The organism is Micromonospora sp. CMU55-4 (assembly GCF_011602315.1).
Classification (GTDB): domain Bacteria; phylum Actinomycetota; class Actinomycetes; order Mycobacteriales; family Micromonosporaceae; genus Micromonospora; species Micromonospora chalcea.
The window spans coordinates 1-56,756 of record NZ_JAAOLH010000009.1 but is presented as its reverse complement, the minus strand read 5'-3'; the positions used below and the strand labels follow the sequence as shown (position 1 = coordinate 56,756).

At 72.7% G+C, this 56,756-nt stretch carries 55 protein-coding genes (1 of these 55 running past the window's edge); 36 read left to right on the top strand and 19 right to left on the bottom strand.

Annotation, left to right across the window (positions count from 1 at the left end; all coding sequences use genetic code 11):
- The 11 genes from sufB to HA073_RS17210 form a co-directional block, all read left to right on the top strand.
- On the top strand, positions 1-208 hold the end of the coding sequence (gene sufB, locus HA073_RS17260) for a Fe-S cluster assembly protein SufB (RefSeq protein ID WP_013287447.1). The gene continues 1,223 nt to the left of window position 1, outside the view; only the last 208 of its 1,431 coding nucleotides appear in the window; its start codon lies beyond the left edge, outside the window; it ends in the stop codon at positions 206-208.
- Positions 209-264: 56 nt separating this feature from the next.
- Entirely contained in the window at positions 265-1,407 is a 1,143-nt protein-coding gene (gene sufD, locus HA073_RS17255) for a Fe-S cluster assembly protein SufD (protein WP_069089093.1), read from the top strand.
- Positions 1,407-1,751 carry a non-heme iron oxygenase ferredoxin subunit gene (locus HA073_RS17250; RefSeq protein WP_064445305.1) on the top strand — a complete coding sequence of 115 codons (345 nt, stop codon included), beginning with the start codon at positions 1,407-1,409 and terminating at the stop codon, positions 1,749-1,751. Before sufD ends, HA073_RS17250 begins: the two co-directional genes overlap by 1 nt.
- On the top strand, positions 1,751-2,524 hold the full coding sequence (gene sufC, locus HA073_RS17245; protein WP_064445306.1) for a Fe-S cluster assembly ATPase SufC: 774 nt from the start codon (positions 1,751-1,753) through the stop codon (positions 2,522-2,524). Before HA073_RS17250 ends, sufC begins: the two co-directional genes overlap by 1 nt.
- A 6-nt stretch (positions 2,525-2,530) precedes the next feature.
- A complete protein-coding gene (locus HA073_RS17240; protein WP_064445307.1) occupies positions 2,531-3,835 on the top strand; it encodes a cysteine desulfurase in 1,305 nt (434 codons plus the stop codon).
- Complete coding sequence (gene sufU, locus HA073_RS17235; protein ID WP_064445308.1) at positions 3,835-4,308, top strand: Fe-S cluster assembly sulfur transfer protein SufU; 474 nt, start codon at positions 3,835-3,837, stop codon at positions 4,306-4,308. Before HA073_RS17240 ends, sufU begins: the two co-directional genes overlap by 1 nt.
- Before the next feature lie 11 nt (positions 4,309-4,319).
- On the top strand, positions 4,320-4,742 hold the full coding sequence (locus HA073_RS17230) for a metal-sulfur cluster assembly factor (protein WP_064446423.1): 423 nt from the start codon (positions 4,320-4,322) through the stop codon (positions 4,740-4,742).
- Positions 4,743-5,172: 430 nt separating this feature from the next.
- Entirely contained in the window at positions 5,173-5,853 is a 681-nt protein-coding gene (locus tag HA073_RS17225; protein WP_166456857.1) for a LysE family transporter, read from the top strand.
- Between the two features lie 216 nt (positions 5,854-6,069).
- Positions 6,070-9,762 (top strand): M12 family metallo-peptidase, encoded by a 3,693-nt coding sequence (locus HA073_RS17220; protein ID WP_240925819.1) that lies wholly within the window; start codon positions 6,070-6,072, stop codon positions 9,760-9,762.
- Between the two features lie 85 nt (positions 9,763-9,847).
- Positions 9,848-10,486 (top strand): acVLRF1 family peptidyl-tRNA hydrolase, encoded by a 639-nt coding sequence (locus HA073_RS17215; protein WP_166456856.1) that lies wholly within the window; start codon positions 9,848-9,850, stop codon positions 10,484-10,486.
- A gap of 165 nt (positions 10,487-10,651) precedes the next feature.
- On the top strand, positions 10,652-11,863 hold the full coding sequence (locus HA073_RS17210) for a hypothetical protein (RefSeq protein ID WP_064445311.1): 1,212 nt from the start codon (positions 10,652-10,654) through the stop codon (positions 11,861-11,863).
- Positions 11,864-11,932: 69 nt separating this feature from the next.
- Here HA073_RS17210 and HA073_RS17205 read toward each other — a convergent pair whose 3' ends face one another.
- The gene (locus HA073_RS17205) at positions 11,933-12,847 is read right to left on the bottom strand and encodes a neutral zinc metallopeptidase (RefSeq protein ID WP_064446425.1); all 915 of its coding nucleotides are present in this window, start codon (positions 12,845-12,847) and stop codon (positions 11,933-11,935) included.
- Positions 12,848-13,094: 247 nt separating this feature from the next.
- Between HA073_RS17205 and HA073_RS17200 the strand changes: the two genes are divergently transcribed.
- Complete coding sequence (locus tag HA073_RS17200) at positions 13,095-14,702, top strand: ABC-F family ATP-binding cassette domain-containing protein (RefSeq protein ID WP_043329650.1); 1,608 nt, start codon at positions 13,095-13,097, stop codon at positions 14,700-14,702.
- Positions 14,703-14,748: 46 nt separating this feature from the next.
- Here HA073_RS17200 and HA073_RS17195 read toward each other — a convergent pair whose 3' ends face one another.
- On the bottom strand, positions 14,749-15,351 hold the full coding sequence (locus HA073_RS17195) for a cadmium resistance transporter (protein WP_309228037.1): 603 nt from the start codon (positions 15,349-15,351) through the stop codon (positions 14,749-14,751).
- Between the two features lie 301 nt (positions 15,352-15,652).
- Here HA073_RS17195 and HA073_RS17190 point away from each other — a divergent pair, with 301 nt between their 5' ends.
- The 3 genes from HA073_RS17190 to HA073_RS17180 all read left to right on the top strand — a co-directional run bounded on the left by HA073_RS17190 (position 15,653) and on the right by HA073_RS17180 (position 18,812).
- Complete coding sequence (locus HA073_RS17190) at positions 15,653-15,880, top strand: helix-turn-helix domain-containing protein (RefSeq protein ID WP_007072022.1); 228 nt, start codon at positions 15,653-15,655, stop codon at positions 15,878-15,880.
- Between the two features lie 46 nt (positions 15,881-15,926).
- A complete protein-coding gene (locus tag HA073_RS17185) occupies positions 15,927-16,694 on the top strand; it encodes an enoyl-CoA hydratase/isomerase family protein (protein WP_166456854.1) in 768 nt (255 codons plus the stop codon).
- Between the two features lie 135 nt (positions 16,695-16,829).
- The gene (locus HA073_RS17180) at positions 16,830-18,812 is read left to right on the top strand and encodes an ABC transporter ATP-binding protein (protein ID WP_064445314.1); all 1,983 of its coding nucleotides are present in this window, start codon (positions 16,830-16,832) and stop codon (positions 18,810-18,812) included.
- Positions 18,813-18,938: 126 nt separating this feature from the next.
- On the opposite strand, the gene mug is transcribed toward HA073_RS17180, so the two are convergent.
- The 6 genes from mug to HA073_RS17150 all read right to left on the bottom strand — a co-directional run bounded on the left by mug (position 18,939) and on the right by HA073_RS17150 (position 23,232).
- On the bottom strand, positions 18,939-19,559 hold the full coding sequence (gene mug, locus HA073_RS17175) for a G/U mismatch-specific DNA glycosylase (RefSeq protein ID WP_064445315.1): 621 nt from the start codon (positions 19,557-19,559) through the stop codon (positions 18,939-18,941).
- A 43-nt stretch (positions 19,560-19,602) separates the two neighbouring features.
- On the bottom strand, positions 19,603-20,364 hold the full coding sequence (locus HA073_RS17170; protein WP_043329653.1) for an SDR family oxidoreductase: 762 nt from the start codon (positions 20,362-20,364) through the stop codon (positions 19,603-19,605).
- 32 nt (positions 20,365-20,396) lie between these two features.
- Positions 20,397-20,843: a hypothetical protein gene (locus HA073_RS17165; RefSeq protein WP_166456853.1), complete on the bottom strand. Its 447-nt coding sequence runs from the start codon at positions 20,841-20,843 to the stop codon at positions 20,397-20,399.
- Positions 20,840-21,658, bottom strand: coding sequence for a DUF692 domain-containing protein (locus HA073_RS17160; protein ID WP_166456852.1), 819 nt, complete (start codon positions 21,656-21,658; stop codon positions 20,840-20,842). Before HA073_RS17160 ends, HA073_RS17165 begins: the two co-directional genes overlap by 4 nt.
- Positions 21,655-22,557 carry a TIGR04222 domain-containing membrane protein gene (locus HA073_RS17155; RefSeq protein ID WP_043329655.1) on the bottom strand — a complete coding sequence of 301 codons (903 nt, stop codon included), beginning with the start codon at positions 22,555-22,557 and terminating at the stop codon, positions 21,655-21,657. The genes HA073_RS17160 and HA073_RS17155 overlap by 4 nt, the downstream gene beginning before the upstream one ends.
- 102 nt (positions 22,558-22,659) lie before the next feature.
- Positions 22,660-23,232: a TetR/AcrR family transcriptional regulator gene (locus HA073_RS17150; protein ID WP_030503274.1), complete on the bottom strand. Its 573-nt coding sequence runs from the start codon at positions 23,230-23,232 to the stop codon at positions 22,660-22,662.
- 104 nt (positions 23,233-23,336) lie between these two features.
- On the opposite strand from HA073_RS17150, the gene HA073_RS17145 reads away from it, so the two are divergent.
- The 3 genes from HA073_RS17145 (at position 23,337) to HA073_RS17135 (ending at position 26,007) form a co-directional block, all read left to right on the top strand.
- A complete protein-coding gene (locus tag HA073_RS17145; RefSeq protein ID WP_166456851.1) occupies positions 23,337-24,182 on the top strand; it encodes a carbon-nitrogen hydrolase family protein in 846 nt (281 codons plus the stop codon).
- Positions 24,183-24,238: 56 nt separating this feature from the next.
- On the top strand, positions 24,239-24,883 hold the full coding sequence (locus HA073_RS17140) for an HAD family hydrolase (protein ID WP_030503276.1): 645 nt from the start codon (positions 24,239-24,241) through the stop codon (positions 24,881-24,883).
- Positions 24,884-25,080: 197 nt separating this feature from the next.
- Positions 25,081-26,007 (top strand): serine protein kinase RIO, encoded by a 927-nt coding sequence (locus HA073_RS17135; RefSeq protein WP_064445320.1) that lies wholly within the window; start codon positions 25,081-25,083, stop codon positions 26,005-26,007.
- 51 nt (positions 26,008-26,058) lie between these two features.
- Here the strand turns inward: HA073_RS17135 and HA073_RS17130 are convergent, their stop codons facing one another.
- Positions 26,059-26,307, bottom strand: a complete 249-nt coding sequence (locus tag HA073_RS17130; RefSeq protein ID WP_030503278.1) for a DUF2630 family protein — start codon at positions 26,305-26,307, stop codon at positions 26,059-26,061.
- A gap of 311 nt (positions 26,308-26,618) precedes the next feature.
- On the opposite strand from HA073_RS17130, the gene HA073_RS17125 reads away from it, so the two are divergent.
- The 8 genes from HA073_RS17125 to HA073_RS17090 all read left to right on the top strand — a co-directional run bounded on the left by HA073_RS17125 (position 26,619) and on the right by HA073_RS17090 (position 34,893).
- On the top strand, positions 26,619-27,956 hold the full coding sequence (locus HA073_RS17125; protein WP_176722849.1) for a cytochrome P450: 1,338 nt from the start codon (positions 26,619-26,621) through the stop codon (positions 27,954-27,956).
- A complete protein-coding gene (locus HA073_RS17120; RefSeq protein ID WP_166456850.1) occupies positions 27,953-28,828 on the top strand; it encodes a terpene synthase family protein in 876 nt (291 codons plus the stop codon). Before HA073_RS17125 ends, HA073_RS17120 begins: the two co-directional genes overlap by 4 nt.
- Positions 28,825-30,372, top strand: a complete 1,548-nt coding sequence (locus HA073_RS17115) for a prenyltransferase/squalene oxidase repeat-containing protein (protein ID WP_113972472.1) — start codon at positions 28,825-28,827, stop codon at positions 30,370-30,372. The genes HA073_RS17120 and HA073_RS17115 overlap by 4 nt, the downstream gene beginning before the upstream one ends.
- Before the next feature lie 80 nt (positions 30,373-30,452).
- A complete protein-coding gene (locus HA073_RS17110) occupies positions 30,453-32,933 on the top strand; it encodes a nitrate- and nitrite sensing domain-containing protein (RefSeq protein WP_140946482.1) in 2,481 nt (826 codons plus the stop codon).
- A gap of 65 nt (positions 32,934-32,998) precedes the next feature.
- A complete protein-coding gene (locus HA073_RS17105) occupies positions 32,999-33,424 on the top strand; it encodes a roadblock/LC7 domain-containing protein (protein ID WP_030503283.1) in 426 nt (141 codons plus the stop codon).
- Positions 33,421-33,810, top strand: coding sequence for a DUF742 domain-containing protein (locus HA073_RS17100; protein WP_030503284.1), 390 nt, complete (start codon positions 33,421-33,423; stop codon positions 33,808-33,810). Before HA073_RS17105 ends, HA073_RS17100 begins: the two co-directional genes overlap by 4 nt.
- Positions 33,791-34,399: an ATP/GTP-binding protein gene (locus HA073_RS17095; protein ID WP_043329666.1), complete on the top strand. Its 609-nt coding sequence runs from the start codon at positions 33,791-33,793 to the stop codon at positions 34,397-34,399. Before HA073_RS17100 ends, HA073_RS17095 begins: the two co-directional genes overlap by 20 nt.
- A gap of 11 nt (positions 34,400-34,410) precedes the next feature.
- Positions 34,411-34,893: a GNAT family N-acetyltransferase gene (locus tag HA073_RS17090; RefSeq protein WP_166456849.1), complete on the top strand. Its 483-nt coding sequence runs from the start codon at positions 34,411-34,413 to the stop codon at positions 34,891-34,893.
- Positions 34,894-34,902: 9 nt separating this feature from the next.
- On the opposite strand, the gene HA073_RS17085 is transcribed toward HA073_RS17090, so the two are convergent.
- Complete coding sequence (locus HA073_RS17085; RefSeq protein WP_043329670.1) at positions 34,903-35,751, bottom strand: LysR family transcriptional regulator; 849 nt, start codon at positions 35,749-35,751, stop codon at positions 34,903-34,905.
- A 95-nt stretch (positions 35,752-35,846) separates the two neighbouring features.
- On the opposite strand from HA073_RS17085, the gene HA073_RS17080 reads away from it, so the two are divergent.
- Positions 35,847-36,578 (top strand): SDR family oxidoreductase, encoded by a 732-nt coding sequence (locus HA073_RS17080; protein ID WP_166456848.1) that lies wholly within the window; start codon positions 35,847-35,849, stop codon positions 36,576-36,578.
- 147 nt (positions 36,579-36,725) lie between these two features.
- Here the strand turns inward: HA073_RS17080 and HA073_RS17075 are convergent, their stop codons facing one another.
- Positions 36,726-37,502, bottom strand: a complete 777-nt coding sequence (locus HA073_RS17075; RefSeq protein ID WP_166456847.1) for a hypothetical protein — start codon at positions 37,500-37,502, stop codon at positions 36,726-36,728.
- Positions 37,503-37,581: 79 nt separating this feature from the next.
- Positions 37,582-38,052, bottom strand: coding sequence for a YfbM family protein (locus HA073_RS17070; protein ID WP_205797677.1), 471 nt, complete (start codon positions 38,050-38,052; stop codon positions 37,582-37,584).
- Between the two features lie 84 nt (positions 38,053-38,136).
- Here HA073_RS17070 and HA073_RS17065 point away from each other — a divergent pair, with 84 nt between their 5' ends.
- Positions 38,137-38,541 carry an SRPBCC family protein gene (locus tag HA073_RS17065; protein ID WP_043329676.1) on the top strand — a complete coding sequence of 135 codons (405 nt, stop codon included), beginning with the start codon at positions 38,137-38,139 and terminating at the stop codon, positions 38,539-38,541.
- Between the two features lie 56 nt (positions 38,542-38,597).
- Positions 38,598-38,828, top strand: coding sequence for a hypothetical protein (locus HA073_RS17060; protein ID WP_043329678.1), 231 nt, complete (start codon positions 38,598-38,600; stop codon positions 38,826-38,828).
- A gap of 157 nt (positions 38,829-38,985) precedes the next feature.
- Here HA073_RS17060 and HA073_RS17055 read toward each other — a convergent pair whose 3' ends face one another.
- From HA073_RS17055 to HA073_RS17045, 3 genes are all read right to left on the bottom strand, one after another.
- Entirely contained in the window at positions 38,986-39,192 is a 207-nt protein-coding gene (locus tag HA073_RS17055) for a hypothetical protein (protein WP_043329680.1), read from the bottom strand.
- A 73-nt stretch (positions 39,193-39,265) separates the two neighbouring features.
- Positions 39,266-40,222 (bottom strand): trypsin-like serine protease, encoded by a 957-nt coding sequence (locus HA073_RS17050; RefSeq protein ID WP_233607910.1) that lies wholly within the window; start codon positions 40,220-40,222, stop codon positions 39,266-39,268.
- Between the two features lie 264 nt (positions 40,223-40,486).
- A complete protein-coding gene (locus HA073_RS17045) occupies positions 40,487-43,342 on the bottom strand; it encodes an aconitate hydratase (protein WP_043329693.1) in 2,856 nt (951 codons plus the stop codon).
- A 156-nt stretch (positions 43,343-43,498) separates the two neighbouring features.
- Here HA073_RS17045 and HA073_RS17040 point away from each other — a divergent pair, with 156 nt between their 5' ends.
- Positions 43,499-43,855 carry a glyoxalase gene (locus HA073_RS17040; protein ID WP_166456846.1) on the top strand — a complete coding sequence of 119 codons (357 nt, stop codon included), beginning with the start codon at positions 43,499-43,501 and terminating at the stop codon, positions 43,853-43,855.
- A 24-nt stretch (positions 43,856-43,879) separates the two neighbouring features.
- A complete protein-coding gene (locus tag HA073_RS17035; RefSeq protein WP_043329697.1) occupies positions 43,880-44,533 on the top strand; it encodes a DedA family protein in 654 nt (217 codons plus the stop codon).
- 392 nt (positions 44,534-44,925) lie between these two features.
- On the opposite strand, the gene HA073_RS17030 is transcribed toward HA073_RS17035, so the two are convergent.
- On the bottom strand, positions 44,926-45,762 hold the full coding sequence (locus tag HA073_RS17030) for a hypothetical protein (RefSeq protein ID WP_205797675.1): 837 nt from the start codon (positions 45,760-45,762) through the stop codon (positions 44,926-44,928).
- A gap of 52 nt (positions 45,763-45,814) precedes the next feature.
- On the bottom strand, positions 45,815-46,003 hold the full coding sequence (locus tag HA073_RS17025; RefSeq protein WP_166456844.1) for a hypothetical protein: 189 nt from the start codon (positions 46,001-46,003) through the stop codon (positions 45,815-45,817).
- On the opposite strand from HA073_RS17025, the gene HA073_RS17020 reads away from it, so the two are divergent.
- Both HA073_RS17020 and HA073_RS17015 read left to right on the top strand, forming a co-directional pair.
- Positions 46,002-46,709, top strand: coding sequence for a hypothetical protein (locus HA073_RS17020; protein ID WP_064445335.1), 708 nt, complete (start codon positions 46,002-46,004; stop codon positions 46,707-46,709). The two genes, HA073_RS17025 and HA073_RS17020, sit on opposite strands and share 2 nt — an antisense overlap.
- 41 nt (positions 46,710-46,750) lie before the next feature.
- Complete coding sequence (locus HA073_RS17015; protein WP_064445336.1) at positions 46,751-47,140, top strand: hypothetical protein; 390 nt, start codon at positions 46,751-46,753, stop codon at positions 47,138-47,140.
- Between the two features lie 52 nt (positions 47,141-47,192).
- Here HA073_RS17015 and HA073_RS17010 read toward each other — a convergent pair whose 3' ends face one another.
- Positions 47,193-48,704: an APC family permease gene (locus HA073_RS17010; protein WP_043329703.1), complete on the bottom strand. Its 1,512-nt coding sequence runs from the start codon at positions 48,702-48,704 to the stop codon at positions 47,193-47,195.
- A 200-nt stretch (positions 48,705-48,904) separates the two neighbouring features.
- On the opposite strand from HA073_RS17010, the gene HA073_RS17005 reads away from it, so the two are divergent.
- The gene (locus HA073_RS17005; RefSeq protein ID WP_030503305.1) at positions 48,905-49,558 is read left to right on the top strand and encodes a GPP34 family phosphoprotein; all 654 of its coding nucleotides are present in this window, start codon (positions 48,905-48,907) and stop codon (positions 49,556-49,558) included.
- Positions 49,559-49,597: 39 nt separating this feature from the next.
- Here the strand turns inward: HA073_RS17005 and HA073_RS31155 are convergent, their stop codons facing one another.
- Positions 49,598-50,197: a GNAT family N-acetyltransferase gene (locus HA073_RS31155; RefSeq protein WP_043329705.1), complete on the bottom strand. Its 600-nt coding sequence runs from the start codon at positions 50,195-50,197 to the stop codon at positions 49,598-49,600.
- 153 nt (positions 50,198-50,350) lie between these two features.
- Here HA073_RS31155 and HA073_RS16995 point away from each other — a divergent pair, with 153 nt between their 5' ends.
- Together HA073_RS16995 and pulA are read left to right on the top strand one after the other, a co-directional pair.
- On the top strand, positions 50,351-51,043 hold the full coding sequence (locus HA073_RS16995) for a cellulose binding domain-containing protein (protein ID WP_064445338.1): 693 nt from the start codon (positions 50,351-50,353) through the stop codon (positions 51,041-51,043).
- 143 nt (positions 51,044-51,186) lie between these two features.
- Positions 51,187-56,685: a pullulanase-type alpha-1,6-glucosidase gene (pulA, locus tag HA073_RS16990; protein WP_166456843.1), complete on the top strand. Its 5,499-nt coding sequence runs from the start codon at positions 51,187-51,189 to the stop codon at positions 56,683-56,685.
- Positions 56,686-56,756: the final 71 nt, after the last annotated feature.

The window sequence follows — 56,756 nt, the reverse complement described above, 5'->3', positions numbered from 1 at the left end:
CGACGTGTCGATGGGGCACGAGGCGACCGTCTCCAAGGTCAGCGAGGACCAGCTCTTCTACCTGATGAGCCGGGGCCTGAGCGAGGACGAGGCGATGGCGATGATCGTGCGCGGCTTCATCGAGCCGATCGCCAAGGAGCTTCCGATGGAGTACGCGCTGGAGCTCAACCGCCTGATCGAGCTGCAGATGGAGGGCGCGGTCGGCTGACGCCGGCCCCCGTCCTCCGCCTCACCTGACACCTCGTCGCAGAACACAAGGAAGAGATGACTACCCAGGCTTCCGCGCCGCCCACGACCAAGTCGCAGGCGCTCCGCTCGTACGACGTCGCCGACTTCCCGGCCCTGACCGGCCTGGAGGAGGAGTGGCGCTTCACCCCGCTCAAGCGCCTGCGCGGCCTGACCGGGTCGGCGCAGGGCGCGACCGGCGCGGTCCGGCACGAGTACGGTGACCTGCCCGAGGGCGTCACCGTCGACCGGATCGGCCGGGACGACCCCCGGGTGGGCAGCGTGCTCACCCCGTTCGACCGGGTCAGCGCGCTCGCGTACGGCGGGGCCGACCGCGCGCTGCTGGTGCGGGTCGCCCGCGACGCGGTGGTGGAGGCGCCGGTGCGCCTGCGGGTGGTCGGCGAGAACGCCGAGGCGCTCGCCTTCGGCCACACGTTCGTCGAGGTGGACCGGTTCGCCGAGGCCACCGTGGTGATCGAGCACGTCGGCTCGGCCACGCTGGCCGACAACGTCGAGGTGTCGGTGGGCGACGGGGCGAAGCTGACCCTGGTCACCGTCGCCGACTGGGCCGACGACGCGGTGCAGGCGCAGCATCTGAAGGTGCGGCTGGGCCGCGACGCCCGGATCCTGCACGTGCAGGTCAGCCTCGGCGGCGACCTGGTCCGGCAGTACACGTCGGTGGAGTACACCCAGCGCGGCGGCGAGGCCGAGCTGTACGGCGTCTACTTCGCCGACTCCGGCCAGCACCTGGAGCACCGGCAGCTGGTCGACCACACCGTGCCGGACTGCCGCAGCAACGTCGGCTACCGGGGCGCGCTGCAGGGCGACGACGCGCACACGGTCTGGGTCGGCGACGTGCTGATCCGCGCCGAGGCCACCGGCACCGACACGTACGAGATCAACCGGAACCTGCTGCTCACCGACGGCGCGCGGGCCGACTCCGTACCCAACCTGGAGATCGAGACCGGCGAGATCGCCGGCGCCGGGCACGCCAGCGCGACCGGCCGGTTCGACGACGAGCAGCTGTTCTACCTGATGGCCCGGGGCATCCCGGAGGCCGAGGCGCGGCGCCTGGTGGTGCGCGGCTTCTTCGCCGAGCTGATCAACAAGATCCCGGTCGAGGACCTGCGCGAGCGCCTCGGTGACGCCATCGAGGCCCGGCTGGCGAAGGCCGGCGCCTGATGCTCAAGATCTGCTCCACCGAGGACGTGCCGAAGGGCACCGCGATCAGCGCCGACGTGGACGGCGTGCAGGTCGCGATCGTGCACGGCGAGGACGACGTGTTCTACGCGGTGCACGACGAGTGCTCGCACGCCGCCGTGGCGCTGTCCGAGGGCGAGGTCGAGGGCTGCACGCTGGAATGCTGGCTGCACGGATCCCGTTTCGACCTGCGTACCGGTGAGCCCACCGGGCTGCCCGCGACCGAACCCGTACCCGTCTATTCCGTCGAAGTCCGCGACGGCGACATCTACCTTTCCGTGGACGGCGACGGCCGTCCGCTGCCGAGCAATGGAGTGACCCGCTGATGAGCACCCTGGAGATCCGCGACCTGAAGGTGTCGGTCAAGCTGCCCGAGGGTGAGCTCAAGCCGATCCTGCACGGGGTCGACCTGACCGTGCGCTCCGGCGAGACGCACGCCATCATGGGCCCGAACGGCTCCGGCAAGTCGACGCTGGCGTACTCGATCGCCGGTCACCCGAAGTACGAGATCACCGGCGGCGAGGTGACCCTCGACGGCGAGGACGTGCTGTCCATGTCCGTCGACGAGCGGGCCCGCGCCGGTCTCTTCCTGGCCATGCAGTACCCGGTCGAGGTCCCCGGCGTGTCGGTGGCCAACTTCCTGCGTACCGCCAAGACCGCCATCGACGGTGAGGCGCCGAAGCTGCGCACCTGGGGCGGCGAGCTGCGCGGTGCCATGGAGCGCCTCCAGATGGACCCGGCGTTCGCCCAGCGCAACGTCAACGAGGGCTTCTCCGGCGGCGAGAAGAAGCGGCACGAGATCGTGCAGCTGGAGCTGCTCAAGCCGAAGATGGCGATCCTCGACGAGACCGACTCCGGCCTGGACGTGGACGCGCTGCGCGTGGTCAGCGAGGGCGTGAACCGGGTACGCGACACCGGTGACACCGGCCTGCTGCTGATCACCCACTACACGCGCATCCTGCGTTACATCAAGCCCGACTTCGTGCACGTCTTCGTGGCCGGCCGGATCGTCGAGCAGGGCGGCCGGGAGCTGGCCGACAAGCTCGAGGAAGAGGGCTACGAGCGCTACGTCGCCGGAGCCGGCGCGGCACGGGCCTGACCTGCCATGACCTCGATGGCCATCCCGGCGGGCATGCCGCAGTACGACGACGTGCCGCGCTTCGACGTGGCGAAGGTGCGGGCCGACTTCCCGATCCTCGACCGGGAGGTCAACGGCCACCCGCTGGTCTACCTGGACAGCGCCAACACCTCGCACAAGCCGCGGCAGGTGCTCGACGTGCTCGCCGAGCACTACGCGCTGCACAACGCCAACGTGTCGCGCTCGGTGCACACGCTGGGCACCGAGGCCACCGAGGCGTACGAGGGCGCGCGGGCGAAGATCGCCGCGTTCATCAACGCGCCGAGCGTGGACGAGGTGGTGTTCACCAAGAACTCCACCGAGGCGATCAACATCGTGGCGTACGCCTTCTCCAACGCCTCGCTGCGCGCGGACGGCGACCCCCGGTTCCGGCTGGGCCCCGGCGACGAGATCGTGATCTCCGAGATGGAGCACCACTCGAACATCGTCCCGTGGCAGCTGCTGGCGGAGCGCACCGGCGCGACGCTGCGCTGGTTCCCGGTCACCGACCAGGGCCGGCTCGACGAGTCCGGCCTGGACGACCTGGTCACCGAGCGGACGAAGATCGTCTCGCTGGTGCACATGTCGAACATCCTCGGCACCGTCAACGCCACCTCGCGGATCACCGCGCGGGTCCGCGAGGTCGGCGCGCTGCTGCTGCTCGACTGCTCGCAGTCGGTGCCGCACCTGCCGATGGACGTGGTCGACCACGACGCCGACTTCATCGTCTTCACCGGGCACAAGATGTGCGGCCCGACCGGCATCGGCGTGCTCTGGGGCCGGGGCGAGCTGCTCGCCGCGATGCCCCCGGTGATGGGCGGCGGCTCGATGATCGAGACGGTGACCATGGGCGGCTCGACGTTCGCCGCGCCGCCGGCCCGGTTCGAGGCGGGCACCCCGCCGATCGCCGAGGCGGTCGCGCTCGGCGCTGCGGTGGACTACCTCACCGCGATCGGCATGCCGGCCATCCAGTGGCACGAGAAGGAGCTGACGGCGTACGCGCTGGACGCCCTCGCCACCGTGCCCGGCCTGCGGATTTTCGGCCCGACCGTGCCGGTGGGCCGGGGCGGGACGATCTCGTTCGCGCTCGGTGACGTGCACCCGCACGACGTCGGGCAGGTGCTCGACTCGCTCGGCGTGCAGGTGCGGGTGGGCCACCACTGCGCCCGGCCGGTGTGCACCCGGTTCGGGGTGCCGGCCACGACGCGGGCGTCGTTCTACCTCTACACCACCACCGCGGAGATCGACGCCCTGGTGGCGGGTCTGGAGCGGGTGCGGAAGGTGTTCCAGTGATGCAGCTCGAATCCCTCTACCAGGAGATCATCCTGGACCACTACAAGCACCCGCACGGCCGCGGCCTGCGGGACGCGGCGGACCCGGCCGCCCGGGTCGGCGAGGCGCACCACGTCAACCCGACCTGCGGCGACGAGATCACCGTACGGGTGGCGACCGACGGCACGGTGTTCACCGACATCTCGTACGACGGGATGGGCTGCTCGATCAGCCAGGCGTCGGCGAGCATCCTGCACGAGCTGCTGCGCGGCAGGGCCGCGAGCGACGCCGCGGTGGTGCACGAGGCGTTCGTGCAGTTGATGTCCGGGCGGGGCCAGGTCACGCCGGACGAGGACGTGCTCGGAGACGGGGTGGCGTTCGCGGGTGTCGCGCGCTACCCGGCCCGGGTGAAGTGCGCGCTGTTGTCGTGGATGGCGTTCAAGGACGCCGCGGCACGCGCCGGGGTGGGCGTGAGCCCGGAGGTGAAGGCATGAGCGACGAGAACATGACCCCCGAGGCTGGCGCGGTGGCGACGGACGGCGCGGCCGTCAACGGTGCTGTTGCCGGCGGCGCGGCCGCGGGCGCGGCGGCGCCGGCCGGCGGCAAGGCCGCTATCGGCGACATCGAAGAGGCGATGAAGGACGTCGTCGACCCCGAGCTGGGCATCAACGTGGTCGACCTGGGCCTGGTGTACGGCGTCCACGTCGACGACGACAACGTGGCCACCCTGGACATGACGCTGACCTCGGCGGCCTGCCCGCTGACCGACGTGATCGAGGACCAGGCCCGGCAGGCGCTGACCACCGGTCCCGGTGGCGGCCTGGTGAACGACATCCGGATCAACTGGGTCTGGCTGCCGCCGTGGGGCCCCGACAAGATCACCGACGAGGGGCGCGACCAGCTCCGCTCGCTCGGCTTCAACGTCTGACAGTTCTCCCGGTCACCGCCACGGGCGCGGCACCCTTGAGGGGTGCCGCGCCCGCGGTGTTCTCTCGGCATGATCGACACCGTTACGCCGATGTGGTGTGGTCGGAGTGGCTTTGATGCCGCCACATTGGCGAAGTGGTGTCGATCAAGGTGACGTGGCGGCACTGCCACCGGCGTTGGTGCCCCGAACAGCGAGATCTTGGTACGAGATCGCCCCTGCGGGGGCAGATTCGTACCAAGATCTTCAGCCCAACCCAGCCCAGCCCAGCTCGAACCCGGGGCGCGGGAAAACCGGTTTCGGGGTGGGGGAGTGGGGCGCAGGATGAGCGGGTGATCGAGGCGTACCCGAAGCAGACTCCTGTCCGTGCGGCCACCGCCGCGCGTCGACAGCGCATCCTGCCGCCGGCCGCCTCGGCCCACCACCCCTCGTCGTGACCGGGGCGTTCCTGGCCGGCCTGGTCGCCGGCTACGGCGTCGCCATCCCGGTCGGCGCGATCGCGATCCTCATCCTCGGGCTCAGCGCGCGTACCTCGTTCCGGGTCGGTTCGGCGGCGGCGCTCGGCGTGGCCACCGCCGACGGGCTGTACGCGGCCGTGGCGGCGCTGGGCGGGGCAGCGGTGGCGAGTGGCCTCGCGCCGTTCGCGGGTCCGCTGCGGCTGATCGCCGCGGGGGTGCTGCTGGCCCTCGCCTGCCTCACCGCCTGGCGCGCGATGCGCCCACCCGCCCCGGCGCAGGAGCCGAACTCACCCGCCCCGGCGCAGGAGCCGAACTCACCCGCCCCGGCGCAGGAGCCGAGTCCGCGGGGTGGCCTGGACACGCCGGTGCGGGCGTTCGCCGCGGTCCTCGCGCTGACCCTGCTCAACCCGGCCACAGTGGTCTACTTCGTGGCGCTCGTCCTCGGCCGGGGCGACGTGCTCGGCTCCGGCGGGGCAGGTGCGATCGCCTTCACGGCCGGGGTGTTCCTCGCCTCGGCCAGCTGGCAGCTGCTGATCGCCGGCGGCGGCTCGCTGATCGGCCGGGCCCTCACCGGTCCCCGTGGGCGGCGGGTCACCGCGCTGCTGTCCAGTGTCATCATCGCCGCCCTCGCGGTCGCCACAGTGCTCGGCGTCTGACCGAAGGGGACGGCCGCGGCCCGACGGCATCGATCGGATTCCGGGAGCCGGGACGACCTGGAGCATCGTCCGGACGCAACCGCATCATCTTCGCGGCTGATGTTCGGAGTCGCGAGTGGTCCTAGGGTCACGGAACAATCCGTGGACCGTTCACGTACATCCGGTCATCCCCACCGGTCGTGCGTCGATCCACACCAGACCCAGCAGGGAGAAGACTTGAGGATCACCCTGTGGCGTCCGCCGCGCGACCGGCAACCCGCCCGGCGCGGACGGACCGCTGCCCTCCTCGTCGCCGCGCTGGCCGCGGCGACGCTTCCCGTTCTCGCGGCGCCCGCGCCCGCCTCTGCCGCACCCGGCGTCCACGGGCCGTGGCAGAAGGTGGACGGCAAGCCGGCGGCCACCAAGGCGGGCCGCCAGGCCGCGATCAAGGCCAAGCGGCTGACCGCGTACAAGCTGGACCGCGGCACCATGAAGGGCCTGCTGGACAAGGCGCCGGCCGAGAAGCGCGTCGCGGTGGCCCGGGTGGCGAAGCAGGTGGTGTCGCTGCCCGCTCCGGACGGCACGTTCCAGCGCTTCGAGCTGGTCGACTCGCCGGTCATGGAGGCCGGCCTGGCCGCGAGGCACCCGGAGATCACCACGTACGCCGGCAAGGGCCTGGACGACCCGGCCGCGACCATCCGCGCGGACCTCACCCCGCTCGGGTTCCACGCCTCGGTCCGGTCGGCCAAGGGCAACTGGTACATCGACCCGTACTACCAGCGTGACCAGAGCCTGTACGCGAGCTACTTCGCCCGCGACCTGGAGCACCCGGAGGGCGAGTTCGTCGAGCGTGCGGACGTCACGCAGGAGGCGCACGCCCTGGCCGAGGAGATCGCCGAGGCGGAGGTCCCGGCCGGGCCGCTGGTGAAGCTGCGCACCTACCGGGTGGCGCTGGTGACCGACCCGTCGTACGCCACCTACTTCGGCGCGGAGAACGTCACCGCCGCGAAGGTGACGCTGATGAACCGGGTCACCCAGATCTACGAGGACGAGACGGCGATCCGGCTCGTGCTGATCAACGACACCGACAAGACCAACCTGAACACGCCGGCCCTGGCCACCGAGCCGAACGGCCCGTGCGGCGCGGCGGCCTGCTTCACACCGGCGCAGCTCACCTCCTGCGGCAGTGGCACGCTCAGCCGTAACCGGATCGTGCTCGGCCAGCTGGTCGGCGCGAGCAACTACGACGTGGGCCACGTCGGCCTGGGCGTCAACGGCGGCGGCGTGGCCAGCCTCGGCGTGATCGGCGGCAACGGCAAGGCGCAGGGCTGCACCGGCCTGCCGACACCGGTCGGCGACTTCTACGCGGTCGACTACGTCTCGCACGAGATGGGTCACCAGTTCGCCGGCAACCACACCTTCAACGGCACCCAGTACAACTGCTCGGGCGGCAACCGCAGCGCGGCCAACTCGTACGAGCCGGGCAGCGGTTCGTCGATCATGGCGTACGCGGGCATCTGCCAGCAGGACAACCTCCAGCCGCACAGCGACCCGTACTGGTCGCACCGCAGCTACACCGAGATCACCAACTACGTCACGTCGAACCGCCCGGCCATCAACGAGGTGCAGAACGTCTCGCTGTACGGGTTCGACGCCGACGGTGACTCGTTCACCATCAGCTACGCGGGCAGCGACTCGGCGCCGATCACGCGGGGCTTCAACTACACCACCGCGGGCATCAAGGCGGCCATCGAGGGCATCGCCGGCTGGCCGGCCGGCGCGACTGTCACCGTGGCCGCGTTCGGTGGCAGCGGCACGCTCAACGACAACGGCTTCCAGGTGACGTTCGGCGGCACGCTGGCGACCACCAACGTGGCGTCGCTGGAGCTGACGAACGCCTCCGGCGCCTCCGGTTTCGTCGGTGAGACGGCCAAGGGCGGCGCCATCGACAACGGCGGCTGGCTGGTCGAGGAGACCACCAACCACGCCCCGGTGGTCACCGTCCCGGAGACCGTCACCATCCCGGTGCGTACGCCGTTCGCGCTGACCGGCAGCGCCACCGACGCCGACGGCGACACCGTCACGTACCTGTGGGAGCAGAACGACAGGGGCGCCACGACGGGCACCGCGCTGACGAACAACACGAAGGTCAACGGTCCGCTGTTCCGGGTGTTCGGCGAGGCGGCGATCGTGTCGCCGACGGACACGCTGAAGTACTACTCGCCGGGGCTGAACGCGGTCACCACCGACTCGACCCGGGTGTTCCCGGACATGCGGCAGATCCTGGCCGGCAACACCAACGCGGCCACCGGCGCCTGCCCGGCTGCCCCGGCGCCGCCGGCCACCGGTGGCGCGTCGAACGTGCCGGCCGAGCTTGTCGACTGCTACTCCGAGTTCCTGCCCACCCGCGACTGGGTCGGCATCGCGGGTGACCGGACCCTGCACTTCAAGCTCACCGCCCGGGACGGGCGGCTGGGTGGCGGCGGCATCGGCAGCGGCGACGTCGCCGTGGTGCTGGCGCCGGACGCGGGTCCGTTCCTGGTGACCTCGCAGGGCGCCGCCGCCGTCCTGGACGGCGGCTCGACCCAGACCGTGACGTGGGACGTGGCCGGCACCGACGTGGCGCCGGTGAACGCCGCGCAGGTGAAGATCTCGCTGTCCGCCGACGGCGGGCTGACCTTCCCGTACGTGCTGGCGGAGCAGACCGCCAACACCGGCTCGGCGACGGTGACGCTGCCGAACGTGGCGACCGGGAAGGCCCGGATCAAGATCGAGGCGGTCGGGAACGTCTTCTTCGACGTCAACGACGCCGACTTCACGATCCGGTCCGCCCCGACCGTCACCAGCACCGCCCCGGACGGCGTGAGCGTCCAGTACAGCGACGCGCTCTCGCCTGCCGTCACGGTCACCGCCACCGACGGCGACACCACGGGCGCGGACCTGACCGCCGCCGCCACCGGGCTGCCCGCCGGCCTGTCCCTGGCCGTCACGAGCACCTCCGCGGCCGACGCCCGGCCAGGCTCGCGTACCTGGACGGTCGCCGGCACCACCACGGCGGCCCCGGGTGCCTATCCGGTCACGGTGACCGTCTCCGACGGCTCCGGGCTGACCGGCAGCACCTCGTTCACGATCACGGTCACCGCCGAGGACGCGGCGGTCAGCTGGGCCGGTGACACGCTGGTGAACACCGCGACCGGCGGCGCCTCCGGCAAGGCCCTGCTGCGGGCCGTGGTCCGGGACAGCTCGGTGCTGCCCGGCGCGACGGACACCACAGCCGGTGACATCCGGACCGCCACCGTCACCTTCACGAAGGACGGCGTGACGCTCTGCGCCGCAGTGCCGGCCCTGCTGGGCACGGCCACCACGAGCGCGTCCGCGGCGTGCGAGGCCACGCTGCCGAAGGGCACGCACACCGTCACCGCGACAGTGGGCGGCAACTACACGGGCAGCACCACCGCGCAGGTCACAGTCGCCGTCTCCGACGGCGGGTTCCTCACCGGTGGCGGTCACCTGACCGCCACCCGCTCGGCGGGCACCTACCCGGCCGACGTGAACTCCACCGTCGAGGTGGAGCTGAACGCGAAGCCGGGCAAGGCGAACAAGCCCGCCACCGGCAAGGCCGAGATCGAGTTCCGCTCCGGCGGGAAGGCGTACACGATCAAGGCCGGCACCGTCGACGCGCTCGGCGTCACCTCGGCGGGCAAGGTCGCCCAGGTGCGCTACCAGGCCGCCCTGTACGACAACAAGGGCAAGCTGGTGGCCTCCGGCCTGACGCTGGCCGTCACGGTGACCGACCGGGGCGCCCCCGGCAGGAACGACACCGTCGGGGTCACGCTGTGGAAGGGCGGCGCGCTGCTGTTCTCGTCCGACTGGACGGGCGGCGGCACCGCCGAGGTCACGCTGAAGGGCGGCAACCTCACCGTCCACTGATCCACCCGGTAGACGCGGGAGGGCACCGGTCACGGTGTCCTCCCGCGCTGCGTTCCCGGGCCCGGCGATGGCGTACCGTCGGGCCATGAGCAGCCGACCCGCCGCCGGCGGCGGCCGGTGGGTCGAGGTCGACCCCGGCCGCGTCGCCCGCTGGGTCGAGGGTTTCACCGACCGGCACGGCCCGCCCACGACCACAGTCCAGGAGTACGGGCTCCTCCTCACCGCCCCGGACGACGCCACCGCCGAGCTGCACACCCCGCCCGGGGCGAGCGCGTCGGCGGACGTACCCGGATTCGTCGCCTCCGCCACCGCGGCCCGCCGGATCGGTCTGCTGCTGGCCCGCAAGGGCGCTGTCGCGGTCGGCGTCGCCGACGGCGCCGACCTGGTGGTCTCCAAGGTGGACACCCGGTACGTGCAGGGGCGTACCGCGGCGGGCGGCTGGTCCCAGCAGCGGTTCGCCCGGCGGCGCGACAACCAGGCGAAGGCAGCCCTGGGCGACGCGGCCGAGCTGGCCGTACGCCTGCTGCTGCCGGAGGCCGGAACGCTGTCGACGCTGGTGTGCGGCGGCGACCGGCGCGCGGTGGACACGGTGCTGACCGACCGACGGCTGGCCCCGCTGGCGGCGCTGCGCGCGCCGCGCCTGCTCGACGTGCCGGAGCCCCGGCACGCGGTGCTGGTGGCCGCCGTCGCGGCCGCCCGGGCGGTCCACATCCTGGTCCGCTGAACAGGAAAGATCACCTCAAGACGGCGCAATCCCGCTCCTCGATGATGCATCGAATCGACTCGATGCCTATCGTCGGTGTCACGAAGCGGCGGGTCTCCGGGCGACCCGCAGGGGCAGCTTCGCCTCCGCCATTACGCGCCGACATCGTTGGGAGACAACAACTTCATGAGCGGATATCAGGACGGCCGGCTGCGAGCCCGGTGGCGCCGTGCGACGAGACTCCTCGTCGCGGCGGCGGCAATGAGCGCCGGAAGCCTCGTGCTCACCGCCACACTCACCGCCGGTACGGCGAACGCGGGCCCGGCGCAGCGCGCCGCGCTCGCCGCGCCCACCGTCAGCAGCGTCACCGCGGGCGGCGCGCACACGTGCGCGATCAGCACCGACGGGGGACTGTGGTGCTGGGGCTCGAACTACGGCGGTCAGCTCGGCGACGGGACCACCACGAACCGCAGCGCCCCGACGCGGGTCGGCACCGCCACCTGGACCAACGTCGACGCCGGCTCCGGGCACACCTGCGCGGTCCGCACGGACGGGACGCTGTGGTGCTGGGGCTCGAACTTCCGGGGCCAGCTCGGCGACGGGAGCACCACCAGCCGCAGCGCCCCGGTGCAGGTCGGCACCGCGACCACCTGGGCCCGGGTCGACGCCGGCCCCCAGCACACCTGCGCGATACGCACCGACGGCACGCTCTGGTGCTGGGGCTTCAACCGGACCACCCAGCTGGGCGTCGGCGCCTCGCCGTACGTCGCGAACACCCCGCTGCAGGTCGGCACGGCCACCGACTGGGTGAGCGTCTCGACCGGCTACGGGCACACCTGCGGTATCCGGACCGGCGGCACGCTCTGGTGCTGGGGGGCCAGCTCGGACGGCCAGCTCGGGCTCGGCAACCTGACGCCGCAGACCGCGCCCGCGCAGGTCGGCACCGCGACCGGGTGGACCGGCGTCGCGGCCGGGTACGCGCACACCTGCGGGGTCCGCGCCGGCGGGCTGTGGTGCTGGGGTGAGAACGGATACGGTCAGCTCGGCGTGAGCGGCTCGTACCGGACCGCGCCGGTGCAGATCGGCACCGCCACCACGTGGAACCGGATCGCCGCGAGCAGCGACACGTCCTGCGCGTCGCGTACCGACGGCAGCCTGTGGTGCTGGGGCAAGAACTCGGCCGGCCAGGTGGGCGACGGCAGCACCACCCACCGGTCCGCGCCCGCGCAGGTCGGCACCGCCACCAGCTGGACCGGCGGGCTCGCGGTCACCGACCACGGCTGCGCGATCCGTACCGACGCCGGCCTGTGGTGCTGGGGCGACAACAGCGGAGGCCAGCTCGGTGACGGGACGACTGTCAACCGGTCCACTCCGGCTCAGGTGACACTGCCGGCCTGACCGGCCCCGGAAACGACATCGGCCCGCACCGCCGTCCGTGGCGGTGCGGGCCGATGCGCCGAGCGGGGATCAGGTCCCGGCGCCGAAGGTGTCGCAGGACTTCGGGTCACCGGTGGTGAAGCCCTTGGTGAACCACTGCTTGCGCTGCTCCGAGCTGCCGTGGGTGAACTCGTCCGGGTTCACCGGGCGGCCGGAACGCTCCTGGATCGCGTCGTCGCCGATCTTCTCGGCGGCGTCGATGGCCTGGGAGATGTCCTCCTCGGTGATGCTCTTGAAGATCTTCTGCCCGCGGTCGTCGGCGGTGCCGGTGGCGTTCTTCGCCCACGCGCCGGCGTAGCAGTCGGCCTGCAGCTCCAGCTTCACCGACAGCGCGTTCGCGCTCTGCGGGTCACGCTCCTGCTGGCGGCGCATCTGCGCCTCGGTGCCGAGCAGGTCCTGCACGTGGTGGCCGTACTCGTGGGCCAGCACGTACGGCTGGGCGAACTCGCCCTTGGCGCCGAGCTGGTCGGCCAGCAGCCGGTAGAACGTGAGGTCGATGTAGACCTGGTCGTCGGCCGGGCAGTAGAACGGGCCCACGCCGGAGTCGGCGGCGCCGCAGGCGGTGCTGACGTTCTGGCTGAAGAACACCGTCTTCGACGGCTTGTACTGCTCGCCGAACGCCTCCGGCATCGCGGTACGCCAGTACGCCTGGATCGAGTTGACGTAGAGGGTGTTGCGGCAGTCGAGCTGCTCCAGCGCGTCCTGCGCCGAGCACTTCTGCTCCAGCGAGGTGTTGTCACCCTGCTCGGAGCCGCCGCCGTTGGTGGCGGCATTGAGGCCGAAGCCGCCGCCCACCAGGGCGACCAGTACGGCGATGATGATGCCCACGATCCCGCCCCGGCCGCCGCCGATCGGGATCGGAATGCCCATCCCGCCGCCTCCGCCGGACCCTCGCCGGTCGTCCACCTGGCTGGTGTCGACCCGCGCGTTCTCGTTCAGCTCCATGTTGACCCCGATCACCGATGTGTCCGTTTGTGATGGTTGCGGTACCGGACCGGGTCCGGACGGCGGATTTCGTACCCGATGATCTTGCACGGTAATCCGGCGGAGGGGGCCCGCGGGGACCGGTACACTTGCCCCCGTGCTGCGCTGCGAAGGCTGAACCGCCCCGCGCCGACGGGAAAACACCACCCGCCGGCGCTTTCGCGTGCCCTGAATCAGCCCTTCCGGACCCGAGAGCGAGTACTCCGAGATGATCACTGCCACCGGCCTGGAACTGCGCGCCGGTTCCCGGATCCTGCTGTCCGACACCACCCTGCGGGTACAGCCGGGGGACCGGATCGGCCTGGTCGGCCGCAACGGCGCCGGCAAGACCACCACACTCAAGGTGCTCGCCGGCGAGGGGCAGCCGTACGGCGGCCAGATCGACCGGCGCAGCGCCATCGGCTACCTGCCGCAGGACCCGCGCACCGGTGACCTGGACGTCACCGGCCGGGACCGGGTGCTCTCCGCCCGTGGGCTGGACGTGCTCATGGCGCAGATGAAGGAGCTGGAGAACAAGCTCGCCGAAGGCGCCGACGACGAGCGGCTGGTCCGCCGCTACGGCGCGCTGGAAGATCAGTTCGCCTCCCTCGGCGGCTACGCGGCCGAAGCCGAGGCCGCCCGCATCTGCGCCAACCTCGGCCTGCCCGACCGCGCCCTGGCGCAGACCATCGGCACGCTCTCCGGCGGTCAGCGCCGCCGCATCGAGCTGGCCCGGATCCTGTTCCGCGACGCCGGCGAGAACGGCGGCGGCATCCTGCTGCTCGACGAGCCGACGAACCACCTCGACGCCGACTCGATCACCTGGCTGCGCGGCTTCCTCGCCAACCACAAGGGCGGCCTGATCGTGATCTCCCACGACGCCTCGCTGCTGGAGGCGGTGGTCAACAAGGTCTGGTTCCTGGACGCCACCCGGTCCGTGGTCGACACGTACAACCTGGGCTGGAAGGCGTACCTGGAGGCGCGGGAGACCGACGAGCGGCGCCGCCGCCGGGAGCGCGCAAACGCCGAGAAGAAGGCCGGCGCGCTGATGGCGCAGGCGGACAAGATGCGGGCCAAGGCCACCAAGACCGTCGCCGCGCAGAACATGGCCCGGCGCGCCGAGCGCCTGCTCTCCGGCCTGGACGAGGTCCGCGTCGCGGACAAGGTCGCGAAGGTACGGTTCCCGAGCCCCGCCCCGTGCGGCAAGACGCCGCTGACCGCCACCGGCCTGTCCAAGTCGTACGGGTCGCTGGAGATCTTCACCGACGTCAACGTGGCGGTGGACCGGGGTTCCCGGGTGGCCATCCTCGGCCTCAACGGCGCCGGCAAGACCACGCTGCTGCGGATGCTCGGCGGGCTGCTGGAGCCGGACACCGGCGAGGTACGCCCCGGGCACGGGCTGCGGCTGGGCTACTACGCCCAGGAGCACGAGACGCTCGACGTGGACCGGACGATCCTGGAGCACATGCGCAGCGCCGCGTCCGACCAGACCGACACCGACCTGCGCAAGATCCTCGGCGCGTTCCTCTTCTCCGGCGAGGACGTGGACAAGCCGGCCGGCGTGCTCTCCGGCGGCGAGAAGACCCGGCTGGCGCTGGCCACGCTGGTCTGCTCCGGCGCCAACGTGCTGCTGCTGGACGAGCCGACGAACAACCTCGACCCGGTCAGCCGTGAGCAGGTGCTCGACGCGATCGCCCGCTACCCGGGCGCGATCGTGCTGGTCACGCACGACCCGGGCGCGGTGACCGCGCTCAAGCCGGACCGCGCGATCCTGCTGCCCGACGGCGACGAGGACGCCTGGTCCGACGACCTGCTGGAGCTGGTGGAGCTGGCCTGACCCGCCCTCTTTTCCCCGTGGGCCGGGTCGGGGCGGGTCGGGTCGGTCAGGTCAGGAGATCGGCCAGGTGGGGGAGGACGCCGGAGGTGAGCAGGATGGTCGCGCCGATGACTATGAAGATCACCGGCACCAGCCAGTGGCCGGCGCGGCCGACCAGGGCCACCACCCGGGGGTGCCCGCCGAGCGCGGCGGCGACCGCGCACCACACGGCCACCAGTAGCGCGAACACCAGCAGCCAGACCAGGCCGGTGGCCGGGTCGAGGGAGCGGAACACCGGCACGTAGACGGCGATGTTGTCGGCTCCGTTCGCCACGGTCACCCCGGCGACGCCGAGCAGGCTGCCGACCACCGCCGGCGGCTCGTCGTCGTCGCCACGGGACATCAGCGCGCGTACGCCGAGCGCGACCGGCAGCAGGCCGAGCAGGCCGGGCCACGGGTCCGGCACCACGAGCAGCCCGGCGGCGGCCACCACCGCGACCGCGACGAGCGCGCCGATGCCCGCGTACTGGCCGGCGACGATCTGCCAGGGCCGGGGGCGTCCGGTGTGCCGGAGGGCCACGAACAGCACCGTGAGCACGACGATGTCGTCGAGATTGGTGGCGGCGAAGACACCGGCGGCACCCGCCGCGGCCGTGATCACGTCAATCACCCCGGGCACGATACGGCCCGCCGCACCGGCCGTCGCATGATCCACACCAGTTCGCCGAAGTGGAGGTGTCCGGAGCACGGTGACGCAGCCACTTCGGGGAACTGGTGTCGATCATGGGGGAGGATGCGCTCGTCCGGCGGGCGGTACGGATCAGCCGGTCGGAAGGATCACTCTATCGGGAAGCTGACATTGCGTAGCGTGTCGGTTGGCGAATAGTTGATATCTGGCGCATGATCGTCCGAGGCGGTCTAATAGGTGGGACCGTATCCGAACCGCACAGTCTGGGACGTGAGGGATCAGCATGGCAGCCACCGGCACAGCCACCAGCACTGAGAAGGGTCGCCGGATCGTCGGGGCCGAGCGTCAGACGCTCGCCAAAGACCTGGTAAAGCGGTACACCGGGGGTGAGAGCATCCGTGCTCTGGCGGCCTCTACCGGCCGTTCCTACGGGTTCATCCACCGTGTGCTCACCGAATCCGGCGTGCAGCTGCGGCAGCGCGGCGGCGCCCGGCGCCGGAAGAAGGCGTGACCCGCCGCCCAGCGTCGTCCATCAGCGCAGTGTTCCGGGGCGTCCGGTGACCGCCGAGACGACCGGAGTGCGCTTCGACTGCGACGGGCCGGTCGCGACGGTGACGTTGTGCCGGCCCGACGTGCTCAACGCCCAGATCCCGGCGATGTGGCGGGCGATGAGCGACTTCTCCCGCGACCTGCCCGGCGACGTCCGCGTCGTCGTCGTACGCGGCGAGGGGCGCGCCTTCTCCGCGGGCCTGGACCTGGCGGTCGCCGGTGCCACCGGGCCGGGCTCCTTCGCCGAGCTGGCCGCGCTCCCGGAGGCGGAGTGCGCCGACCGGATCGCCGAGTACCAGGGCGGCTTCACCTGGCTGCACCGGCCGGACGTGGTGTCGATCGCCGCGGTGCAGGGCCACGCCATCGGCGCCGGCTTCCAGCTCGCGCTCGCCTGCGACATGCGTGTGCTCGCCGCCGACGCCAGGCTCTCGATGGCCGAGGTGACACTCGGCCTGGTGCCCGATCTGGCCGGCACGCGCCGCCTGGTCGAGCTGGTCGGCTATTCGCGCGCCCTGGAGATCTGCGCCACCGGCCGCCGGATGGACGCCACCGAGGCGGACCGGATCGGCCTGGCCACGCTCGTGGTGCCGAACGACGAGCTGGACGCCGCGGTGCGTGACCTGTCGGCCGGGCTCCTCGCCAACAACCGGGACGCGATCGTCGAGATCAAGGCGCTCCTGGCGGGCGCGGCCGACCGTACGCACGCCGAGCAGCAGCGCGCCGAGCGGGAGGCGCAGACCCGGCGTATCCGGGATCTGGCCGGCCGGGGCGAGTAACCGGCCCGGAGCGCGATTTCGTAAGGACCGTTTGGGAAGATCTGGGTTACTCGCGAGGTTGTCACAGGCGTCTGGAGAATGGACTCCGACGATTCATGCTGCCTGACGACCTGGAGGTGACGAGTGTCCCACCCGATGGCCGGCGGCGGCATGGGCGGCTGGAGCATGCTCCGGTCGCTGCGCAACCGGGACGAGGTCTCCGCCCACGAGCTCAAGCGCGGCACGGCCCGGCGGATCGTCGCGTTCGCCCGGCCCTACCGGCGTGACATCGTCGTCTTCCTGATCACCGTGATCATCGCCGCGGTGATCGGCGTGGCCACGCCGCTGCTCGCCGGCGACGTCATCGACGCGATCGCCGGCGGCGGTCCGGACGCCCGCACGACTGTGGTCCGGCTCGCCCTGATCATCGCCGCGCTCGCCGTGGCCGATGCCCTGTTCTCCCTGGTCCAGCGGTGGTATTCGGCCCGCATCGGCGAGGGCATCATCCTCGACCTGCGCACCCGGGTCTACGACCACGTCCAGCGGATGCCGCTGCAGTTCTTCACCCGCACGCAGACCGGCGCGCTGGTGAGCCGGCTCAACAACGACGTGCTCGGCGCGCAGCGGGCGTTCACCTCGACGCTGTCCGGGGTGGTCAGCAACGTCATCCAGCTCGTGCTCACCGCCGGCGCGATGCTCGTGCTGTCCTGGCAGATCACCGTGCTGGCGTTGGTGCTGCTGCCGATCTTCATCATCCCGGCCCGCCGGGTGGGCCGGCGCCTGGCCGAGATCACCCGCGAGTCGTACAACCTCGACGCGAAGATGAACGCGACGATGACCGAGCGGTTCGGCGTGGCCGGAGCGCTGCTGGTCAAGCTGTTCGGCGCGCCGGAGGTCGAGGCCGACCGGTTCGCCCGCCGGGCCGAGCGGGTGCGCGACATCGGCATCCAGTCCGCGATGTACTCGCGGACGTTCTTCGTGGCGATGCTGCTCGTCGCGTCGCTGGCCCAGGCGCTCACCTACGGGGTGGGCGGCTGGCTGGCGGTCACCGGTGCGGTCAGCGCCGGCACCGTCGTCAAGCTGGCGCTGCTGCTGACCCGCCTCTACGGCCCGCTCACCGCGCTCTCCAACGTCCGGGTCGACGTGATGAGCGCGCTCGTCTCGTTCGACCGCGTCTTCGAGGTGCTCGACCTGCGTCCGGGCATCGCGGAGAAGCCCGACGCGGTGCCGGTGCCGCGCGGCAGCGGCCGGGTCGAGTTCCGCGACGTGCGCTTCCGCTACCCGAGCGCCGCCGAGGTGTCGCTCGCGTCGCTGGAAGAGGTCTCGACCCTCGACCGTACGGTGAACGAGCCGGTGCTCAAGGGCGTCTCGTTCGCCGTCGAGCCCGGGCAGATGGTGGCCCTGGTCGGCCCCTCCGGCGCCGGCAAGTCGACGCTGTCCATGCTGATCTCCCGGATCTACGACGTCAGCGAGGGCCAGGTGCTGGTCGGCGGCGTCGACGTGCGGGACGCGACGCTCGCCTCGCTGCGCGACGAGATCGGCGTGGTCACCCAGGACTCGCACCTGTTCCACGAGACCATCCGCGAGAACCTGCGGTACGCCAAGCCCGACGCCACCGACGACGAGATCTGGGCCGCCCTGGCCGGCGCGCAGGTGGCCGACCTGGTCCGGGCGCTGCCGGACGGGCTCGACACGACGGTCGGCGAGCGCGGCTACCGCTTCTCCGGCGGCGAGAAGCAGCGCATCGCCATCGCCCGGCTGCTGCTCAAGGCCCCGTCGATAGTGATCCTGGACGAGGCCACCGCCCACCTGGACTCGGAGAGCGAGGCAGCGGTGCAGCGGGCGCTGTCGGTGGCGCTGACCGGCCGTACCGCGCTGGTGATCGCGCACCGGCTCTCGACGGTGCGCGACGCGGACCAGATCCTCGTGCTCGACGAGGGGCGGATCGTGGAGCGCGGCCGGCACGACGAACTGGTGGCCGTCGGCGGCCTGTACGCCGAGCTGTACCGCACCCAGTTCGCGGTCACCGACTCGCCCGCGCCGCACGCCGAGGCGGAGCAGCCGGAGCCGGTGGTGACCACTGTGCCGATGGGCACCTACGTCGCCCACGAGGCCATGCCCCCGGCGGCAGCCAACTAGCGGCCCGCGAGGCCTCAATCCCGGCGCCGGCGGGCGTGGATCGGCACCGACCGGGTGGACGGGCACCCAGCGGCCGGGCCGTGGCGACCCGGACGGCCGCAGCCCTAGCTCGCGGCGACCGGGGCCCTAACCCGCGGCGACCGCGGCACGCAGCTCGGCGAACGCGGCGCCGAGCGTCTCCGGGGTGAAGTGGGCGTTCAGGCCGCTCGGGTTGGGCAGCACCCACAGCCGGGCCGGCCCGAGCGTCTCGGGCTGCGGCCCGAAGCCGGCCTTCGGCCGGGTGAACCCGATCCGGTACGCGGTCACGCCGACCACCGCCACCCAGCGCGGCCGGTACCGCTCGACCTTCGCGGTGAGCGTCGCCGCGCCGTCGACCAGTTCCGCGGCGGTCAGCTCGTCGGCGCGGGCACTGGCGCGGGCCACCATGTTGGTGATCCCGAGGCCGAGTGCGGGCAGCAGGTCCTGCTCGCTGGGGTGCAGCAGACGCGGGGTGAACCCGCCCCGGTGCAGGGCGGGCCAGAACCGGTTGCCCGGACGGGCGAAGTGCCAGCCGGTCGCCGCCGACCACAGACCGGGGTTGATGCCGACGAAGAGCACGTCCAGGCCGGGCGCGATGACGTCCGGCAGCAGCCGGTCGGCCGCCGCCGCGAGCTGCTCGCGGCTGGGGCGTGGGTGCCGCCGGGCGGGCGTGCCCGGCCCCGGGGCCGCCTCGGGCCGCCCACCGCCCGGGCGCCGTCGGTCGCTCACCGGCCCACCGCCCCGGGCGCCCGGCCCACCACAGCGGCCACTGTCACAGCCCGCGCAGCGCGCCGCCGTCGACCGGGACGGTCACCCCGGTGACGTACCCGGCGGCGGGGGAGAGCAGGAACGCCGCCACCCGGCCGAACTCCGCCGGGTCGCCGATTCGCCCGAGCGGGATCGCCGCCTCCGCCTGGGCGCGGGCGCGCTCGGGGTCGCCGGAGCCGGCCAGCAGCTCCCGGTTGCGGTCGGTCATGATCCGCCCGGGTAGCAGGCTGACCACGCGGACGCCGCGCGGGCCGAACTCGTCGGCCATGTCCTTGGCCACGCCGGCCAGGCCCGGTCGCAGCCCGTTGGAGATGCCGAGGCCGGCCAGCGGTCCGCGTACCGAGGTGGACAGCACCAGCCCGATCGCGCCGCCGTCGGTGAGTGCGCCGGCCACCGTGCGGGCGAGCCGGACGCTGCCCAGGAAGACCGTCTCGAACGACTCGCGCCACTGCTCGTCGGTGACGGTGGCGGCGGTGCCGGGCGGCGGGCCGCCGACCGAGATCAGCGCGCCGTCGAGGCGGCCGAAGTGTTCGCGGGCGGCGGCGACGAGCCGCTCCGGGGTGGCGGGGTCGGCGAGGTCGGCGGTCAGCCCGATCGCCCGCTGCGGGTCGCCGAGCGCCTCGATCGCGGCGGCCACCCGTTCCGGGGTACGCGCGGAGATGACCACCCGGGCGCCGTCGGCGACGAGTTGTTCGGCGGTGGCGAAGCCGAGGCCGCCGGAGGCGCCGGTCAGCACGTACACCCGGTCGGCGAGTCCGAGATCCATACGCCCGATCCTGCCGTACCCGGGGGCGCGTGTCAGCGCGGGGCGGGCCGCAGCAGGCGTACCCGGCCGGCGAACTGGGCCGCGACGGCGCCGCCGGCCCGGGCGACGGCCGGCATCCGGCGGGGCCGGGGCGGGCGGTGGCCGTCGTAGCGGCTCGCGGCCTCGCGTGCGGCCAGCTCCTCCGCGCCCAGCGGCGGCAGCGTGCCCTGGTCGCGCAGCTCGCGGGCCAGGTCCCAGCCGTCGCGCAGGGAGCCGTTCGAGGGGCGTCCGTCCGCCCACGTGGTGAACGTCGCCGGCCAGTGCGCGCCGAGGCCGGCGGCGAGCAGCGGCCAGTGCCGGGCCACGTCCGCGGCCCGCTTGCGCAGCAGCGCCCGGCGGGCCGCCTCGACCGGGGCCGGTGCGAAGCCGGGCGGCAGCGGTCCACCGGCGACGAGCGCGGCGACCAGCTCGGCCTGCTGGGCCGCCAGGTCGCCGCTCACGTGACCGCCGGGTGGCCGGAGGCGGCGGCGAGCGCGTCGAGCTCCGCGCGCAGCTCGGCGGCGGGCGGGTAGTGCCCGTCGCGTTCCAGCAGCAACGCGGGCGGCCGGCGCCGCCGGCATAGCTCGCGGACCAGGTCCAGCACGGCGGCGGGCACCGGGTCGGTGTGCGTGTCGTGGTAGAAGCCGCCGTGTTCGGCGCCGCCCGCGACGTGCGCATAGGCGATGCGTTCCAGCGGCAGCCGGTCCAGCAGCGCGGTCGGCTCGCCGCCCCGGTTGCGGGCGTTGGCGTGCACGTTCGCGACGTCGAGCAGCAGCAGCGCGCCGGTGGCGTCGAGGATCTCGGTGAGGAAGTCCGCCTCGTCCAGCTCGTCGTCGGGCCAGTCGAAGAGCGCGGCGATCGGCTCCAGGGCCAGCGGCACCGGCAGCTCCGCCTGCGTCCGCCGCACGTTCGCCACCACCGCGGCGACCGCCTGGCGGCTGCGCGGCAGCGGCAGCAGGTGACCGGCCTCCAGACCGCCGGCCCGCACGAACGCGATGTGCTCACTCACCAGCGGCGCGTCCAGGGCCGCGGCCACCGCGGCCAGGTGCGCCACCCGGGCCGGATCGACCGGTTCCGCGCCGCCGAGGGACAGCCGCACCCCGTGGGGTACGACATCGACGCCGCGTCCGCGCAGCTCGGCGAGCCCGTCCGGGAGCGGCCCGGCCGGTGCGACCGCCTCCGCGACCACCTCGACGAAACGCAGCCCCGGCAGCCCGGCCACGAAACCGGCGATCTCGGGACGCCAGCCGATGCCGACGCCGGACGGGCCGCTCATCCGCCGCACCCGCCTCCGCCGCAGCCACCGCCTCCGCCGCAGGAGCTGCCACCGCCGCACGTGGAGGCGCCGCCTCCACAGGAGGTGCCGGAGCTCGCGCCGCCGACGTTGCCCATCGCCTGCCGCTGGATCTCGGCCTGCTCGGCGAAGCCCGGATCCATGGTCCAGAGCGTGGCGGTGCCGAACAGCGCCACGCCCAGCGCCACGTCCGTCGCGCCGTACGTGGCGTACGCGGGGGAGGCGGCCGGTCGCAGCCAGGCGTGCCGGCGGCGCATGTCGTTCAGCGCGGCGGTGGCCGCCCGGGTACGCCAGGGCACGCGGTTGAGCAGCAGGAACGCGAGGCCGAGCGGGAACAGGCTGAGCAGCAGCCAGCCGGTGGGCCGGTCGTTGAGCAGGCCGGAGATCGCACGCACGACGCCAATTGCCAGCAGGAAGCCGATCAGCAGCGCGCCGCGCCGCAGCGTCCGGCGCCGCTCCTGGTCCAGGGCCAGGCCCCGGCGTACCAGGCCGTCGCGCAGCTCGTCGAGCGCGCGCCGCACCCACTCGTCGGCGGCCAGGTCCCGGGTCCGCAGGCCGCGGCTCGCCGCGTGGTGGACCGCCTGGTCCAGCGGGGTGGCCCCGGCTGGCAGCGGACCGCCGGTGGTGAGCCGCCGGTCGGGTCGTACGCCGACCGCGCCCGCGTGGCGCAGCGCGCCGAGCGTGGCCCAGACGGCGAGCTGGTCGCCGCCGTTGAGGTAGGCGACCTGCTGCGGACCCAGCGCGCCGTGATCGGTCACCGGCGTGCCGGCCAGCATCCGACGCCGGTACACGATCGCGCCGATGACCAGGACGACGGCGAGCAGGAGGTACCAGCGCAGGAATACGGGGCCGGGGATGCCCCAGGTGTCGGAGGGGGTCATCGTCTGCTCCTGTCGCGAGGAGGGGTCGCGGCTCATTGTGGAGCAGGCGCGCCAGAGTCGATCTCTTGGAGCGGCGCAGTTACCGGACCGAGACCGGCGGGCTCAGTGCCGGCGCACCGCCTCCTCGACCAGGTCGAGCACCCGGGCCAGGTCGCCGGCCGGGCGGCCCATCGCCAGGTGCAGCACCAAGCCGTCGTAGGCCAGCTCCAGGAACTGGGCCAGCACGTCGATCGGGACGTCGTCGCGCAGCACGCCGGCCTCGCGCTGGCGTACCAGGCGCTCCCGGGTCGCCGCGGCGATGGCTTCGGAACGCTCCGCCCAGCGCTTGGCGAAGGCCGGGTCGGTACGCAGCCGGCGCGAGACCTCCAGCTGGCTGCCGAGCCAGCCGGTCGTGTCGGGCGAGACCGCCCGGGCCAGTAGGTCGCGCATGACCTGCACCAGGCCGTTGCGGGCGACCGTCTCCACCATGGCGGCGGCGTCGTCCTCGGCGACGGCGAGGAACAGGGAGTCCTTGTCCCGGAAGTGGTGGAAGATCGCGCCCCGGGACAGGCCGGTGGCCTCCTCCAGCCGCCGCACTGTGGCGCCCTCGTAGCCGTGCCGGGCGAAACACGCCCGCGCCGCCGCGAGGATCTCCTGCCGGCGCGCGTCGAGCTGGTCCTGACTTACTCTGGGCACGAACGGATCGTCGCAGGTGGAACCGCGTGATGCAAACCGTACGTACGGCTTGAGATGCGAATTCGGAAGATCATCCGGCCGCGTCCGATGGTTAGGATCGGCGTGTGACCGCCCTTCCCGCGCGCCCGCTCAGCGTCGCCGCCGTCCAGGCCCAGCCCGTCCCCGGTGACGTCGCCGGCAACGCCCGCGCCGCCGCCCGCCTCGTCGCCCGGGCCGAGGGCGCCCGGGTCGTGGTGCTGCCCGAGCTGTTCCTGCCGGCGTACCACCCGCCGACGCTGGGCGCCGACCCGGAGGGCACCGACGTGGCCGCCGACGCCGACGGCCGGGTCGCCGACCCCCGGCTGGACCCGCTGCGGACCGCCGCCGCCGACGCGGGCGCGGCAGTGGTGATCGGCGCCGCCGTCCGCCACCCCGACCGGCGGCGCACCATCTCCTCGCTCGTGGTGGACCCGGCCGGCACGGTCACCGCCGCGTACGACAAGCAGCAGCTCTGGAGCGGCGAGCGCGAGCTGTTCGACGCCGGCCGCCGGGGCGCCACGCTCGAAGTCGACACGTGGCGGCTGGGCCTGGGCGTCTGCTACGACGGCTGCTTCCCGGAGCACGCGCGGGCGGCGGCCGGGGACGGCGCGCACGGATACCTCTGCCCGAGCGGTTACCTGGCCGGCTCGGAGCACCGCCGCGACCTCTACTACGCCGCCCGGGCGCTGGACAACACGATGTACGTCGTGTTCGCCAACGTCGTCGGCGGCGCGGACCCCTGGCGGTTCAACGGTGGCGCGGCGGTGTACGACCCGGAGGGCCGGCCGCTGGCGCGGGGCGCCGACACCGGAGAGGACGTGCTGGTGGCGACGCTGGACCCGGAAGCGCTGGCGGCCACCCGCGCGGCGCACACCATGCTGCTCGACCGGCCGGCGGACGCCGGCGCGGCCCGTACGGCGCTCGTCGCCTGACCGTGGCTGGGCCCGGGGCCCTGTCGGTGCTCCGAGCGTTCCCGTAGGGTGCCCAAGTGCCGTTGCTCCTGCTCGATCTGGACAACACCCTGCTGGACCGCGACGGGCCGTTCCGTGTCTGGGGAGAACGTTTCCTGGCGGGCATCGGCGCGCCGCCCGCCGACCTCGACTGGCTGGTGTCGGTGGACGCCGACGGGCTGACCAACCGGTGGGACGTCGCGGACGCGATCCGCGACCGGTACGCGCTGCGCATCCCCTCGATCGACCTGGTGGACGAGCTGCACGACGGCGTGGTGGCGCACATGCGGCTCGATCCGCTGGTGGCCTGCGCGCTGCGGATCGCCGCCGACGCCGGCTGGGTGCCGGTGGTGGTCACCAACGGAGCGTCCCGTCAACAGGACGCCAAGATCCGCAAGACCGGCCTGGACCGCTACGTCGCCGACTGGGTGATCTCGGAGGAGGCCGGCGTCAGCAAGCCGAACCCGAGGATCTTCGCGCTCGCCGCCCAGCGGGCCCGGATGCCGCTGCGCGGCGCGTGGGTGGTCGGCGACAGCCCGGAGGCGGACATCGGCGGCGCGACCGCGGTGGGCCTGCCCAGCGTCTGGCTGCACCGTGGGCGCCGCTGGTCGGACCCCCGGTTCGCGCCGACCCGGATCGAGGACGGGCTGATCGCGGCCGTCGCCGCAGTGCTGGCCGGCTGACCGGCGGCGCGGGCCGGCAGGCAGCGCGGCGGCACCGCGCGGAAATCCGTTGACCCGCGCCGGGGCGCGTACGAGCATGGTGCCGCGCGAGTGCGCAGCCGGGGGTGCCCGGTCGAGGAGAGGAGGTCGGTCATGGCCGTTTTCGCAGGGTCGTACCACCTGCCTCCACCAGCCTCGATCGAAGGACAGATCCACCCGTGCGCGATCATGACTTCCCGGCGCCGCAGCGCCGTGGCCGCGGCAAGAGCCGCTTCGACGACGACGAAACCGACTTCCTGAAGCGGGGGCGGCCCACGCCGGCCCTCGCCGACCCGGACGCCGAGCCCGACGCGGAGGACAGCTGGTCCTCCTGGGACCGGGCCGTCCACGGCCCCGAGCCGTACCCGGACTGGCTGGTCACCGAACTGGCCGCCCGGGACACCGAGCTGGGGGTGCTCAAGACCGGCAAGGAGGCGGACGTCCACCTGGTCCGCCGCGCCGTGCCGGACACCGACCGCTCGTGCCTGCTGGCGGTCAAGCGGTACCGCGACGCCCAGCACCGGCTCTTCCACCGCGACGCCGGTTACCTGGAGGGCCGCCGGGTACGCCGGTCGCGGGAGATGCGGGCGATGACCGGCCGGACCGCGTTCGGCCGGCAGATGATCGCCGGGCAGTGGGCGGCGGCCGAGTTCGCCGCGCTGTCCCAGCTCTGGGAGATCGGCGCCGCCTCCGGGCGGATCGCGGTGCCCTATCCGGTGCAGCTGCTCGGCACCGAGCTGATGCTGGAGTTCGTCGGCGACGCCGAGGCGGGGGAGGCCGCGCCACGGCTGGCGCAGGTCCGGCCCGACGCTGCCGAGCTGCGTGACCTGTGGGATCAGCTGGTCGAGGCGCTCACCGTGCTGGCCCGGGCCGGGTACGCCCACGGCGACCTGTCGCCGTACAACCTGCTGGTGCACGCGGGCCGGCTGGTGATGATCGACCTGCCGCAGGTGGTCGACGTGGTGGCCAACCCGCAGGGCGGCGAGTTCCTGGGCCGGGACGTGCGGGTGGTGGCCGCCTGGTTCGCCGCCCGCGGGATGCCGGCCACCGTCACCGATCCGGAGGCGCTCACCGAGGCGCTGCTGCGGGAGGCGGGGATCCGCTGACGGGCGGGCGTCCCGGGTGGTCGAGCCGCCCGGGACGCCCACCCGTGCGGGTCATTGCAGGTATCGCTCGACCTCCGGCACCGGGCGCTCGCCCTGGGCGTCCGGGTCGCCGTGCGCCTGGCGCGCGGCCCGGCGACGGCGCAGCAGGTCCCAGCACTGGTCCAGGGACTCCTCCAGGGCCCGCAGCCGCTCCCGGGCCTCGTCGTCGGTGCCGGACTCGTGCTGCTGCGCGTCGGCCCGCAGCCGGTGCTCCTCGTCGACGAGTTCCGAGATCCGGCTCAGGATGGTCTTGTCGTCCATGCCCGAAGCTTGGCACAGCGGACGGGTCCGCGCCCGCGTTCTGCCGGCGTCCGCGATAGGTGAGCGCCGCTCGCGCTCCGCAATCACCACTGTGTACGGGAGTGACGCACATCCCACGGGCTCCATTCTCGACAAAGAGATTGTTGTTACGTGAAATATCCTCCGACCTGCCTTTTGATCTGCGGCTCAGGATGGCATGCTCGCGAGCAACGTCACGGGTCGATACGAAGCCGCGACCCTGAGTCAACCGAGGGAGCGTTCAGGTGCCCGAACCAACGGACACACCGGGACCCACCGGCCGACCCCGAACCGTGCCGCTGCGGCAGATCCTGCCGGCGGTGCTCCGCGACCCCGCCCGGGCGCTCATCGACATCGGCAACCGTACCGAAGGTGAACTGGTCCGGCTGAACCTCGGCTCGTTCCGCCCCTACCTCGTCACCCACCCCAAGCACGTGCAGCACGTCCTGCGCGACCGGGCGGACAACTACGAACGAGCAGGCGACGGGCTGTTCTGGCGTCCGGTCAAGCGGCTGTTCGGCGAGGGCATCCTCGGCGAGGGGCAGATCTGGTCGGCCAGCCGGCGCATGCTCCAGCCGATGTTCACCGCCAAACGGGTCGAGGCGCTGGTCGACGGCATGGCCGACGCGATCCGCGACGCGGTCGACGAGCTGGACGAGCCGGCCCGCGCCGGCCGTCCGGTCGACATCGGCGTGGAGCAGGCGCGCATCGTCAGCCGAGCGATCATGAAGGTGCTCTTCGCCGACCGCATCTCGGTGCCGGACGCGATGCGCGTGATCGAGGCGCAGGACCGGATCGCCACCGCCGTCATCCCCCGCATCATCGTGCCGTTCGCGCCGCTGTCGCTGCCGATGCCGGGCGACCGCACGTTCGCCCGTGCCGTACGCATCGTGGACGACGTGCTGGTGCCGATCGTCCGCGAGACCCGCGAGTCCGCCGACCAGGGCGACGACGTCATCTCGACGCTCTGGCAGGCCCGCACCGACGACGGGCGGCAGCTCGACGAGCGGCAGGTCCGCAACGACACAGTGGCCATGTTCGCCGCCACCACCGAGACCACGATCAACGTGCTGACCTGGGCCTGGCCGCACCTGGACCAGCACCCCGAGGTGGCCGAGCGGCTCTACGCCGAGATCGACGAGGTGGTCGGGGGCGAGCCGGTACGCCGCGAGCATCTGAGCCGGCTCACGTACACCCGGATGGTGCTGGACGAACTGCTGCGGCTCTACCCGATCGGATGGATCATCCCGCGCCGCGCGGTCGCCGGGGACGTCATCGACGGCGTGCCGATCGAGCCCGGCGCCACGATGGCGGTCAGCCCGCTGATCACCCAGCGGATGCGGCAGTTCTGGGACCGTCCGGACGAGTTCGACCCGGAACGGTTCCGGCCCGAGCGGGTCCGGGCCCGGCACCGGTACGCCCACTTCCCGTTCGGCGGTGGGCCGCACCAGTGCCTCGGCATGTACCTGTTCTACCTGGAGGCGCAGCTCATCCTCGCCACCATGCTCAGCCGCTACCGGTTCCGGCTGCACCGCCCCGGCGTACCCGGGTTGCGGCTGGCCGCGGCGCTGCGGCCGCGCGAGCGGGTGGAGCTGACACTCGTCGCGGCCGGGCGGGCGGAGCGGGCATGACCGACGGGCCGACACCGGATTTACTCGCCGTCGCCGCGGAGCAGGGCCGGGTCTGCGCGCTCGCCGCGCAGGGCCAGCGCGGCCTGCGCAAGGCCGCCGCCGCGCACCCCGAGCTGTTCCCCGCGGACCCGTTCGACGCGACGCTGTTCAGCAGCATCGCCCAGGCGATGGCGTTCAGCGCCCCCTGGCACAGCGCCGCCGAGCTGGCCGTGACCAACCGCGCCGTACTCTGGGGCTTCGCCGTGGACTGGCTGGTCGACCACCAGGCCACCAGCCGGGCCGAGGTCGACCGGATCACCGGCGTCTGCCTGGACGTGCTCGACGGCGCCGGCACCGACGACCCACTGGGCCGGTTCCTGGCCGAGCTGCGCGACGACGTGGCCGCCGCGCCCGGCTACCCGGCGCTGCGCGGCCACTGGCGTGCGGCGATGGAACGCACGCTCGACGCGATGGCCCGCGAGTGGGACTGGCGGCGCACCGGCCGCCCCACGCTCGCCGACTACCTCGCAAACGCCGACAACCTCGCCGCCACAGTGGTCAACGTGGCGCACTGGATCCACACCGGATCGGTGTCCACCGCCGAGGCGATGGACCACGCGGTCGCCGTCAGCGACGAGGTGCAGCGGGCCCTGCGGCTGGTGAACGACCTCGGCACCCACCGCCGCGACGCCGAGTCCGGCGACCTCAACGCGCTGCTGCTGGTGGACGACGCGGCCGAGGTCGAGCGGCGGTTCGCCGAGCAGGTCGACCACTGCCGCGTCCGGCTGGCGAAGCTGGCCGGTGAGGCGCCCCGGGAAGCCGACTTCCTGTCCCGGCAGCTCGGCTTCACCACCGGCTTCTACCGCAACACCGACTTCTGGGGCGTGCGGTGACGCTCACCGCCGGATCGGTGCCCGCCACCCGGTCCGGGACCGCGCACGACCTGGTCGCCGCGCTCACCGGCGAGCCGGCCGGGCAGACGTCGCCGTCGGTCTACGAGACCGCCCGGCTGGTCGCGCTCGCGCCCTGGCTGGACGGCCACGACCGGCGCCTGGCCTGGCTGCTGGCCCGGCAGCGGCCGGACGGCGGCTGGGGCGGTCCCGGCGGGTACGCGCTGGTGCCGACGCTGAGCGCGGTCGAGGCGCTGCTGACCGTGCTGCGTCGCGACGGCCCGGCCGCCGTGCCGGCCGCCGCGGCCCACCGGGGCCTGACGTTCCTGTCCGGCGCGCTGCGCGGCGACGCGCCGCCCGACCTGCCGGCCACCGACCTGATCGTGCCCGCGCTGCTCACTGCCGTGGACCGGCACCTCACCGGACCGGCCGGGCCGCCACCCGGGCTGGCCGAGTGGGCCGGCCGGCCCCGCCTGCCGCTGCCGGCCGGTCTCGACCCGGCCCGCCTGACCCGGGTACGCGCGCTGCTGGCCGCCGGGCGGCCCGTGCCGGAGAAGCTGGCGCACGCGCTGGAGGTCGCCGGTGAGCTGGCGTACCGGGCGGCCGGCGTGCGTCCCTCGGCCAGCGGCGCGGTGGGCGCCTCCCCGGCCGCCACTGCCGCCTGGCTGGGCCGTCCGGAGCCCGGAGCGGCGCTGGACTATCTGCGCGCGGTGGCCCGGCCCGGCCCGGTGCCCTGCGCCAGCCCGATCACCGTCTTCGAGCGCGCCTGGGTGCTCGGCATCCTGGTCCGGGCCGGTGTGCCGGTCGGCGCGCCCGAGCCGGTGCTCACCGAGCTGCGCGCCGCCGTCGGCCCGTCCGGCGCGGCCACCGCGCCCGGCCTGCCCGCCGACGCGGACACCACAGCTGTCGCGCTCTACGCGCTGGCCCGGTTGGGCCGCGCCCCCGGCGTCGGGCCGTTGGCCGGGTTCGACACCGGGCGGCACTTCTGCACCTGGCCGGGGGAGGACGGCGCGTCGCTGACCACTAACGCGCACGTGCTCGACGCGCTCGGCGAGCAGCCGAGCGGACCCGGCGTCACCGGCGCCCGCCGCCGGGTCACCGAGTGGCTGGTGGAGCGGCAGCAGCCGGACGGGCGCTGGGAGGACCGCTGGCACGCCTCGGCCTGCTACGCCACGTACGCGGTGCTGCTGGCGCTGGCCGACCACGCGCCCGACGGCACGGCGCGTGCCGCCGTCGAGCGGGGCGTCGCCTGGCTGCTGGACACGCAGCGCCCGGACGGCTCCTGGGGACTGTGGCACGGCACCGCCGAGGAGACCGCGTACGCGGTGCTCGCCCTGGCCGGCGCGGGCCGTTCCGGGGACGCGCGGATCGCCGCGGCGCTCGCCCGCGGACGCCGTCGACTGTCCGAGCTGGACGGATGCGACGACGAACCGGCACTATGGCACGACAAGGATCTCTACCGCCCGACGCAGATCGTGCGCGCGGCGGTGCTGGCGGCCTCCGGCCGCGCCGTCGAGGCCGGACCCACCATGATCAGGATCGCTTGAATGGAGTTCACGACGGCTGCTAGCGTGCGCCGGAGTCGATCGGATTTCGGACCGACCGTAGACCGGGCCAGGACGGTGTGATGGGTTCCCGCAGTACGAATCTCCGTACGAAGATCATCGCGCTGCTGGCGTCGCTGACCGCGCTCTGGGCGTTCGCCGCGTGGGTGACCGTGCGGGACGGGTTCAACCTGCTCGGCGTGCAGACGCTCAACGCGCGCGTCTTCGAGCCGAGCGACCCGCTGCTGCAGGAGCTGCAGGCCGAGCGGCGGCTGTCGCTGCGCTATCTGGGCGAGTCCGATCCGGGCCGGCTGCGGGAGCTGGACGCCCAGCGCGCCCGTACCGACGAGACCGCCACCGCGCTGTGGCGCTCGGTGCAGGACTGGCGTACCGAGATCCCGGCCAGCGAGGAGCTGATGCAGCGGCTCGGCGAGCTGAAGACCGAGCTGGACCAGATCGGCCAGGTACGCGCCGACGTCAGCCGCAAGACCATCGACCGCACCGCCACGCTCACCGCGTACGACGAGGCGGTCGACGCGATCTTCGCCGTCTTCGACGCGCTCGGCGGCCTCGACGACGACGAGATCGCCAAGGACACCGCCGCGCTCATCGACCTCAACCGGTCCCGGGAGCTGCTGTCCCAACAGGACGCGCTGATCACCGGCGCGATCGCGGCCAACCGGATCACCGTGGCCGAGCAGACCGCGTTCGCCCGCCTGGTCGGCGCGCAGTGGTTCCTCGCCGACCGCACCGCCCGGGAGCTCGCCCCGACCGACCGCGCACGCTTCGAGCGGATGGTCGAGGGCGACGCGTTCCAGCAGTTGCAGACCCTTCAGGACCGGGTCCTCGCGGCCAAGGGCGCCGACGTGCGCCCGCCGGTGACCGCAGCGGCGTGGCAGGCCGCCGCCGAGCAGGCGATGGCCGACCTGCGCGGGGTGATCCTGGCCGGCGGCGAGGACATCGTGTCCCGGGCGATGCCGGTAGCGATCGGCGTCATCGTGCGGCTGGTGCTCGCCGCCGGTCTCGGCCTGCTCGCCGTCATCGCCTCCGTGGTCGTCTCGATCACCACGGCCCGGTCGCTGGTGCGGCAGCTCGAACGGCTGCGCGAGGCGGCCTTCAACCTGGCGCACGAGCGGCTGCCGAGCGTGGTGGAGCGGCTGGGCCGCGGCGACGAGGTGGACGTCGCCCGCGAGGCGCCGCCGTTGCAGTTCGGCGACGACGAGATCGGCCAGGTGGGCAAGGCGTTCAACGTCGTGCAGGAGACCGCCGTCCGCACCGCCGTCGAGCAGGCCGAGCTGCGCCGCAGCGTACGCGACGTCTTCCTCAGCCTGGCCCGGCGCACCCAGGCGCTCGTGCACCGGCAGCTCACGCTGCTGGACGCGATGGAACGCCGGGAACACGACGCCGAGGAGCTGGAGGACCTGTTCCGGGTCGACCACCTGGCCACCCGGATGCGGCGCAACGCGGAGAACCTGATCGTGCTCTCCGGCTCCACGCCCGGCCGGGCCTGGCGGCGCAACGTGCCGATGGTCGACGTGGTCCGCGGCGCGGTAGCCGAGGTCGAGGACTACACCCGGGTCACGGTGCGCCCGCTCGGCGAGGTTTCGCTGACCGGTCGCGCCGTCGGTGACGTCATCCACCTGCTGGCCGAGCTGATCGAGAACGGGCTCTCCTTCTCGCCGCCGCAGACCACTGTCGAGGTTCGCGGTCAGCTCGTGGCGAACGGCTTCGCCATCGAGATCGAGGACCGGGGCCTCGGCATGAGCCCCGACGAGCTGGCCGCCGCCAACGCGCGCATCGTCGACCGGTCCGAGCTGAACCTGGCCGACGCCGCCCGGCTGGGCCTGTTCGTGGTCAGCCGGCTCACCGAGCGGCACGGCGTCAAGGTGCAGCTCAAGGAATCCGCGTACGGCGGGACCACCGCCGTGGTGCTGATCCCGCGTGAACTGATCACCGCTGACGGCGCCGACGCGGCCGAGGCCCTTCCCGCACCCGGGACGGCCCTGCCCGTGGCGCCCGCGCCGGATTCGGTGCGGAGCACTCCGGCCGGCGACGGGCCGGCGATCCCGTCCGGCCCGGACGGCGCCGCCGAACCGGACCAGCCGGCCGAGCCCGCCCCGCAGGTGCCGGAGCCGGTGACGCGGGCGCCCCGGCTGACCCCGTCCGGGCTGCCGGCGCGTACCCGCAAGCGGCAGCCCGCGGTGGCCGGGCCCACCACGGAGCTGGCGGTGGTGGAGCGGCGGCCCGCCGCCACGACCGACGCGGCGGAGGCGTCGCCGGCGACGGAGCCGGAGACCGAGGCGGAGACGACGCCGGTCACCGACGCGGGACTGCCGGTCCGGGTACGCCAGGCCAGCCTCGCGCCGGAACTGCGGCACGACCAGACCGAGGCGGACGACGACGCCGCCGACGATGACACGGCGCGTGCACCGGAGCAGGTGCGCCGGATGATGAGCTCCTACCAGAGCGGCACCCGACGCGGCCGTACCGATGCCGCGCGCCTGCTCGGCGGGGCTCAGGGGGCCGGCGGTGCGCCGGCCGACGCGGACGAGCAGGTTACCTGACCGGGACGTCGACGCGACGGAAACCGGAAGCTGACGGCACACAGCCGGAAAGAAGAGGACGACGAGTGGCGCAGAAGACGGCTTCGAGCGCGGATCTGACGTGGCTGCTGGATGACCTGGTCGGCCGGGTCAAGCAGGCGGAGCACGCCGTGGCGCTCTCCACCGACGGACTGCTGATGGCCTCGTCCCGCGGATTGAGCCGGGACGACGGCGAGCACCTGGCCGCCATGGCGGCGGGCATCCAGAGCCTGGCCCGTGGCGCGGGCAAGCGGTTCGGCGGCGGGCAGGTGCAGCAGACCATCATCGAGATGCAGTCCTCCTTCCTGTTCGTCACAGCGGCTGGGCGTAACGCCTGCCTGGCGGTGCTGGCCTCGGAGGACGCGGATGTCGGCCTGATCGCGTACGAGATGGCCATGCTCGTCACCCGGGTCGGCCGGTTCGTCGCGTCACCGACCCGGGAACAGCCCCTCGGCGAGAACGCGGCACGATGACCGGCCGGGGGGAGTCCGCGGAGCAGGAGTGGGTGGACGACCACGCCGGCCCGGTGGTGCGCCCGTACGCGGTCACCGGCGGCCGGGCCCGCCCGGTGACCGGCACGTTCGACCTGATCTCGCTGGTCACCGCGACCCGCACGGATGTCGGGTCGGAGTCCGGGCTGGGCCCGGAGCACGTGGCGATAGTCGGCCTCTGCCAGCGGATTCTCTCCGTGGCCGAGATCGCCGCCCATCTCGACCTGCCGGTGGGCACGGTCCGGGTCCTCCTCGGAGACCTGGCCGCCCGCAGTCTGGTGCAGGTACGCGAGCCGCGCGCGACCACCGCCGGCCTTCCCGACGAGCACGTTTTCGAGGCGGTTATCAATGGACTACGGGCGCTCTGAGCGGCCGGCGGGCGCCGGGCCGCTGCCCACCGCGATCAAGATCCTGATCGCGGGCGGGTTCGGCGTCGGCAAGACCACCATGGTGGGCGCGGTCAGCGAGACCAAGCCGCTGCGCACCGAGGAGGTGCTTACCGAAACCGGGATCGGCATCGACGACCTGTCCGGCGTGGAGGAGAAGTCGACCACCACCGTGGCGATGGACTTCGGCCGGATCACCATCAGCGACGACCTGGTGCTCTACCTGTTCGGCACGCCCGGGCAGGACCGGTTCTGGTTCGTCTGGGACGAGCTGGCGCTCGGCGCGCTCGGGGCGGTGGTGCTCGCCGACACGCGCCGCCTGGCGGACTGCTTCCCGTCGATCGACTACTTCGAGGGGCGCGGCACGCCGTTCGTGGTGGCGGTGAACTGCTTCGAGGGGGCCAAGAAGTTCCGGCTCGACGAGGTGCAGGCGGCGCTCGACCTGGACCCGGGCGTACCTGTGGTGCTGTGCGACGCGCGCAAGCGTGAGTCGGCCAAGGAGGTGCTGATCACGCTGCTGGAACACGCCATGAAGCTGCGCGAGGCGCGCCGCCGCGCCGCCGGCGACTGAGGCTGCGTCGCATGACCGAGCTGAGTGTCCGGGCGATGTCACCGGAGGAGTTCGACAGCTGGCAGGACGAGCTGGCCGCCGGGTACGCGCGCGAGCACGTCACGGCCGGCAACTGGGCGCCCGAGGAGGCGCTCGACCGGGCCCGGGAGGCCACCGCCGGCTTCCTGCCGCAGGGCATGGCCACGCCCGGCATGCTGTTCCTGGTCGGCGAGCTTGCCGACGGCTCACCGGTCGGCTGGCTGTGGATCGGCCTGACCCACCCGCGCGGTCTCGCCGACTGCGCGTTCCTCTACGACATCGAGGTGGCCGCCGGGCACCGGGGCCGGGGGCTCGGGCGGGCGCTGCTCGCGGCGGGGGAGCGGGTGGCCCGGGAGCACGGCGCCCAGGCGCTGGAGCTGAACGTCTTCGGCACCAACGAGACGGCGCGCAAGCTGTACGAGACGTCGGGATACCGGGTGGTCACCCAGCAGATGCGCAAGGACCTGCCCGCCTAGGCACGGGCGTCAGAGGCGGGTGGCGGTCCGGATCAGGCCGGCCAGCGCCCGGGACCGGCTGTGCGGTGGCCACGCGATGACTGTGGTCACCGCCGGCGCGTCCGGCACCGGCACGGTGGCCAGGTCGGCGAGCAGCAGCGACCGGGCCGACTCCGGCAGCACCACCACGGTCCGGCCGAGCGCGATGAGCTGGAACAACTGGGCGTGGTCCCGGACCTCGGGGCCGGGCCCGTCCGGATACGACCCGTCGGCCCGGGGCCAGCGCGGCATGGGCAGGCCCGGCAGCGCCTCCACCTCGGCCATCAGCAGGTGCGGTCGCCGGGCCAGCGGATGCCCGGCCGGCAGGATCGCCACCTGCGGCTCGGTGATCAGCTCTTCGGTGTCCAGCCCGGTCGTCGAGTCGTACGGCAGGTGCAGCAGCGCCACGTCGGCCCGCCCGTCGCGCAGCAGCCGTTCCTGCTCGCCGATGCCGCACAGCAGAACCTCGACCGGGACCGCGTCCGGCTCGGCGGCGTACGCGCCGAGCAGTTTCGGCAGCAGCTCGCTCGACGCCCCGGTCTTGGTCGCCAGCACCAGCCCGGGGCCACCGGTAGCGGCCTGCCCGGCGCGTCGGGTGCGGCGGTCGGCGGCGGCCACGGCGTCGAGTGCCGCCCGGCCCTCCCGCAGCAGCACCGACCCGGCCGCGGTGAGCGCGACGCTGCGGCTGTCCCGCTCCAGCAGAGTCACGCCGAGACGGCGTTCGAGCTGCCGGATCGCTCGCGACAGCGGCGGCTGGGCGATGCCCAGGCGGCGCGCGGCGCGGCCGAAGTGCAGCTCCTCGGCGACCGCCACGAAGTAGCGAAGCTCCCGCGTCTCCATCCCGCCACCGTACCGCCGCATCGATACCTGCCAGGTATCGCGCGCCACCGAAGCGGTGTTGGAGGACCGCGCGGCCCGCGGACAGGATCGAGAGCATGAGCGAACGGACGATCGCGCTGGTGACCGGCGCGAACAAGGGAATCGGGTACGAGATCGCGGCCGGCCTGGGCGCGCTCGGCTGGCGGGTGGGCGTCGGCGCCCGGGACGAGCGGCGGCTCGCCGAGGCGGTGGCGAAGCTGCGCGCGGGCGGCGTGGACGCGTTCGGCGTACCGCTGGACGTCACCGACGACGCGAGCGTGACCGCCGCCGCCCGGCTGCTGGAGACGGAGGCCGGCGGTCTGGACGTGCTCGTCAACAACGCGGGCGTGACAGGTGGCGTGCCGCAGCACCCGGGCGACGTCGACCTCGCGACCATCCGGACCGCCGTCGAGGTCAACGTGATCGGGGTGGTCCGGGTGACCGAGGCGATGCTGCCGCTGCTACGCCGCTCGGCGTCGCCCCGGATCGTCAACATGTCCAGCGGTGTCGGCTCGCTGACCCGGCAGAGCGCCTCCACCGGAGAGAACCAGACCGGGCCGCTGTCGGTGGCTTACTCACCGTCGAAGAGCATGCTCAACGCGGTGACCATCCAGTACGCGCGGGCGCTGGCGGACACCGGCATCCTGATCAACGCCGCCTGCCCGGGCTTCACCGCCACCGACCTCAACAGCTTCCGCGGTGTGCGGACCCCGCAGCAGGGAGCGGCGATCGCGATCCGGCTCGCGACGCTGCCCGACGACGGGCCGACCGGCGGCTACTTCGAGGACGCGGGCACGATCCCGTGGTGACTCCGGTCAGCTTCTAGACGTGACTGAGCGTGACGCTCACGGCGGGGCATACCGCTCTCAGGTGACGTCATCTTTCCCCGGACGACACGCCCGGACATGCGGTGGTCCATCAGAGCGCGGTGCGGACCGGCTGTCGAGGGTGGCCCGTCAGAACCACATCACCGGGTTGCCGGTGGCCACCGACGCCGCGCACAGCCGGCGCAGCGGCTCCACGATGTAGGCGAAGTCGTTGCCCGACCGGCTCCGGGTCCGCACCGCGAGCCGTTCGGGCGGCGGCTCGCCGTGCTCGCCCACCGGCCGCATCGCCAGCACCGTCCGCGTCCCGCCGGCGGTGAGCTCCACCCGGTCGCCGGGCAGCGGCCGCTGGCCGAACCGGACGGCCCGGAACAGCGTCACCGGCGGGTCGGCGGTGTCGACGACGAAGAAGCCGTCCGGATCTACCCCGGCCCGGAAGTCCGGGCCGAGCATGAACACCCCGTGGTAGCTCTCGACGTACTGCATCAGCACCCGGCCGGTCGCCTCGTCGATCAGTTCGACCCCGTCGGTGATCCGATCGGTGCGCGCGAACGCGTCCAGCTCGGCGAGCGCCACCGCCGCCCGGTCGGCCGGCAGCGAGCCGCCGTTGAGGTTCGGCAGCGCGGTGGCGAGCGTCGGGAAGCGCTCCGGGCCGGCGGCGCGTAGCGCCTGCTGGAACAGCCGTACGCCGGCCCAGTTGGAAACGTGCTCGCTCGCCTGCTCCATGGCCTTGTGCGGGCACGCCTCCGCCAGCCAGGCGTCGAACGTGCGGTGCGCGGCCTCGTTGCCCTCCCACTGCCGCAACAGCGCGAGACAGCCGTCCTCGTCGATGCCGACCGGTCCGACCGGGCACGGCGCGGTGAGGCCGTCCTGCCAGCACCGGCAGTACACGAACGCGTCGAGTCCCACGCCGGCACGCTACCGGCGCCCGATCGTCGGCGCGTACCCGTTTCCGCCGGCCCGCTTCCGTAGGCACGCTTCCGGCGGGTCACGTGATGGCGAGCAGCATGCCGTCCCCCTGTTCGGCCGCGGCGCGGTAGAAGTCACGCAGCGCGGTGAAGTTCGGCAGCAGGTAGGCGTCGAACTCGTCGGCGCCGTCGTCCCAGATGTGCGGGTAGATCTCGGCCTCCGACAAGGCTGCCGGGTCGAAGCGGGCCCGCAGCGTCGCCTCGTCGATCGCGTCGAGCCCGCCGGCCACAGCGCGGACGGCGTCGGGCATCAGCAGCCGGGCCGGGCCCATCCCCAGGTCCGGCCCGATCGGGTCACCACCCAGGACGGCCGGCCCGGCGTCGCCCCGGATCTCGTACGTGTCGCCGGTCAGTAGGTAGTGCAGCCCGTGCCACGCCTTGTCGAGGTCGAGCTCGTCCGGGCCACCCTGGAACAGGGTGTCGACCTTCTCCGGGTCGGCGAGGACCGCCGCCAGCTCCTCGGCGGACAGCCGACGTGCGTTGAAGATCATGCCCACGGGGTGCCTCTCGGGGGTGCCGGTCGGAATCGGCGGCAGCGTAGCGTGCGCTTGCGACAGGCATGGCACCATCGGCTCATGGCCACTGACACCCGCCACCTCGCCGTCCACATCGACCGTCCGGTCGCGGAGGTCTACGCCTTCGCCGCCGACCCGGCGAACCTGCCCCGCTGGGCGCCGGGCCTCGGCGGTTCGGTGAACCTCATCGACGGCCAGTGGTTCGTGGACACACCCGAAGGGCGGGCGCGGCTCACGTTCGCCCCGGCCAACGAGTACGGCGTGCTCGACCACGAGGTGCGGACGCCGTCGGGCGAGACGGTGTACGTGCCGTTGCGCGCCATCGCCGACGGCAACGCCACCGAGGTGGTGTTCAGCCTGCGCCGGATGCCCGGCATGAGCGACACGGACTTCGACCGGGACACCGCGCTGGTCGAGGCGGATCTGGCCCGGCTCAAGGCCGTGCTGGAGAGCGCCGCCGGCTGAGAGGCGCGCGTGGTCAGTCGGCAGCCCGGCCCCGACAGTGGCAAGGAGGGCGCGTCATGCCCCTGCTGCGGATCCACCTCGACAGCGACCCGACCACCGCCCGCCGCGTCCTGCAGACGCATCGCGAGGGCGGCGTGCATCACGAGTCGCGGGAAGCGGCCCGGGAGCAGGTGTGGCGCCAGGGCCGCACCCCGGCCGGTGACCCGGTCTTCGTCGGCATCACCAACGGACGCCGCAACGTGCAACTGCTCTACGACGTCGAGGTCTACTCCGATACCGTCCCGTGAACGCACGCGGCACTCACGCCCCTGAAATGGGAATTGCGCGCCGGGCTCGGCCGGTGATCGTGAGCGGGACGAAATTCGACGCACCTGGGCGCCGAATGCAATTGCGTCGCAGCGGTAGCTCGCGCTTCACAGCCGACCCGCGGTCCAAGTTCTTGATTCAGTCGCCGATCGCGTCCCGCATTCGTTCCCTCGTCCAGTATTCGGACGGGTCGGTGGCACCCGGGCTCGGATTGTGGGTAGCGACCACCGGGCCGGGCGGCGCCGGCCGCGCCGCGCCGCCGTCGCGCGCCGCGACGACCACGACGGCCACAGCCACGGCGAGCGCCGCGACGGCGGCCGCGCCGAGCAGTACACGATGTGACATGTCGCCTCCTCCGGACCGGTCGACCGGTGCCGGTCCGCCTGGTGCGCCGGCGGCACACCAGGCGGACCGTCGTTCACCAGGTGTCGTTCGCGTACGTGTTGTAGAGCGTCCCCACCACCGCGGCGGAGAAGTACGGCGAGCCGTTCGTGTTCGTGCCGCTCGAGTAGCTCATCACCCCGTGCACGTCACCGCGCCTTGTGGTGTTGTCATAGCTGTAGTACCACGGGCCGCCGCTCGAACCGCCCCCGAAGCCGCAGTTCATCTCGATCCGGTTGCTGCCCGCGTCCCGCGACGTGCCCGAGCAGACCCACTGGATCTCGCCGCTGTCCTTGTTGCTCGGGTAGCCGAAGACGTCGTAGTGGTACGCGCGCCCACCGCCGGTGAGCAAGCCGTTCGCGCCGACCGCGTCCACGATCGACCGGCTGCCGTAGACGAGCGCGACGGCCACGTCGTACTGCCGCTCACGGGTGCTGATCCAGCCGCTGGGCACCGCCAGCGTGGACCAGTCCCAGGTGCCGTACGGCTGCGCGCCGTTGCGGTAGGACGGCACGAACATCCAGTTCGCGGTGTGCCAGTCCCGGCCCGGCCCGTCGTGCACGCAGTGTGCGGCGGTGAAGACCATGTTGCGCGCCGGGCTGTTCACCACGCTCGCCGAGCAGTAATGGCCCAGGCCGTCGGTCGAGCTGGTGTAGAAGATCTTCCCCACCGTGATCGACTCGTTGAGCTGGGCGCCGAAGCCGCTGCCGTCCTTCGGCGCCACCGCCTCCGCGAAGCGCCGTACCCGCTCCGCCGTGGGGCTCTGGGTGACCGGGCCGGCGGCCTTCTCCACCTCGTCGGCGGGAGTGGCCGCCGCCATCCGCTCGGCCGTCCAGTATGCCCTGGCCTGCCCGGCCGACGACCCCACCTTGCGCTCGATCGAGGTCACCGCGGCCGGAGCAGCGGTGCCGGAGGTGGTGTCGGTGGCGGCCTGAGCCGGAGTGCCGGCGAGGATCGTCGGCAGGATCAGGATCGGCAATGCCAGAAGTCTCATCGACGTTTTCATGAATTCCTTCCCAGTGTTTCGATTCCCGTATCGAAAACTGGAGCGCCCCCGTGGTTCGTCGCGACAACCGAAACGTATCGACGGGCTTCGGCACATGTCAATGAATCATGGATGTCGATTCTGTGCATTGTCGGATGTGCGATCGGTCGCTGCGGGAATTCCATCCAGTCGCAATTTTTCGGGGTGGATGAGGTACGCAAAAGGGCCGCTCCCCGCCGGAGCGGGAAGCGGCCCTCGGTGAGCCGTACGGGATCAGCTGGCGATCATGCGGCGCAGCACGTACTGCAGGATGCCGCCGTGCCGGTAGTAGTCCGCCTCACCCGGGGTGTCGATGCGGACCACGGCGTCGAACTCCACGCCGGTGTCGGTGGTGACCTTGACCGTACGCGGGGTGTCGCCGTCGTTCAGCGCGGTCACGCCGCTGATCGAGAACGTCTCCGTGCCGGTCAGGCCCAGCGACTCGGCGGTCTCCCCGCCCGGGAACTGCAGCGGCAGCACGCCCATGCCGATCAGGTTCGAGCGGTGGATCCGCTCGTACGACTCGGCGATGACCGCCTTCACGCCCAGCAGCATCGTGCCCTTGGCGGCCCAGTCACGCGACGAGCCGGAGCCGTACTCCTTGCCGGCCAGGATGACCAGCGGGACGCCCGCCTCCTGGTACGCCATCGAGGCGTCGTAGATCGAGGTCTGCTCACCGGTCAGGTGGTTGACGGTGAAGCCGCCCTCGACACCCGGGACGAGCTGGTTGCGCAGCCGGATGTTGGCGAACGTGCCCCGGATCATCACCTCGTGGTTGCCCCGGCGGGAGCCGTACGAGTTGAACTCGTGCCGGGCCACGCCGTGCTCGGCCAGGTACTTGCCGGCGGGGGAGTCCGCCTTGATCGAGCCGGCCGGGGAGATGTGGTCGGTGGTCACCGAGTCGCCCAGCTTCGCCAGCACGCGCGCGTCGGCGATGTCCTGCACCGGGGCCGGCTCCTGCTGCATGCCCTCGAAGTACGGGGGCTTGCGCACGTACGTCGACTCGCCGTCCCAGGAGAACGTGTCACCGGTCGGGGTCGGCAGCGACTGCCAGCGCTCGTCACCGGCGAACACGTCGGCGTACGCGGCGCTGAAGCCGGTCGCGCCGATCGCGGAGGCGATGACGTCTTGGATCTCGGCGCTGTTCGGCCAGATCTCCCGCAGGTACACCGGGTTGCCCTGGGCGTCCTCGCCGATCGGCTCGTTGGCCAGGTCGATGTCCATGGTGCCGGCGAGCGCGTACGCGACCACCAGCGGCGGGGACGCCAGGTAGTTCATCTTGACGTCCGGGTTGATCCGGCCCTCGAAGTTGCGGTTGCCGGACAGCACCGACACGACGGCGAGGTCGCCCTCGTTGACGGCGGCGGAGACCTCCTCCGGCAGCGGGCCGGAGTTGCCGATGCAGGTGGTGCAGCCGTAGCCGACCAGGTTGAAGCCGAGCTTCTCCAGGTACGGGGTGAGGCCGGCGCGGTCGTAGTAGTCCATGACGACCTTCGAGCCCGGCGCCAGGGTGGTCTTCACCCACGGCTTGCGGGCCAGGCCCTTCTCCACCGCGTTGCGGGCCAGCAGCGCGGCGCCGATCATGACCTGCGGGTTCGAGGTGTTGGTGCAGGAGGTGATCGCGGCGATCACCACGGCGCCGTGGTCCAGCTCGTACTCGACGCCGTCGGCGCCGGTCACCCGTACCGGATTGCTGGCCCGGCCGCCCGCGCCCACGGCGGCGGTCTCCAGGTCGCGCGGTGCGTCCGCCGGGTCGTTCACGCCGTTGGCGGGGGAGTCGCTGGCCGGGAAGGACTCGGCGGACGCCTCGTCGGCCGGGCCGTCGGCGCCGAACGGCTTCTCCTGCTGCGGCACGCCCGGCTTGCGGCCCGGGTCGCCACCGGTCTCGTCGGCGGCCACGTAGTCGCTGAGCGCGGAGCGGAACAGCGTCTTGGCGCTGCCCAGCGGCACCCGGTCCTGCGGGCGCTTCGGGCCGGCCAGCGACGGCTCGATGGTGCTCAGGTCCAGCTCGAGGCGCTCGGAGTACTCCGGCTCGCGCTCCGGGTCGTGCCAGAGGCCCTGCTCCTTGGCGTACGCCTCGACCAGCGCCACCTGCTGTGCGTCGCGGCCGGTCAGCTCCAGGTAGCGGACGGTCTCGGCGTCGATCGGGAAGATCGCCACGGTCGAGCCGTACTCCGGCGACATGTTGCCGATGGTGGCGCGGTTGGCCAGCGGCACGGCGCTGACGCCGGGGCCGTAGAACTCGACGAACTTGCCGACCACGCCGTGCTTGCGCAGCATCTCGGTGATGGTCAGCACCAGGTCGGTGGCGGTGGTCCCGGCCGGCATCTCGCCGGAGAGCTTGAAGCCGACGACGCGGGGGATCAGCATGCTGACCGGCTGGCCGAGCATCGCGGCCTCGGCCTCGATGCCGCCGACGCCCCAGCCCAGCACGCCCAGGCCGTTGACCATGGTGGTGTGCGAGTCGGTGCCGACGACCGTGTCCGGGTACGCCTGGCCGTTGCGCTCCATGATCGTACGGGCCAGGTACTCGATGTTGACCTGGTGCACGATGCCGGTGCCCGGCGGGACGACCTTGAACTCGTTGAACGCGGTCTGACCCCAGCGCAGGAACTGGTAGCGCTCCTTGTTGCGCTCGTACTCCAGCTCGACGTTGCGCTCGAAGGCGTCCTCGCGGCCGAACAGGTCGGCGATGACCGAGTGGTCGATGACCAGCTCGGCCGGAGCGAGGGGGTTGACCTTCGTGGCGTCGCCGCCCAGGTCACGTACCGCCTCGCGCATGGTGGCCAGGTCGACCACGCAGGGCACGCCGGTGAAGTCCTGCATCAGCACCCGGGCCGGGGTGAACTGGATCTCCACGCTCGGGTCGGCGGTGGCGTCCCACGCGCCGAGCTGCTGGATGTGGTCGGCGGTGATGTTCGCGCCGTCCTCGGTCCGCAGCAGGTTCTCCAGCAGGATCTTCAAGCTGTAGGGCAGTCGCTCGTGGCCCTCCACCTTGTCGATCTTGAAAATCTCGTAGCTCGCGTCTCCGACGCGTAGCTGGGTCTTCGCACCGAAGGTGTCGAGGCTCGCCACGTCGTACTCCTTCACACCAGCGACCGTGAGTAGTCCTGAGCAGTTTGTCGCACCGACCGGAGCGCCGCCGTGCTTAGGCAACACTTACCTGCGTCGGTCTCTACAAAACCGTACGTCCGTCTTGCTATTCACGCAACCTCGTGCCACGCTGCGGGACGAGGAGGTGCCACCATGATCCATCACGTCCTGCTCGCCTGCCCCCGCGGCTCCGAGGATCTCTCCCGCTCCTTCTACGTCGGCCTGCTCGGCCTCACCGAGAAGCCCAAACCCCCGGCCCTCGCCGCCCGCGGTGGTTGCTGGTTCACCGGGTACGACGCCGAACTGCACCTGGGCGTCGAGGACGACTTCCGCCCGGCCCGCAAGGCCCACCCGGCCCTGGTGCGCCCCGACCTCGACGAGCTGGCCGCCCGCCTGGACGCCGCCGGCCACGCCGTGACCTGGGGCGACGAGGAGATTCCCGGCATGCGGCGGTTCCACACGCACGACCCGCACGGCAACCGGCTGGAGTTCTTGGCCCCCGCCGGGTGACCGGGCGCGGGTAGGGTCGGCGGGGTGGTCGACGTACAGCACTGGCTCGCCGCCCTCCCACCGGGCCTGATCTGCCTGCTCGTGGGCGTGGTGATCGGCGTCGAGAGCATGGGCATCCCGCTGCCCGGCGAGATCGTGCTGGTCAGCGCCGCCCTGCTCGCCGCCACCGGCGCCGTCGGGCCCGAGTGGGTGGCCGCCGCCGCAGCCACCGGCGCGATCCTCGGCGACTCCGTCGGGTACGCCGTCGGCCGCCGCGGTGGCCGTCCCCTCTTGGAGCGGCTCGGTCGGCGCTTCCCGAAACACCTCGGCCCCGCGCACCTGGCCCGCGCCGAGTTGAGCTTCGCCCGGCACGGTGTCTGGGCGGTGTTCTTCGGGCGGTTCGTCGCGCTGCTGCGCATCCTCGCCGGGCCGCTCGCCGGAGCGCTGCGCGTGCCGTACCGCCGGTTCCTGATCGCCAACGCCGCGGGCGGGCTGGTCTGGGCGTTCGGCACCACCTACCTGTTGTTCTATCTGGGGCAGGCCGCCGAGCACTGGCTCAAGGACATCTCCTGGGCCGGGCTGGTGCTGGCCGTGCTGGCCGGCGTGGTGAGCACCGCGTGGCTGCGCCGCCGAGCCAAGCGCCTGCAGCCCCTGGACAGCCCCGACACCCCCGACCCGGTCCCCGCAGCCGACCGCTGACCCACCCCGCCCGCACTCCGGTCCCCGCCCTGGGCCATGGCCCCTGCTCCGTTCCCCGGCCCTGCTCCGGTCTCCGCCTCGCCTAGCTGCCTCCCCCGGGCGCCGCCGCCGAGGTGATCAAGGAGTTTGTGTACGGATTCGGCCCGCCAGAGGACCAAAACTCCTTGATCGTCCGGCGTGGGCGCTGGCTGGTGGGCTGTAGGCCGGGAAAGCGAGAACGGGCGGGGCGAGCGGGAACGGGTGCTCAAGCGCGGGTGCGGGATTCCGGTGCGCCGCCCGCCCCGTTGATCATGAGGTTGGCGGCAGTTTGTGTCTGTTTTGTCCCGGCCAACCTCATGATCAACGAGACGGGGTGAGGGCGTGGGGAGATCTGGTGGTGCGATGGCCGGTGGTCAGGGGGCGGTCAGCAGGTCGAGCAGGGTGTCGCGGGCGGTGCGTACGGCGGCTCGGGACTCCTCGGTGTGATCCAGCGCGTCGAATCCGTGCTGACCGTTCGGCACGTCCACCACGTGCAGCGGGATGCCGCGCCGCCGGGCGACCACCGTGAACGCCTCGATGGTGGGTGCGACCTCGGGCCGTTCCCGGCCCGCCCTGGTCAGCACCAGCGTCGGCCGAGCCGGCTCGCCCGGCCGTGCGGCGTCGATGCCCGTGTCGCCGGAATCCACGCTGCCCGGCGTCGTGGTGTCGTCCGGCAGCGCCGGGGTGGCGGTGGCGTCGCCGGTGGGGGCGGGCAGGTCGAGCGCGTCGATCGGGCGGAAGCGCGGATCCACCGGGGGCCACCCGGGCAGCGGGGCCAGCAGCGGATAGGTCGCGGCCAGGCCGCGCAGCCAGCGGGGCGGGTCGCGGAGCCAGTCGCCGAGCAGCAGGCCGGCGCCGGAGAAGAACCAGAGGCCGAGCCGGTCGGCGTCGACGCGCGGGTCGGCGCGGAGCAGTTCCGCGGCGGCGGCGACCCGCGCGGCGACGGCGTACAGGTCGTCGGGGCCGGCCACGGTGAGCTGGGGAATCGCGGCCAGCACGCCCCGCTCGGCGAGCAGCGCGCCGTAACCGCGGTAGAGCGGCCAGTCGCGCGCGTCCGGCGCGTCGGGCGGGCCCGGCACGCCGTGCACGATCACGACTGCGGGGTGCCGGCCGTCGCCGGTGGGGACGTGCAGGTCGACGTCGCCGTGCCGCTCCACCGCGGCGGGCCGGGGGTCGAGGACGAACGGGCTTTCCCAGAAACTGGTTCCCATCACGCCGATGCTAGGAGAACCCGCCCGGCCGCGCCGCCCCGTGACTGTCCGTTCAGGACGACGACGCCTTCGCGTGCCGTTCGCGCAGCCGGTCCCGGATCTCCTCCGGGGTGTACGCGCGGCGCCGCCGTTCCGCGCGCGCCACGACCACTCCGGTCGCCGCGACGCCGGCGAGACCCGCGAGTCCGAGTACCTTCCACCACCGCATCCGTTGCCGCATCCGCTTAGGGTAGTCCTCCATGAGCATCAGCCTGGACGAGGCCGTGGAGCTGACCCGCACCGGCGATCTGTGGGTGTTCCGCGGGCGCAGCGTGCCGGACCGCGCCATTCAGCTCACCACCAACAGCCCGGTCAACCATGTGGGCATGGCGGTGGTGCTCGACGACATGCCGCCGCTGATGTGGCACGCCGAGCTGGGCCGTTCGCTGCCGGACATGTGGACCGGCACGCACCAGCGTGGCGTGCAGCTGCACGACCTGCGCGACGCGGTCTGCGTCTGGGCCAACCGGTACGGCCAACGGGGCTGGCTGCGTCAGCTCGAACCGCCGGCCGACCCGGCGATGGAGGAGGCGGTGCTGCGTACCGTGGCCCGTCTCGACGGCACGCCGTTCCCGTCCACCGCGCAACTCGCCTGGCGGTGGGCCCGGGGCCGGGTGCCGCACCCGCGCCGCCTGAGCCTCGACGGCATCAAGGGCCGGATCGGCGGCCGGGGCCGGACCAGGAGCGGAGACGAAAGCACGGACGGCGGGCAGAGCAGCGACAACGCGTTGGAGACGGCGTACTGCGCCGAGGTGGTGGCGGTGACGTACGAGGCGATGGGTCTGCTGCCCGCCGGGCGGCGACCCAACTGGTACGACCCGGGACGGTTCTGGAGCGGCGACGACCTGGCCCTCAGCGGCGGCGCGCGCCTCGGAGCCGAGATCGAGGTGCGGATCCCGCCGCGCTGAGGAAGGTTTGCCGCCGCGCCGGGCCGGTAATGAGGAGCGTCGTGACGGCTTCCACCGACCTCGACACGCTCACCGACTTCTTCGACCGGTACGGCGTGGCGCTGACCACCGCCGACGTGCCGGCCATCGCCGGCTGCTACGCCCTGCCCGGGCTGGTGGTCGCCGACACCTACAGCTTCTCGTTCACCTCGCCGGCGGCGGTGGCGCTCAGCTTCGTCGGCGCCGCCCCCGACTACCAGGAGCGGGAACTGGTGGCCGCGAACGCGCAGATCGAGGACGTGCAACAGGTCTCGGCGCTGCTCACCGAGGTGGCGGTGCGCTGGGAGTTCCTGGACAGCCAGGGCGGCGCGGTGCCCGGCGAGCGTTACCGCTACCTGCTGCGTACCACCGAGGACGGTCCGGTCATCTGCACTGTCATCCGTACCGCCTGATCGTGGTGGTGCGGCGGCCGGCCACGCGGGCCGGCCGCCGCACCGACGGACGTCAGCGGTGGTGGGCGCCGGCCCAGCGGTCGGCCTCGGGGGCCGGGTGCAGGCCGGGCTCGTGCAGGCCCTCCTCGGTGACCTGGCCGATCCGGCGGTACGTCTCGGGCCGGCTGGTGCGCAGCACCGCGCCCCAGATCAGGCCGAGCACGCCCGCCGCCACCGGAATCGCCGGCAGCAGCCACTTCAGGTAGCTCGCGGTGTCGGGCGCGAGCAGCGCGTCGAAGTTGAACAGCAGCACCAGCAGCACGGCGGTGAGCAGGATCGTGCCGAGCCCCGGGGCGATCGCCCGCTGCCACGCGCTCTCCGGGCCGGGACGGCCCCGGAAGAAGCCCACGACGGAGGCCGAGGTGAGCGTCATCAGCAGCACGACGCCGACCGCCGCCGCGCCGGACAGCCAGGTGAACAGGTCGATGACCGGGTCACGGCCGGTCATCGCGAACGCCAGGAACACCACCACGGCGAGGATGCTCTGCACCAGCGAGCCCGCCACCGGGGCGCCGCTGCGGCTGGAGGTCGCGCCGAGGAAGCCCGGCAGGACCCGCTCGCGGCCCAGCGCGAACAGGTACCGCGCCACGCCGTTGTGGAACGACAGCAGGGCGGCGAGCACGCTGGTGATGAACAGGACGTTGGCGATGTCCGCGACGACCGCGCCGGTGTACTGGTCGAGCGCGCCGAAGATGACGCCGGGCCCCGCCTCGGCGCTGGCCGCCGGCGCGTTCTCCGGGCCGGTCAGCACGGTCAGCGCCCACGCGGAGAAGGCGTAGAACAGGCCGGTGAACGCGACGGCGATGTAGGTGGCCCGGGCCACCGTGCGCCGCGGGTCCTTGACCTCCTCGCTGTAGATGGCGCCGCTCTCGAAGCCGGTGAAGGAGGCGATGGTGAACGCGAGCACCGCGCCGAAGCCGGCGCCGAACAGGTGGCCGGGGCTGATGCCGGCGGTGGTGACGGCGCCGCCGGCCGGGTTCGCGAAGGCGACCAGGTCGAAGATCAGCACGGCGATGCACTCGAGGATGAGCAGCACCGCCAGCACGGTGGCGTTCAGGTCGATGCGCAGGACGCCGAGCGCGCCGATGAAGACCCAGGCCAGCAGCGCCCAGACCCACCAGTCGAGGCTGATGCCGGTCTTGGCGTCCATGAAGTCGCCGAGGATCGCGCCGAGCAGGCCGTAGAGACCGATCTGAATGGCGTTGTACGCGGCCAGCGCGACGGCCGAGCCGGCCACCCCGCCGGCTCGACCGAGGCCGTTGGCGATGTACGCGTAGAACGCGCCCGCGTTGGCGACGTACCGGCTCATCGCGGCGTAGCCGGTGGCGAAGACGGCGAGCACTGCGGCGAGGAGCACGTATCCGAGCGCGGCGCCGATGTTGCCGCTGACCGCGTACATGGTGGTGACGCCACCGCCGAGAACGGTCAGCGGGGCCGACGCGGCGACGGTGAAGAAGACGAGGTGAGCGGTGCCGAGACGACCGCGGCGCAGCCCACCGTCAGAGAAAAACGGATCGGAGGACAAGGCTTCTCCAGGGGAGGGAAGTGAGGGGGTTCAGCTGTCTACTTCGGAACAACCTGAAGCAGGGTATTGGTGATCACTGATCGTCACAACCCCGTCTCGATATCGATTTGGGGGGCTCCTGATCGACCGGAATTGAGCTGTGCGTGGTCATGCCGTACCGTCCCGTGTCGACGTTCACGGCCACCGTTCGAGGATGGACCATGACCTACCCCGGGGCGCAGGCCACGTATCGGCTTGCGGATGCGCTGTTCCTTATCGGACACGACGAGTTCACCGGCAAGCCGCATGTCGCCGTCGACCGGCTGGAGTGTGGGCTGGCCGGCGCCGCGCTCGCCGAATTGATGTTCGAGGGCCGGATCGCCCTCGACGGCGGCGGAATCGCCGCTGTCGATCCGCGACTGTGGCAGGAGCCGCTCACCGATCTGCTCATTACCGAGATTCTGCGTCGGGAGGGCGCGCACCCGGCCCGGCTGTGGATCCGTTATCTGCGGACCCAGCTCAACATCAACGAGCGTGTCGGCACCCGGCTGGTCACCGCCGGCGTGCTCCGCCGGGAGCAGGGCAAGCTGATCGGCCGGACGGTGCGCTGGCCGGCCAACGACCCGAACCAGGCGGCCTCGCCGCGGGTACGGCTGACCGCCATGCTGATGCACTCGTCCCCGGCCGAACTGGACCCGGGCACGCTGCTGCTGGCCAGCCTCGCCGAGGCGGTCGGGCTGGCCGCGAACATCTTCGACCCGCAGGTCGGCGTCCGGATGCGGGACTGCCGGCGGTTCCTGCCGGGGCAGCTCGACGGACTGCTCGCCGCCGTCGTGGGCGCGCTCGACGTCAGCACCACGACGGTACGGCGATGACGTCCCGCCCCGGGTGAGGCCGGGGCGGGACGATCCCGGTCAGGCCGGGTCGCGCCACATCGGGTAGAGGCTGGGCCCGTCCGGCAGGTCGAGCGTGACCGGGCGGCGCCGGAACCCGAGCCGCTCGTAGAGCGCGGCGTTGCGCGGCGAGCTGGCTTCCAGGTACGCGGCGGAGCCGGCCTGATCCAGCTCGGCCAGCTTGTTACGCAGCAGCGCCGACCCGACGCCCTTGCCGTGATGGTCCGGGTGTACCGCGATGAAGGGCAGGTACCAGTGCGGCTCGCTCGGGTGGCGGGCGCCCATCATCTCGTCGAGCATGCCGAACCGCTTCATGGCCTCGGCGCCGATCGCGGCCTCCATCCCGGCGAACTCGTCGCCCTCCTCGGCCTCGTGGCCGTCGCCGGTGGGCAGCCAGAGCGTGGCGCCCAGGCCGTCGCCCGCGAGGTGGACCTCGCCGGTGCGCAGCGCCAGCGCGACGAACGGCCCGAAGAAGGCGGGATGGACCCGCGCGCGGTGGTCGTCGGCCGGGAAGACCCAGCCGCTCACCGGATCCTGCATGAACGCCTCGGCGAGAATCGCGGTCACGACGGCGGCGTCCGCCGTGGACGCCCGCCGGATGTTGCCCTGCCACTCAGTCACTGGCCATCCGTCCTACCGGCTCGACGAGCCATTGTGGTCATTGATCGGCGTGCAAGGTATCAGGAGTCCGCGCCGTGCGGCAGGCCCGATTCCGGCCGCTCGCCGCGGCCCGGTCCCGGTGGCTACGCTGGCCCGGACCCCGACAGGAGGACCATGTCCCACACGCGTCGCTCCGGCCCGCAGCCCGGGGCCGCCATGACCTCGTCCCCCTGGATCCTCGTCGCCGCCGGCGTGGTCGTGATGGTGGTCCTGCTGGCGGTGGCGCTCGGTTCGGTGCGGGGACGGAGCACGTTCCCGGCGGCCGATCCGCCCGATCCGCTGATGCCGCTGCCGCACGTGCCGCCGACCCCCACGGCGGTCAGCGCCAGCGGTCCGTCGCCGGTCTCCGCCACCGCTCCGGTGTTGCCGGGCCTGTCGCCCCGCTCCACGGAGCTGCCCGCCCGGCCGACGCCGGCCGCGTCGACGCCCAGCCCCCGGGGCGTCGCCCGGCCGGTGCCGCCCCCGTCGTCTCCGCCGCCGGTGGCGCCGCCGTCCGCGGTGACCGGCAGGTACAGCGTGCAGAGCGCCTTCGACGGCGGCTTCATCGGCGAGGTGCTGCTCGTCAACACCGCGCGTTCGCACCGGGGCTGGACGGTGCGCGCGGTCTTCCCCGGCGGAAGGCTGGTCACCGCCTGGGTCGAGGGCGCCGAGCAGGGCGTGTTCCGTTTCGACGACGGCGTCTTCACCTACCGCAGTGGATTCGACCTGGCCCCCGGGCAGTCCCTGGCGGTGCGGTTCCACATCGAGCGGGCGGGCACCCGGCCGGCGAGCTGCACCGTCGACGGCACGCCCTGCGTCGCCCGGTAGAACCCGCGCCCCGGGATCGGGGCGACACGCGTGCACTCTCTTGCAAGGTAACTGCTTTGTTGCAGCATGGTTTGCAAGGTATTGCAGAATGTTTCGGCAAGGGCTAGCGTGCGGGCGAATCAGCGACCAGAGAAAGGCCGTCGATGAAACCGCCGCCGATATCCCCCAAGGCGCTGCTCGCCCTGGTCACCTCCCTCGTGCTCGCCGTCGTCGGCGTTCCGGTGGCCCTCCATCAGCTCGGCGACGACGCTCCCGAGCGCGCCGCCACCCCCGACGTCCTCGCCGCCGGCAACGCTCCCCAGTGGAACCACGAGCCCTCGCCCGACGCGCTGCTCGCGGCGAGCCGCAACACCGCCAAGGCCGAGCAGTTCTACTTCGTCCTGCCGGACCGCTTCGCCAACGGCGACAAGCGCAACGACAACGGCGGCCTCACCGGCGGCCGGCTCACCACCGGCCACGACCCGACCGACAAGGGCTTCTACCACGGCGGCGACCTCAAGGGCCTGATCGACCGGATGGACTACATCCAAGGGCTCGGCACCACCGCCATCTGGCTCGCCCCGATCTTCAAGAACCGGCCCGTGCAGGGCACCGGCGCCGACGTCTCGGCCGGCTACCACGGCTACTGGATCACCGACTTCACCCAGGTCGACCCGCACTTCGGCACGAACGCGGAGCTGAAGAAGCTGGTCGACCTCGCCCACCGGCGGGGCATCAAGGTCTACCTCGACATCATCGTGAACCACACCGCCGACGTCATCCGGTACGCCGAGGACAAGTACGGCTACGTGGACAAGAAGACCGCCCCCTACCGCGACGCGCAGGGACGACCCTTCGAGGACCGGAACTACGCCGACGGCACCCGGAAGTTCCCCGCCGTCAACGAGAAGTCGTTCCCGTACACCCCGGTGTTCGCCACCCCTGCCGACGCGAAGGTCAAGGTACCGGCGTGGCTGAACGACCCGACCATGTACCACAACCGCGGTGACTCCACCTTCGCCGGGGAGAACAGCGAGTACGGCGACTTCTCCCGCCTGGACGACCTGTGGACCGAGCGGCCCGAAGTGGTGCGCGGCATGACCGACATCTACGCCGAGTGGATCGGCAAGGCCGGCGTGGACGGGTTCCGCCTCGACACCGTCAAGCACTCGAACCTCGAGTTCTGGCCGCAGTTCGCCCGCGGCATCGACGCCGCCGCGGCAAAGGCCGGCAAGAAGGACTTCTTCATGTTCGGCGAGGTCTACAGCGCCGAACAGGAGATCCAGTCCACCTACGTGCGGCGCGGCGGCCTCCCCGCCACGCTCGACTTCTCGTTCCAGGAGGCGGCACGTGGCTACGCCGCCGCCGACGGCTCGGCCAAGGCGCTCGCCGACGTGTACGCCAAAGACGACCTCTACACCGCGCGGGACACGAACGCCAACCGGCTCACCACGTTCCTCGGCAACCACGACATGGGCCGGATCGGCTCGTTCGTCGCCGCCGGCGGCGGGGACGACGCCGCCCAGCTGACGCGCAGCCGGCTCGCCCACCAGCTCATGTTCCTCACCCGTGGCCAGCCGGTCGTCTACTCCGGCGACGAGCAGGGCTTCACCGGCCCGGGCGGGGACAAGGACGCCCGGCAGGACATGTTCGCCTCCCGGACCGCCGACTACCTCGACGACGACCTGATCGGCACCACCCGCACCCACGCCGTCGACCAGTACGACACCCGCCACCCGCTCTACCGGACCATCGCCGAGCTGGGCGGCCTGCGGGCCGCGCACCCGGCGCTGCGCGACGGCGTCCAGGTCACCCGGCACGCCGCCGACGGCCCCGGCGTCTTCGCGTTCTCCCGCGTCCTGCCCGCCGACCGGATCGAGTACGTGGCGGCGGTGAACAACGCCGCCACCCCGCAGACTGTCACGGTGGACACCTGGTCGGCCGGCGCCCGCTTCACCGGCGTGTACGGCGGCGCCGCAGACGTGACGGCCGCCGCCGACGGCAAGCTGAGCCTCACCGTGCCGGCCATGTCGGCGGTGGTGCTCAAGGCCGACCGGGCCATCCCGCACCCCGGGGCCGCTCCGAAGATCACGATCACCGAGCCGGGTGACGAGCCCGCCCCCGGCAAGGCCACCGTCACCGCCCAGGTCACCGGCGACCCGCTCGCCACCGTCACGTTCGCCGCCCGGGTCGACGGCGGGAAGTGGACGCTGCTGGGCAGCGCGCACCGCGCCCCGTACACCGTGCACCACGACCTCACCGGCCTGCCCGGCGGCACCACTGTCGAGTACAAGGCAGTGGTCCGCGACGGCAAGGGCCGCACCGCCACCGCCCGCGCCACCGGCACCGTCGGCACCCCGGACCGGGGCGAGTCGCGGGACTGGGCGATCGTGCACTACAAGCGCCCGGCCGGCGGGTACGACGACTGGCGGCTCTACGCCTGGGGTGACATCGACCCGGCGTACGTCACCGAGTGGCCCGCCGGGCAGCCGTTCGCCGGCGAGGACTCGTACGGCCGGTTCGCCTGGGTGAAGCTCAAGCCGGGCGCGAAGTCGGTCGGCTTCGTCGTGGTCGACTCCGGCGGCAACAAGGACGTCGCGGCCGACCGCTTCATCGACGTGACCCGGACCGGGGAGGTCTGGGTCAAGCAGGGCGACGCCGAGGTGTACCCGACGCGGCAGGCCGCCACCGGCGAGCCCGACCCGCCGGTGGCGCCGGACACGGCGCTGATCCACTGGCGCAAGGCCGACGGCAACTACGACGGCTGGGGCCTGCACCTGTGGGACGGCGCCGCCAGCCCGACCGACTGGGCCACGCCGCTCAAGCCGGAGAAGATCGACGCCTACGGCGCGGTGTTCCGGGTGCCGCTGAGCGCCGGCGCGACCGGGCTGAGCTACATCGTGCACTCCGGCGACCAGAAGGACCACCTCGAGGACCAGCGGCTCGACTTCGCCACCGCCGGGCGCGAGGTGTGGCTGCTCGCCGGCGTCAAGGGCCGGCTGCTGCCGACCACCACGTCCGGCGCCGCGACCGACATCGACATCACCAGGCAGAAGGCGAACTGGATCGACAGGTCCACAGTCGCCTGGGCCACCGGCCCGACCGACGGCAGGCGGTACGCGCTCGCGGTCGCCCCGGCCGGTGGGATCGGCGTCGCCGACGGCGAGCTGACCGGCACGTACACCGAGTTGCCGCTGCGGGCGCAGCGCAACGGGCTGACCGAGGCGCAACGACAGGCGTACCCCCATCTCTGGGACCGTCGCGCCTTCACGCTCGCGCGCGGCGACCTGGCCAAGGTGCCGGCGGCGCTGCGCGGGCAGCTCGTGGTGACCGAGCGGGACGCCGAGGGCGCCCTGCTCGCCGCCACCGGCGTGCAGATCCCCGGTGTGCTCGACGACGTCTACGCGGCCGCGACCGGCGCGAAACTCGGCCCGACGTTCGCCGGGCGGGTACCCACGCTGGCCGTGTGGGCGCCCACCGCGCGGAAGGTGGCGCTGGAGCTGTTCGACTCGCCAACGGCCGAGCCGACCACTGTGGCGATGCGACGCGACGACCGCACCGGTGTCTGGTCGGTGCGCGGGACGAAGGCGTGGACCGGTCGCTACTACCGCTACCAGGTGCAGGCGTGGCAGCCGGCGACACAGAAGGTGGTCACCGCGTCGGTGACCGACCCGTACTCGGTGGCGCTCGCGCCGAACTCCACGCACAGCCAGATCGTCGACCTAACCGACCCGGCGCTCGCGCCGGCCGGCTGGGCGAACCTGCGCAAGCCGGCCGCCCCGCCGGCGTCGAAGGCCCAGATCACCGAGCTGTCGGTGCGGGACTTCTCCATCGCCGACAACACGGTTCCGGCCGAGCGGCGCGGCACCTACCTGGCGTTCACCGACCCGCAGACGGCGGGCATGAAGCACCTGCGGGCGCTCGGCGACGCCGGGGTCAACTACCTGCACCTGCTGCCCGCGTTCGACTTCGCCACCATCCCGGAGAAGCGGGCCGACCAGGCCCAGCCGGCCTGCGACCTGGCCGCGCTGCCGCCGGACTCCGACCAGCAGCAGAAGTGCGTCGCGGCGGTCGCCGACACCGACGGCTACAACTGGGGGTACGACCCGCTGCACTACACGGTGCCGGAGGGCGGGTACGCCACCGACCCGAACGGCGCCAAGCGCACCACCGAGTTCCGGCAGATGGTCGCCGGGGTGAACAAGGCCGGCCTGCGGGTGGTCATGGACGTGGTCTACAACCACACCTCGGCCGCCGGCGCCGACCCGAAGTCGGTGCTCGACCAGGTGGTGCCGGGCTACTACCACCGGCTCCTCGACGACGGGTCGGTGGCCAACTCGACCTGCTGCGCCAACACCGCCCCGGAGCACGCCATGATGGGCAAGCTCGTGGTGGAGTCGATCGTCACCTGGGCCAAGGCGTACAAGGTCGACGGCTTCCGGTTCGACCTGATGGGCCACCACCCGAAGGCGAACATCCTGGCCGTACGGGCCGCGCTGGACAAGCTCACGCTCGCCCGCGACGGCGTCGACGGCCGGAAGATCCTGCTCTACGGCGAGGGCTGGAACTTCGGCGAGGTCGCCGACGACGCCCGGTTCACCCAGGCCACCCAGATCAACATGGCCGGCACCGGCATCGGCACGTTCAACGACCGGCTCCGCGACGCGGTGCGCGGCGGCGGCCCGTTCGACGCGAACCCGCGCGCGCAGGGCTTCGCCTCCGGCCTCTACACCGACCCGAACGGCGACGAGGTCAACGGCACGGCGGCCGAGCAGCGGGCCCGGCTGCTGCACCAGCACGACCTGATCAAGGTGGGCCTGACCGGTAACCTGCGCGACTACCGGTTCACCGACTCCTCCGGGAAGCGGGTCACCGGCGCGCAGGTCGACTACAAGGGCGCGCCGGCCGGATACACGGCCGCGCCGGGCGAGTCGGTCACCTACGTCGACGCGCACGACAACGAGATCCTGTACGACGCGCTGGCGTACAAGCTGCCGCAGGGGACCTCGGCGCAGGACCGGGCCCGGATGCAGGTGCTCGCGCTGGCGACCACAGCGCTCGGGCAGGGCGCCGGGTTCGTCACCACCGGCTCGGAGCGGCTGCGCTCGAAGTCGCTGGACCGCAACTCGTACAACTCGGGGGACTGGTTCAACCAGATCCGCTGGGACTGCGCCCAGGGCAACGGGTTCGGCGCGGGCCTGCCGCCGGAGGCCGACAACCGCGACAAGTGGTCGTACGCGAAGCCGCTGCTGGCCGACCCGTTGCTGGTGCCGGACTGCGCGGCGGTCGAACTGGCCGACGCCCGGTACGCGGAGCTGCTGCGGGTCCGCCGATCCTCGCCGGTGTTCGGGCTCAGCAGCGCCGAGCAGGTGCAGAAGCGGGTGGCGTTCCCGCTGTCCGGACCGAAGGAGACGCCGGGCGTGCTCACCATGACCCTCGACGCGCGCGGGCTGGACGGGACGTGGAAGTCGGTGACCGTCGTCTTCAACGCCACGCCGGAGACGGCGAAGCAGACGGTCACCGGGCTGCGCGGGGCGAACGTGACGCTGCATCCGGTGCTGCGGAACTCGGCCGACCCGGCGCTGCGTACCGCCTCGTTCGACCGGGCCGCCGGCACGTTCACCGTGCCCGCGCGCAGCGTGGCGGTGTTCGTCCAGAGCTGACCGGCACGGCCGACCGGCCCCCTGCCACGTCACGTGGCAGGGGGCCGGTCGCGTACCCCGGGACCGTCAGG

Bases quoted from the DNA above. Each gene is read 5' to 3' on its own strand.
- HA073_RS17070 (WP_205797677.1), bottom strand. From the start codon at position 38,052: ATGATCTTCAACGCACGTCGGCTGTCCGCCGAGGAGCTGGCGGCGGTC.
- HA073_RS16995 (WP_064445338.1), top strand. From the start codon at position 50,351: ATGTCCCACACGCGTCGCTCCGGCCCGCAGCCCGGGGCCGCCATGACC.
- HA073_RS17080 (WP_166456848.1), top strand. From the start codon at position 35,847: ATGAGCGAACGGACGATCGCGCTGGTGACCGGCGCGAACAAGGGAATC.
- HA073_RS17060 (WP_043329678.1), top strand. From the start codon at position 38,598: ATGCCCCTGCTGCGGATCCACCTCGACAGCGACCCGACCACCGCCCGC.
- HA073_RS17205 (WP_064446425.1), bottom strand. From the start codon at position 12,847: ATGGAGCTGAACGAGAACGCGCGGGTCGACACCAGCCAGGTGGACGAC.
- HA073_RS17055 (WP_043329680.1), bottom strand. From the start codon at position 39,192: ATGTCACATCGTGTACTGCTCGGCGCGGCCGCCGTCGCGGCGCTCGCC.
- HA073_RS17240 (WP_064445307.1), top strand. From the start codon at position 2,531: ATGACCTCGATGGCCATCCCGGCGGGCATGCCGCAGTACGACGACGTG.
- sufC (WP_064445306.1), top strand. From the start codon at position 1,751: ATGAGCACCCTGGAGATCCGCGACCTGAAGGTGTCGGTCAAGCTGCCC.
- pulA (WP_166456843.1), top strand. From the start codon at position 51,187: ATGAAACCGCCGCCGATATCCCCCAAGGCGCTGCTCGCCCTGGTCACC.
- HA073_RS17120 (WP_166456850.1), top strand. From the start codon at position 27,953: ATGACCGACGGGCCGACACCGGATTTACTCGCCGTCGCCGCGGAGCAG.
- HA073_RS17180 (WP_064445314.1), top strand. From the start codon at position 16,830: ATGGCCGGCGGCGGCATGGGCGGCTGGAGCATGCTCCGGTCGCTGCGC.
- HA073_RS17155 (WP_043329655.1), bottom strand. From the start codon at position 22,557: ATGACCCCCTCCGACACCTGGGGCATCCCCGGCCCCGTATTCCTGCGC.
- sufU (WP_064445308.1), top strand. From the start codon at position 3,835: ATGCAGCTCGAATCCCTCTACCAGGAGATCATCCTGGACCACTACAAG.
- HA073_RS17025 (WP_166456844.1), bottom strand. From the start codon at position 46,003: ATGGAGGACTACCCTAAGCGGATGCGGCAACGGATGCGGTGGTGGAAG.
- HA073_RS17200 (WP_043329650.1), top strand. From the start codon at position 13,095: ATGATCACTGCCACCGGCCTGGAACTGCGCGCCGGTTCCCGGATCCTG.
- HA073_RS17170 (WP_043329653.1), bottom strand. From the start codon at position 20,364: ATGGATCTCGGACTCGCCGACCGGGTGTACGTGCTGACCGGCGCCTCC.
- HA073_RS17050 (WP_233607910.1), bottom strand. From the start codon at position 40,222: ATGAGACTTCTGGCATTGCCGATCCTGATCCTGCCGACGATCCTCGCC.
- HA073_RS17020 (WP_064445335.1), top strand. From the start codon at position 46,002: ATGAGCATCAGCCTGGACGAGGCCGTGGAGCTGACCCGCACCGGCGAT.
- HA073_RS17110 (WP_140946482.1), top strand. From the start codon at position 30,453: ATGGGTTCCCGCAGTACGAATCTCCGTACGAAGATCATCGCGCTGCTG.
- HA073_RS17215 (WP_166456856.1), top strand. From the start codon at position 9,848: ATGAGCAGCCGACCCGCCGCCGGCGGCGGCCGGTGGGTCGAGGTCGAC.
- HA073_RS17250 (WP_064445305.1), top strand. From the start codon at position 1,407: ATGCTCAAGATCTGCTCCACCGAGGACGTGCCGAAGGGCACCGCGATC.
- HA073_RS17090 (WP_166456849.1), top strand. From the start codon at position 34,411: ATGACCGAGCTGAGTGTCCGGGCGATGTCACCGGAGGAGTTCGACAGC.
- HA073_RS17065 (WP_043329676.1), top strand. From the start codon at position 38,137: ATGGCCACTGACACCCGCCACCTCGCCGTCCACATCGACCGTCCGGTC.
- HA073_RS17095 (WP_043329666.1), top strand. From the start codon at position 33,791: ATGGACTACGGGCGCTCTGAGCGGCCGGCGGGCGCCGGGCCGCTGCCC.
- HA073_RS17230 (WP_064446423.1), top strand. From the start codon at position 4,320: ATGACCCCCGAGGCTGGCGCGGTGGCGACGGACGGCGCGGCCGTCAAC.
- sufD (WP_069089093.1), top strand. From the start codon at position 265: ATGACTACCCAGGCTTCCGCGCCGCCCACGACCAAGTCGCAGGCGCTC.
- HA073_RS17030 (WP_205797675.1), bottom strand. From the start codon at position 45,762: ATGGGAACCAGTTTCTGGGAAAGCCCGTTCGTCCTCGACCCCCGGCCC.
- HA073_RS17040 (WP_166456846.1), top strand. From the start codon at position 43,499: ATGATCCATCACGTCCTGCTCGCCTGCCCCCGCGGCTCCGAGGATCTC.
- HA073_RS17130 (WP_030503278.1), bottom strand. From the start codon at position 26,307: ATGGACGACAAGACCATCCTGAGCCGGATCTCGGAACTCGTCGACGAG.
- HA073_RS17005 (WP_030503305.1), top strand. From the start codon at position 48,905: ATGACCTACCCCGGGGCGCAGGCCACGTATCGGCTTGCGGATGCGCTG.
- HA073_RS17100 (WP_030503284.1), top strand. From the start codon at position 33,421: ATGACCGGCCGGGGGGAGTCCGCGGAGCAGGAGTGGGTGGACGACCAC.
- HA073_RS17190 (WP_007072022.1), top strand. From the start codon at position 15,653: ATGGCAGCCACCGGCACAGCCACCAGCACTGAGAAGGGTCGCCGGATC.
- HA073_RS17210 (WP_064445311.1), top strand. From the start codon at position 10,652: ATGAGCGGATATCAGGACGGCCGGCTGCGAGCCCGGTGGCGCCGTGCG.
- HA073_RS17160 (WP_166456852.1), bottom strand. From the start codon at position 21,658: ATGAGCGGCCCGTCCGGCGTCGGCATCGGCTGGCGTCCCGAGATCGCC.
- HA073_RS17085 (WP_043329670.1), bottom strand. From the start codon at position 35,751: ATGGAGACGCGGGAGCTTCGCTACTTCGTGGCGGTCGCCGAGGAGCTG.